The organism is uncultured Pseudokineococcus sp., assembly GCF_947495735.1.
In the GTDB taxonomy this organism is placed as follows: Bacteria; Actinomycetota; Actinomycetes; order Actinomycetales; family Quadrisphaeraceae; genus Pseudokineococcus.
Map to the genome: position 1 here is coordinate 170,694 of NZ_CANMAA010000006.1, position 40,972 is coordinate 211,665.

Sequence of the window (40,972 nt, forward strand, 5' to 3'; positions counted from 1 at the left end):
GAGCGGCTGCGGGACTGACGAGGTCCTCGGTCCGCCGCGGCTCGACGACCCGGGGGCGGGACGAGCAGGGGGCGGACGAGCAGGGGGCGGACGAGCACGGCACGAGCGCCACGACGACGAGCGCCCTCCCACCGCGATGCGGTGGGAGGGCGCTCTCGTCTCGCGGGGTCGGGCGTCAGAAGGACATCCCGAAGGCGAGGCCGCCCAGCAGGTAGGTCGCCAGCGTGATGAGGACGACGCCGACGACGTTGAGCACGATGCCGCCGCGGACCATCTCGCCGATGGTCACCTTGCCCGTCGCGAAGACGATGGCGTTGGGCGGCGTGCCGACGGGCAGCATGAAGGCGCAGGTCGCGGCGAGCGCGGCCGGGATGAGGAGCGTGAGCGAGTCCACGCCGAGGCCGAGCGCCACGCCGCCGAGCACGGGGATGAACGTCGCCGCGGTGGCGGTGTTGCTGGTCACCTCGGTGAGCAGCAGGATCAGCGTCACGACGGCGGCCACGAGCAGGATGAGCGGCAGCCGGCCCAGGGGCTCGACCTGCCCGCCGATCCAGACGTCCAGCCCGCTGGAGGCGACGGCGCCGGCGAGGCTGAGGCCACCGCCGAACAGGAGCAGGACGCCCCAGGGGAGGCCCTTCTGGGCGTCCTCCCAGCCGAGGGTCATCCGCCCGCCGCGCTCGGCGGGGATGAGGAAGAGGGCGAGCCCGGCGGCGATGGCGATGGCCGTGTCGTCCAGCTCGCCGAGCCACGGCGCCGCGTCGCCCAGGCCGGGCACGTTGGACAGCAGGCCCGGGACGATCCACAGGAAGGCCGCGGAGGCGAAGACGGTGAGGACCATCTTCTCGCCGCGGCTCATGGAGCCCATCTCGGCGAGCTGCTCGTCGAGCATCTCGCGACCGCCCGGGATCTCCTCCAGGTCCGAGCGGAACAGCACCCGGGTGATGAGCAGCCAGGCCACGACGACGAACACCGCCGACAGCGGGACGCCGAGCGTCATCCACTGGAGGAAGCCGACGTCCCCGCCCAGCTCGTCGGAGACGTAGCCGGCGACGATGGCGTTCGGAGGGCTGCCGAGCAGGGTCGCCAGGCCGCCGATGGACGCCGCCCAGGCCACGGAGAGGATCAGCCCGACGCCGAAGGTCTTCACGGCCGGGTCGGCGACGGCGTCCGCGATCGAGGTCGTCGAGTCGGCGACGGCGTCCTTCTGGTCCGCGAGGTCCGCCCGCGACCCGGACCCGACGCGGTCGACGACGAGGGTCAGGACGCTCATCGCGATCGGCAGCATCATCAGCGTCGTCGCCGTGTTGGAGACCCACATGCTGAGGAACGCGGTGGAGACCATCATCCCCAGCACGATGCGGCGGGGGTGCGTGCCGAAGGCGCGCAGCGTCAGGAGGGCGATGCGGCGGTGCAGGCCCCACTTCTGCATGGCGATGGCGATGAGGAACCCGCCGAGGAACAGGAACACGATCGGGTTGGCGTAGGGCGCCGTGGCCTCGGCCACCGTGAGCACGCCGAGGACTGGCAGCGCCACGATCGGGACGAGCGCCGTCGCCGACAGGGGGATGGCCTCGGTCATCCACCACGTCGCCATGAGCACCGCCACGGCCGCCGTCACGCGGCCCTCGACCGGGAGGTCGTCGGCACCGCCCAGCAGGACGTAGACGAGGACCGCGAGCACGACCCCGAGGCCGCGCAGCGCCCACGTCCTGCCCGAGGAGCGCCGGGGACCGCCCTCGGTGTCGTCGCCGGGACCGTTGGCGCGGTCGCTCGACCGCCCGCTCGTGTCCGGCCTGCTGCCGCCGGGGCCCGGCGGCGACGGGGTGCCGCCCCGCGCGGAGCCCTCACCGCCCGGCAGCCCCGCTCCTCGTCCTGACGTCGTCGTCATGTCCGCCTCCTCGCGTCCGTGTCGAGGGGCACGGTCGCACAGCCCGGGCCGCGGACGACCGACCAGCACGCCGATGTGGTCCAGGTCGCACGGTCGTCTCGTCCTGGACGCGGTCGTGCGCCGACGACTCCGGCCGCACCGGCGTGGACGTCCTCTTCCAGCGGACCGACCCGATGCTGGTCCACCTCGAGCTGGACCTCTTCTGGTGCTACCGGGGCGCCGCGGACCCGGTCGACGTCGTGCGCGCCGACCCCGGTCGCCTCCGGCAGCGGCACGTCGAGGACCTCGGGCCCTCCGGGTCCTTCGAGGACCTGTGCCGCGGCGTCATCGACCTCGGCCGCGTCTTCGCCAGCAGCGGGCGAGCCGGTGCGGTCGAGCTCGTCGTGGAGCGCGACGACGCCGGCACGGGGTCCCGCCGGTCCGAGCAGGCGCTGGACTCGGCGAGGGTGGGCTTCGAGCTCCTGCGCGCCGTCCGCTCCTGAGCCCACCGACAGGTCCGTCGCGGCGCGCGGGGGTGGTTAGCGGCGCCGGCGGAGGGCCCCCTCCCGCCCCCGCGTGGGGCAGCATCTCCGGGTGAGCATCCGCTTCCCCGCGCCGCTGCGACCGGGCGACGTCGTCGGGGTCACCGCCCCCTCCAGCGGCGTGCCGGCCGACCTGCGTCCGCGCCTGGCGGTCGCCGCGGAGGTCCTGCGCGGCCGAGGGCTCGAGGTCCGCGAGGGCGAGTGCCTGCTCGACCGCCCCGGCGGGTCGACGACCACCAGCGCCCCGGCGGCCGAGCGCGCCGCCGAGCTGCAGGACATGCTGCTCGACCCGGGCGTGCGGGCGGTCGTGCCGCCGTGGGGCGGGGAGCTCGCCGTCGAGGTGCTGCCCCTGCTCGACTGGGACGCCCTCGCCGCGGCCGAGCCGACGTGGCTCGTCGGGTACTCCGACGTCTCCACGCTGACCCTCGCGCTGACGACGAGGCTCGGGTGGGCCTCGGTGCACGGCCAGAACCTCCTGGACACCCCCTACCGGGTGCCCGACCCGCTGCTGCCCTGGCTCGACGTCGTGACCGCGCCCGCCGGCGCCCGGCTCGAGCAGGGCCCGTCCGCGCACCACCGCGAGAGCGGCTGGGACGACTGGGCCGCCGACCCGGGCGTCCGCGAGCGGGTCTACGACCGGGCCGGGACCTGGGAGCTGCTCGACCCGGGCGCCGGGCCGGTGCGGGCCCGGGGCCGCCTGCTCGGCGGGTGCGTCGAGACGACCTCGGTCCTCGCGGGCACCCCCTTCGGCGACGTCGCCGCCTTCGCCGCCGCCCACGCCGACGGCGAGGGGCTCCTGCTGCACCTCGAGGCCGGCGGCGACGGGGCGCTCGACATCGCTCGCGACCTGTGGCGGATGCGCCTCGCCGGCTGGTTCGACGTCGCCGCGGCCGTCCTCGTCGGGCGGACGGCCGCGCCGGACGCGCCTTCCTTCACCCAGCACGACGCCGTCCGCAGCGCCCTGGCCGGGCTCGACGTCCCGGTCGTCACCGGCGTCGACTGCGGCCACCCGCCGCCCCACCTCGCCCTGGTCCAGGGGGCTCCCGCCGAGCTGGTGGTGGACCCGGCGACGGGGGAGCGCTCGCTCGTGCAGCACCTGGCCTGAGTGGCCGGGGCGTCGTGGCAGGACGCCGCCGCGGCGCCCGCGGGCGAGCGGCCGGAGGTGTCGGCGGCCCGACCTAGACTCGTCCGGTCCCGCTCCCGACGGGCGCCCCGGCGCCCCTCGGAAGTGGTGGCGCCCCACCCACCGCCCGACCCGCGCCGCTGCCCGCGACGGCGCACCGGAGGCCCCCTCGATGCCCTCATCCCCCGCCGGAGACCAGTTCGTCCACCTCCACGTGCACACCGAGTACTCGATGCTCGACGGGGCCGCGCGGGTGGACGACCTCATGGCCGAGGCCGCGCGCCTCGGGATGCCGGCGCTGGCCACCACCGACCACGGCTTCGTCTTCGGCGCCTACGACTTCTGGCGCGCCGGGCAGAAGCACGGCGTCAAGCCGATCATCGGCCTCGAGGCGTACGTGGCCCCCGGGACGCACCGCGGCGACCGCACGCGCGTCAAGTGGGGCGACCAGGGCACCTCCAGCCGCGACGACGTCTCCGGCGGAGGCGCGTTCACGCACATGACGATCCTCGCCGAGAACACCGCCGGCATGCACAACCTCTTCCGGCTCGGCTCCCGCGCCTCGCTCGAGGGGCACTTCTACAAGCCCCGCATGGACCGGGAGATCCTCAGCGAGCACTCCGCCGGCCTCATCGCGACGACCGGCTGCCCGTCCTCGGAGGTGCAGACCCGGCTGCGGCTGGGCCAGTACCGCGAGGCGCTGCAGGCCGCCAGCGACTACCGCGACATCTTCGGGGCCGAGAACTACTACTGCGAGCTCATGGAGCACGGCCTCGAGATCGAGCGCCGCACCCGCGAGGACCTGCTGCGCCTGGCCAAGGAGCTGCAGCTGCCGCTCGTGGCCACCAACGACCTGCACTACACGCGGGCCGAGGACGCCACCGCCCACGCCGCGCTGCTGTGCGTGCAGTCCGGCTCGACGCTGGCCGACCCCCACCGGTTCAAGTTCGACGCCGACGACTTCTACCTCAAGAGCGCGGCCGAGATGCGCCGCACCTGGTCCGAGCTGCCGGAGGCGTGCGACAACACGCTGCTCATCGCCGAGCGCTGCGAGGTCTCCTTCACCGAGGGCAACGGCACCTACATGCCGCACTTCCCCGTGCCCGAGGGGCACTCGGAGGAGAGCTGGTTCGTCGAGGAGGTCCAGCGGGGCCTGCACCGGCGCTACCCGGGCGGCATCCCGGCGGCGTCGCAGGCGCAGGCCGACTTCGAGTGCCAGGTCATCGCCCAGATGGGGTTCCCGGGGTACTTCCTCGTCGTCGCCGACTTCATCAACTGGTCCAAGGAGAACGGCATCCGGGTGGGTCCGGGCCGCGGCTCCGGCGCCGGGTCCATGGCCGCGTACGCCATGCGGATCACCGACCTCGACCCGCTCGAGCACGGGCTGATCTTCGAGCGGTTCCTCAACCCCGAGCGCGTCTCGATGCCCGACTTCGACGTCGACTTCGACGAGCGCCGCCGCGGCGAGGTCATCCGCTACGTCTCCGACAAGTACGGCGACGACCGGGTCGCCATGATCGTCACCTACGGCACCATCAAGGCCAAGCAGGCGCTGAAGGACTCCTCGCGCGTCCTCGGCTACCCCTTCGCGATGGGCGAGCGCCTCACCAAGGCCATGCCGGCCGCGGTGATGGGCAAGGACATCCCGCTGTCGGGGATCTTCGACTCGAGCCACAAGCGGTACGCCGAGGCGGAGGAGTTCCGGCAGATCCACAGCTCGGACGCCGACGTCCAGAAGGTCGTCGACACGGCCCGCGGCCTGGAGGGGCTGAAGCGGCAGTGGGGCGTGCACGCGGCCGGCGTGATCATGTCGAGCGAGCCGCTCATCGACATCATCCCGATCATGCGCCGCGAGCAGGACGGAGCGGTGATCACGCAGTTCGACTACCCGACCTGCGAGGGCCTCGGGCTGATCAAGATGGACTTCCTGGGACTGCGCAACCTCACGGTCCTCGACGACGCCCTCAAGAACATCGTGACCAACGGCGGCGAGCCGGTCGACCTCGACGAGCTGACCCTCGACGACCCGACGACCTTCGGGCTGCTCCAGCGCGGGGACACCCTCGGGGTCTTCCAGCTGGACGGCGGGCCGATGCGCTCGCTGCTGCGGCTGATGAAGCCCGACGTCTTCGCCGACATCTCCGCCGTCGGCGCGCTGTACCGCCCCGGCCCGATGGGCGCCGGCTCCCACACGAACTACGCCCTGCGCAAGAACGGCCAGCAGGAGATCACCCCGATCCACCCCGAGCTGGCGGAGCCGCTGGCGGACGTGCTCGGCGAGACCTACGGCCTGATCGTGTACCAGGAGCAGGTCATGGCCATCGCGCAGAAGCTGGCCGGGTACTCCCTCGGCAAGGCCGACCTGCTGCGCCGGGCCATGGGCAAGAAGAAGCGCGAGGTCCTGGACGCCGAGTACATCGGCTTCCGCGACGGCATGGCGGCCAACGGCTACTCCGAGGCCGCGGTCAAGACGCTGTGGGACATCCTGCTGCCCTTCTCCGACTACGCCTTCAACAAGGCGCACTCGGCGGCCTACGGCGTCGTGTCGTACTGGACGGCCTACCTCAAGGCCAACCACCCGGCCGAGTACATGGCGGCGCTGCTCACGAGCGTGCGCGACGACAAGGACAAGTCGGCGCTGTACCTGGGCGAGTGCCGGCGGATGCGCATCACGGTGCTGCCGCCGGACGTCAACTCCTCGATCGGCACCTACGCGGCCGTGGGGCAGGACATCCGCTTCGGGCTCGCCGCCATCCGCAACGTCGGGCAGAACGTCGTCGACGCGATCGTCGCCGCGCGCGAGGCGAAGGGCGCCTTCACCTCCTTCGAGGACTTCCTGCGCAAGGTCCCGGCAGTGGTGTGCAACAAGCGGACCATCGAGTCGCTCATCAAGGCGGGCGCCTTCGACTCCCTCGGGCACACCCGGCGCGGCCTGGCGGCCGTCCACGAGGTCTACGTCGACGCCCTCGTCGTGGAGAAGCGGCAGGAGGCCATCGGGCAGGACTCCCTCTTCGGCGGGCTCGGCGACGACTCCGCGGTCACGCTCGCCGCGCTGCCGCCGGTCGGCGACATGGAGTGGGACAAGCGCGAGCTCCTGGCCAGCGAGCGGGCGATGCTCGGCCTGTACGTCTCCGACCACCCGCTCTTCGGCCTCGAGCACGTGCTCGCGTCCTCCGCCGACTGCTCCATCTCCTCCTTCGTCACCGACGAGTCCCGCCAGGACGGCTCGACCATCACCATCGCGGGGATGGTCACCACGGTCACGCGCAAGATGACCAAGCAGGGCAGCGCCTGGGCCATCGCGACGGTGGAGGACCTCGAGGGCTCGGTCGAGGTCCTGTTCTTCCCCAAGACCTACGCCGAGGTCATGCACGAGCTGCGCGAGGACCTCGTCTGCGTGGTCCGGGGCCGCGTCAACCGCCGCGACGACGTCCCGACGATCTACGCCTCGGAGATGTCCATCCCGGACACCACCCAGGCCTCGGGCGGTCCGCTGGTCATCGAGATGCCGACCGCCCGGTGCACGCCGCCGCGGGTGGAGCGGCTCAAGGACGTCCTGCTCATGCACGCCGGTCCCACCGAGGTCCACCTGCGGCTGCGCAGCTCCCCGGAGCGGGCCACGCTCATGCGCCTGGACGCCGGGCTGAAGGTGACGCCGTCGCCGTCCTTGTACGGCGACCTCAAGGCGCTGCTCGGGCCCTCGTGCCTCGCGTGAGCCCCGCTCGTGCGACGGCCGACGTCGCGACGGCGGCCCGGGCGTGACGTCGGTGCGCCCGGCGGGGCGGGGCCGCGGGGCCGCGCTGCGCGCCGTCGCCGGCTGGGTCCTGCTCGTCGTCGGCAGCGCGGTCGCGTGGTGGCTGCTGGCGCCGCAGCCGCCGGTCGTCACCGACGGGACCCAGCGCGTCTCCCCGGGGATGCCGGAGCTGGCGGCGGCGCAGGACGGCTTCTTCGTCCTCGCCACAGGTGTCGCGGGCGTCCTGGTCGCCGTGGCGGTGCTGCGCGCGCGCGGCGGACCGACGGGTCCGCTGGCCCTGGGAGCCCTGGTCGCGTCCGCGCTGGGCGCGGTGTGCGCGGCCCTGCTCGGCAGCGCCCTCGGCGAGGTGGTGGCCGGACCCCGCCGCGCCCCGGCGCTGCCCGCGGACGTCACCGACCGCGTGGCCGAGGGCGTCGTCGTCGCCCCCTCGGGGCTGGTGCTGTCCGCGCAGGCGGCGCTCGTCGTCTGGCCGCTGCTCGCCGCCCTCGTGGTCACCGGCGTGCTCATCGCCGCGATGCTCCGGGCGCCGTCGCCGAGCTCGGGGTCGCGGCGGGGCCCCGTCCCCGACGCCGGGGGTCAGGACGTCGCCGGGCGCCCCACCGGCGCGTAGGTCGCCCCCGCCAGGCGCACGAGGTCGGCGGGCGCGAGCTCGACGTCGAGGCCCCGGCGCCCGGCGCTGACCAGGACGGTGGGGTGCGCCGCCGCCGAGGCGTCGACGACGACCGGCAGCGGCCGGCGCAGCCCCAGCGGGCTGATGGCGCCGACGACGCCGCCGGTCAGGCGCTGCGCCGCGGCCGGCTCGCACAGGGCGGCGCGCCGCCCTCCCCGCGCCGCCGCGAGCGCCCGCAGGTCCAGGCGCCCGGCCACGGGGACGACGGCCAGGAGCGGGGAGCCGTCGACCTCCGCGACGAGGGTCTTCAGCACCCGCGCGGGGTCGACGCCCAGCGCGGCGGCGGCCTCCTGCCCGTAGCCCGCCTCCGCCGGCGCGTGCGCCACGCGCTCGAAGGGCCGCAGCACGTGGGCCGCCCCGTCGGCGACCAGGGCGCGGACGGCGGCGGTGGGGGCGGTGGGTCGTGTCGCCACGGCGTCCTCCCGGTCGGCTCGGGACCGCGTCAGTTCGGCGTGGCGAAGGACAGGTCGGGGCCGGTCTGCGGCAGCGCCCCCGTCGCGGTGAGGAGGGCGTCCTCCCGCGCGAGGAGCCGCAGCTGCGCCCCGAGGCGCGCGACGGCGTCGGGCTGCTCGAGCAGCGCCTGGCGCTCGTGCAGCGGCAGCACCATCCCCGCGGTGACGAGGTGGGAGAGCACGCGCGGCGACGTGACGCCCAGGGCGTCCTGGGCGCCGCCGAGGCGGGCCCGGTAGGCGGCGAAGGCGGCGGCGACCCGGACGCCGAGGAAGGCCGCCCGGTCGGGGTCGCCCTCGACGTCGTCGAGGGGCGAGACGAGCCCGGTGGCGTAGGGGGTGCCCGCGGTCTCGTCGAGGCCGTGCAGGCGGAAGCGCAGCGCGCCGCTCGTGACCAGCTCGAAGCGGCCGTCGTCCAGGGCGGTGATGTCGCGGACGACGGCCGTGCAGCCCACGGCGTGCACGGCGTCGGCGCCCTCGCGCACGTCCCGCCCCGGGCGGACCGCGACGACGCCGAAGACCCGTCGCTCGGGCGGGGTGTCGAGCAGGTGCTGGGCGAGCGCGCGGTAGCGCGGCTCGAAGACGTGCAGCGGCATCACCAGGCCGGGGACCAGCACCGACGGGAGCGGGAACAGCGGGAGGGGCTGCACGTCCGCGACCCTACGTCCGCAGCAGGAGCCGGCGTCCGGGCGGGCGCCGCGCCTCCCCGCGCCCTCCCGGGTGCGCGGGGAGGCCCGCGCGCCGGGCGCCCTACGATCGAGGCGTGATCCGCCGCCTGGACCTGCGAGGACGTCCCCTCGACGCGCGCGAGCTGCGCGGCACCCTGCCCCGCGCCGAGCAGGACGTGGAGTCCGCGCTGGAGGTCGTCCGCCCCATCGTCGAGGACGTGCGCACCCGCGGGGCCGCGGCCCTGCGCGACCTCGGGGAGCGCCTCGACGGCGTCCGGCCCGAGCACCTGCGCGTCCCGGCCGACGCCCTCGCCGACGCCCTCGACGGGCTCGACCCGGCGGTGCGGGCCGCGCTGGAGGAGTCGGTGCGCCGGGCCCGGCTCGTGCACGCCGACCAGCGCCGCACCGACACGACGACCCAGGTGGTGCCGGGCGGGACGGTGACCGAGCGCTGGGTCCCGGTCGGGCGCGTCGGCCTCTACGTCCCCGGCGGCGTGGCGGTCTACCCCAGCAGCGTCGTGATGAACGTGGTGCCCGCGCAGGAGGCCGGGGTGGCCTCCCTCGTCGTCGCGAGCCCGCCGCAGCGCGACCACGGCGGGCTGCCGCACCCCACGATCCTCGCGGCCTGCGCGCTGCTCGGCGTCGAGGAGGTGTACGCCGTCGGGGGGGCGCAGGCGGTGGCGATGCTCGCCCTGGGCGCCCGGGACGACGACGGCTCGAGGCTCTGCGCGCCCGTCGACCTGGTCACGGGCCCGGGCAACCGGTACGTCGCCGCCGCCAAGCGGCTCCTGCGCGGCGTCGTGGGCATCGACGCGGAGGCCGGGCCCACCGAGGTCATGGTGCTCGCCGACGAGAGCGCCGACCCCGTCCTCGTCGCCGCCGACCTGGTCAGCCAGGCAGAGCACGACGAGGTCGCGGCCGCCGTGCTCGTGACGACGTCGCCGGACCTCGCCGAGCGCGTCGTGGCCGAGCTCGGGCGGCAGGTGCCCGCGACCAAGCACGCGGAGCGCGTGCGCACCGCGCTCTCGGGCCCGCAGTCCGCCGTCGTCCTCGTCGACGACGACGCGGGGCTGCTGGCCGTGGCCGACGGCTACGGCGCCGAGCACCTCGAGGTGCAGACGGCCCACGCCGCGGTGCTCGCGGCGCGCGTGCAGAACGCCGGGGCGATCTTCGTGGGCGCGCACGCGCCGGTGTCCCTCGGCGACTACTGCGCCGGGTCCAACCACGTCCTGCCCACGGGCGGCTGCGCGTGCTTCTCCAGCGGGCTGTCGGTGCAGACGTTCCTGCGCGGCATCCACGTCGTGGACTACTCCGCGCAGGCGCTCGCCGACGTGGCCCCGCACGTCGTCGCGCTCGCCGAGGCCGAGGACCTGCCCGCGCACGGCCAGGCGGTCACCGCGCGCCTGGCCCGCGCTGCGGACGGGGCCGGCCGGTGAGCGGCGACGCCGGGACGACGACCGACCCGGTCGCCGCCCAGCCCGCCGCGTCCGACCCCCCCGCCGGTGGCACGGGCCTCGCCCTGGCGGACCTCCCGCTGCGGGAGGAGCTGCGCGGCGCCGAGCCCTACGGCGCGCCGCAGCTCGACGTGCCGGTGCTGCTCAACGTCAACGAGAACCCGGTGCCGCCGTCGGAGGCCGTCGCCCGCGAGATGGGGGAGGCGGTGGCCGCCGCCGCGCGCGGGCTGAACCGCTACCCCGACCGCGAGTTCCTGGACCTGCGCGCCGACCTCGCCGACTTCCTGGCGCTGGAGTCCGGCGTCCGCCTCCCGCCCGAGCAGCTGTGGGCGGCCAACGGCTCCAACGAGGTCATGCTGCAGCTGCTGCAGGCCTTCGGCGGGCACGGGCGCACCGCGGTGTCCTTCGCGCCGACCTACTCGATGTACCCCGAGTACGCCCGCGACACCGGCACGCGCTGGGTCGCCGGGCACCGCCGCGAGGACTTCACCGTGGACCCCGCCGCGGCCGTGGCGCTGGTCGAGGCCGAGCAGCCGTCCGTCGTGCTGCTGACCTCGCCGAACAACCCCACCGGCACGGCGCTGCCTGCCGACGTCGTCGAAGCCGTGTGCGAGGTGGCCCCCGGCGTCGTCGTCGTGGACGAGGCGTACGCCGAGTTCCGGCGCGCGGGCGTGCCCAGCGCGCTGGAGCTGCTGGAGCGCTACCCGCGCCTGGCCGTCAGCCGCACCATGAGCAAGGCCTTCAGCCTCGCCGGGGCGCGCGTGGGCTACCTCGCCTCCTCGCCCGCGGTCGTCGACGCGCTGCGCGTCGTCCGGCTGCCGTACCACCTGTCCGGCGTCACCCAGGCGGTGGCGCGCGTGGCGCTCCGGCACTCCGAGGAGCTGCTGCGCGGCGTCGCCGCCCTGCGGGCCGAGCGCGACGACCTCGTCGCGTGGCTGCGCGGGCTGGGCCTGGAGGTGGCCGACTCCGACGCCAACTTCGTCCTCTTCGGCCGCCTCGCCGACCGGCACGCCGCCTGGCAGGGCCTGCTCGACCGCGGCGTCCTCATCCGCGAGACCGGGCCGCCGGGGTGGCTGCGCGTCTCGGTGGGGACGCCGGAGGAGACCGCCGCCTTCCGCGAGGCGCTGGGAGAGGTCCTCGCCACCCCCGCCGGCGCCCGGGAGCCCTCCCGGTCCGGCGACCACGACCCCTCGACGAGGAGCACGCGATGAGCGAGACCCCGACCCCCGCAGCAGCTCTGACCGGCACCTCCTCTCGCCGGGCGCGCGTCGAGCGCCGCACCAGCGAGTCGCACGTCGTCGTCGAGGTCGACCTCGACGGCACGGGGGAGTCGCGCATCAGCACGGGCGTCGGCTTCTACGACCACATGCTCACGGCGCTGAGCCGCCACAGCCTCGTCGACCTCGTCGTCGAGGCGGAGGGCGACCTGCACATCGACGCCCACCACACCGTCGAGGACGTCGCCATCGTGCTCGGGCAGGCCTTCCGGCAGGCGATGGGGGACAAGAAGCGGCTGGTCCGCTTCGGCGACGCGACCGTCCCCCTGGACGAGGCCCTCGTGCAGGCGGTCGTCGACGTCTCCGGGCGCCCGTACTGCGTGCACTCCGGCGAGCCCGAGGGCCAGGAGCACGTGCTCATCGGCGGCGGGCCGGGGAACACGCCCTACCTGGGCTCCCTGACCCGGCACGTCTTCGAGTCCTTCGCCTTCCACGCCCACCTCGGCCTGCACGTGCGCGTGCTCGCCGGCCGCGACGCCCACCACGTCGTCGAGACGCAGTTCAAGGCGGTGGCCCGCGCCCTGCGCACGGCGCTCGCGGTGGACCCCCGGGTGACGGGGGTGCCCAGCACGAAGGGCGCCCTGTGAGCGACGAGCCCGCAGGAGGCCAGCCCGTCGACGACGGACCCGGGAGCGGTTCTCTCGCAGGCCCTCCCGAGCGCGTCGTCGTCGTGGCGCCGGTGGCGGACGCCGGTCGCCTCGCCGGGGTGCTGGCGCTGGCGGGCGTGCGGGCCGACGTGGCCCCGCTCGGGGGCCGGGGATGCCTCGTCGCCGCCAGAGCCGCTGCGGGAGAGGCGGGTGCGGACGCCGACGCGTCCGACGCCGTCGTCCGCGGCACCTCGCGCGCGCTCGGCGCCGCTCCTGTCGTGGTGCTGCGCACGGACGTGCGCGGCGGGGCGGGCGGCTCCGTCCGCGCTGAGGAGTGGGTGCGCGGGCAGCGCCGGCACGGCGCCGACGTCGAGCGCTCGCCCGGCCTGGTCCTCGCCGGGCTGCCGGACGACGCCGAGCGCGTCGTCCACGGCACCCGCCGCGTCGACGAGCTCGACGGGGCGACGACGAGCGATGGCCTCGGGCGGATGGCGGCGGCCCGACTCGCCACCGGTCGCGGGGCCGGGGGCGGCCCGCGACCGGGCGGTCCCGTGGGGGCGCCGAGCGCGCCCTCACCGGTGCTGCCGGCGGCCCTGGCCGTCGCCGCGGCCCTGGTCCTGGGGCTCGAGGTGGCCCGGCTGCTCGCCGGAGGGGGCTCCGCGCTCGTGGCGGCCGTCGCCCTCCTCGGCGCCGTGCTCGCCGCGGGGGTCGCCCTGCGCCGGGGTGCCGCCCGGGGGAGCGCGGCGCGCAGCGCGTCGACCGGCTCCGACGACGCCGCGGGCGAGGACGGCCCCCGCGCCGAGGGCTCGTAGGCTCTGCGCGTGGCTTCCCCGCGCGTCGTCGTGCTCGACCACGGCTCCGGCAACGTCCGCTCCGCCGTCCGCGCCCTCGAGGCCACGGGCGCGCGCGTCGAGCTGACCGGTGACCGGACCGCGGCCCTGGAGGCCGACGGCCTCGTCGTCCCCGGCGTCGGCGCCTTCGCCGCCGTCGCGCGCGACCTGCGCTCGGTCGGCGGCCACGAGGTCGTCGCCGAGCGCCTCGAGGCCGGTCGCCCGGTCCTCGGCGTCTGCGTCGGGCTGCAGGTGCTGTTCGCCCGGGGCCTGGAGCACCAGGCGGAGGGGGGCGGCCCTCCGGTGCCGGGGGAGGAGCCGGGGCTGGGCCTGTGGCCCGGCGAGGTGGCGCGCCTGCCCGCCGCCGTCGTCCCGCACATGGGCTGGAACACCGTCGAGGCGCCCGAGGGGTCGCGCCTGTTCGGGGCCGAGCCGGACCCGGACGAGCGCTACTACTTCGTGCACTCCTACGCCGTGCAGGAGTGGAGCGGGCCGGCCTCGGCCCGGGTGACGTGGGCCGACCACGGCACCCGGTTCGTCGCGGCGGTGGAGGACGGCCCCCTGTCGGCCACCCAGTTCCACCCGGAGAAGTCCGGGGACGCCGGCCAGCGCCTGCTGCGGCGCTGGGTCTCCTCGCTCGACGGCGGAGCGGGCGAGCCGCGGTGAACCCGCTCGTCATCGGCCTGGTCCTGGCCGTCGCCGCGGCCTTCCTGGCCGGGGGAGCCCTGTCGCTGGGGCGCCAGCACCTCGTGCGCGGGGCCGTGGCCGTCGGCGCGCTGGCGGCCCTCGCCCTCCTCGGCGCGGGCCTCTACCTGGTCCCCTACGCCCTGGACCGCTAGCCCGCCCCGGGGGCGGGGCCGCCCCGCCGCGGGCGCTCGCCCGGGCTGCCAGGATGGAGCCGTGAGCGAGCCCGACCAGACCCCCACCCGTCTCCAGCTCCTGCCGGCCGTCGACGTCGCCGACGGGCAGGCCGTGCGCCTCGTCCAGGGCGAGGCCGGCTCCGAGACCGGCTACGGCGACCCCCTCGGGGCGGCGCTGGCCTGGCAGGAGGGCGGCGCGGAGTGGGTCCACCTCGTCGACCTCGACGCCGCCTTCGGGCGCGGCACGAACGCGGAGCTGCTCGCCGACGTCGTGGGCCGTCTCGACGTCGACGTCGAGCTGTCCGGGGGCATCCGCGACGACGCCTCGCTGGCGCGCGCCCTGGCCACCGGCTGCCGCCGGGTCAACCTGGGCACCGCGGCGCTGGAGGACCCGGAGTGGACCCGGCGCGCCATCGCCGAGCACGGCGACCGCATCGCCGTGGGGCTCGACGTGCGCGGCACGACCCTGGCCGCCCGCGGGTGGACCCAGGAGGGCGGCGACCTCTGGGAGGTGCTCGCGCGCCTGGACGCCGACGGCTGCGCCCGCTACGTCGTCACCGACGTCACCAAGGACGGCACGCTGCGCGGGCCGAACACGGCGCTGCTGGAGCAGGTCTGCGCCGCCACCGACCGACCCGTGGTCGCCTCCGGCGGCGTCTCCAGCCTCGAGGACCTCACCGTCCTGCGCGCGCTCGTGCCGAGCGGCGTGGAGGGGGCCATCGTCGGCAAGGCGCTGTACGCGCAGGCGTTCACGCTCGGCGAGGCGCTGGACGTCGCCGGGCGCCCGTGACCCCGCCCCCCGGGACCCCGCCACCGGCGACATCTCCGACGGGTGGCGCCCACGCGGCCGGGGCCGACTCCGGCGGCGTGCCCTGGGCCGGGCGCACCCTCACCCCCAGCCCGTTCGCGGGCGACGACGGGAGCGCCGACGCGGGCGTCGTGGCCGCGCTCGCCGAGCGCGACGCCACCGGCCCCGCGGCCGTCGTCGCGGCCCTGGCGGGCACGCGGGTCTTCGTCCCCGTGGTGGCGGTCTCGGCGGGGGAGGAGGCCTCCCCGCTGACGGGCGTCGCCTCCGACACCGGGGCGGACATGGCCGTCGTCACCCTCACCGCCCCGGACGGGCGGCGGGCCCTGCCCGTCTTCACCTCGACGGCGGCGCTGGCCGCCTGGGACGCCGCCGCGCGGCCGGTGCCGAGCGAGGTCGAGCGCGCGGCGCTCTCGGCCGTCGACGAGGGCTGCGCGATGCTCGTGCTCGACCCGGCGGCGCAGCGGCCCCTCGTCGTGCCGCGCCCGGCCGTCGAGGCCCTGGCCCAGCAGCGCTCGTGGACGCCGTCCTGGGAGCGCGAGGACGTCGCCGAGGCCGTGCGCGCCGCCGCCGAGGTCGAGCCGGCCGTGGCGAGCGCCGCGGTCGAGCGCGGTCGCCGGGCGGAGACGGCCGTCGTGCTGGCCCTGGCGCCGGGCCTGGACCAGCCCGCGCTGGACGCCCTGCTGCAGCGGGTGCAGGACCGGCTGGCGACGTCCGCGGTCGTCGCCGAGGGCGTGGACTCCCTGGAGCTGCGCCTCACCACCGCCGGCTGAGCCGGGCGCTCGCGGGCCGGGGCCCGGAGCCCGGGCCGGCGCCCGCGGAACAGCGGGCGGGGCGTCCCGGTTGGCGCCGGGCATGACCACCATCGCCATCATCGGCGCCGGCCGCGGCCTGGGCCGCGCCGTCGCCCGCCGCTTCGGCGCCGAGGGCTTCTCCGTCGCCCTCCTGTCCCGCACCCAGTCCCGCGTCGACGCCCTCGCCGAGGAGCTCGCCGCGGACGGCGTGCACGCGCGCGGCTACGCCGCCGACGTCCGCGACCCCGCCTCCCTGGCAGCGGCTCTCGAGCGCGCCACGGAGGAGCTCGGGCCGATCGAGGTGCTGCAGTACAGCCCGCTGCCGCAGAAGGACTTCATGCGGCCGGTGCTCGAGACGACGCCCGCGGACCTGCGCGGTCCCGTCGAGTTCTCCATCTACGGCCCGGTCGCCGCGGTGCACCAGGTGCTGCCGGGCATGCGCTTCCTCGGCGAGGGCCGCGGCACCGTGCTCTTCGTCAACGGGGGGTCCGCCGTCACGCCGGGGCAGGCCGTCACGGGGACGAGCGTCGCCTTCGCGGGCCAGGCCGCCTACGCCCAGCTCCTGCACGAGAAGCTCGCCGAGGAGGGCATCCACGTGGCCCAGCTCGTTATCGGCGGTCGGATCGTCGAGGGCGACCCCGAGAAGGACCCGGCCGTGCTCGCCGAGCACCTGTGGTCGCTGCACACCGGGCGCGACCGCTTCCGGCTGCAGATCAGCGCCGACTGACGACCTCGTCGGCCGCGGTGGCGTCCGCCCGCGCGCGGGTGGCCGTCACCGCCGGCCGGCTGAGGCCGGCCAGCAGCGCGTCGGAGCGGGCCAGGGCGTCCCGGTCGGTCGTGCTGGAGGTCGCGAGGACCTCCTCCGCCCCGGTGCGCGCCAGGAGGCGGGCGAGCGCGCTCTCCACCTGCTCGGGCGTCCCGGCCACCGTCGTCCGCGCCGCCGCGGCGAGGTGGCGCTCCTGGGACCCGGTGGGCGTGCGCTCCCGCAGCGCGGCCACCGGCTCCAGCGGAGGGAACGCACCGCGGGTGCGCGCCTCGGCCATCGCCCAGGCCTCCGGCAGCGCGAGCTCGGCCGCCGCCGCCGCGTCGTCCGCGACCAGCACGTCGAGCGCCACGAGGACCCGCGGCCGCGGCTCCCGGGCCGAGGGCCGGTAGGCGTCGCGGTACCCCGCGAGCGCCTCCTCGCCGCGCGCGGCGTCGGCGTCCTGCCCGTCGGCGGCGAGCAGGGGCGCCAGCAGCGGGCCGCCGACGACGACGGGCAGCCCCAGGCGCGCCGCCACGGCCAGGCCCGCCCCCGTGGCCAGCACGAGCAGCGGCACGTCGACCCCCTGGGGCCGCGCCGTGACCTCGGCCTCCCCGGCCAGGTGGGCGCGCAGCTCGTCGAGGTCGCGGGCGAAGTCGTCGTCGGCCGCGGGTGCCCCCGACCGGCGCAGGGCGCGGCGGACGGGCGCGGTGAACCCCGGCGAGCGGCCCACCCCGAGGTCCACCCGGCCCGGGTGCAGCGCCGCCAGCGCGGCGAACTGCTCGGCCACGACGAGCGGCGCGTGGTTGGGCAGCATCACCCCGCCGGAGCCGGCGCGCAGGTGCCGCGTCGCGCCGAGGACGGCGCCGGCCAGCACGGCGGGGGCCGAGCCCGCGACGCCGGGGACGGCGTGGTGCTCGGCGACCCAGAAGCGCAGGTACCCCAGGGCGTCTGCGCGCCGCGCCCGCTCGACCGCCCCCGTGAGCGCCGTCGCGTCGGGCTCGCCGGCGCGGGTGCGCGCGCGGTCGAGCAAGGAGACCGGGACGTCGAGCACGCCCGCGTCAACACCGCCGTCCGACGGCGCCTTCCGCGCACGGGACCCGCGGGCGCGGCCGGGGCCCGTGCGGCGCGGCAGGATGGGGCCATGGCCGCCCAGGACGACCCCAGCCCGCTCGACGACCAGCACTCGGCGGACGAGCAGCGCTCGGGAGCGCCGGGCAGCGAGCCCGAGCTGGTGCCGACCGACGGCGACATCCGGCTCGGCCAGCTGCTGAAGCTGGCCTCGCTCGTGGAGTCCGGGGCGGACGCCAAGGAGGCGCTCGCCGCCGGGGTCGTCTCGGTGAACGGCGAGGTGGAGGTCCGTCGCGGCCGCCAGCTGGTCCGCGGCGACGTCGTCGAGGTGGCCGGGGCCGCGCCGGTGCGGGTGGGCTAGGCGCGCTCCGGCGAGGCTCCGGCGCGCGGGAGCGCGCCCGTGCGGCACAGGATGAGGGTTCCGCGCAGCCCCGCAGCGGTGCCCCTAGAGGAGTCCCCATGTCTCGCATCGTCTCCGTCGGCAGAGCCGTGCCGGCGCGCACGTCCGCCCAGGCCGACATCACCGACGCCTTCAGCCAGGTGATGGCCTCGGGGGGCGAGCTCGACGGCACCCGTCGCCAGCTGCTGCACCGCCTGCACGGCAACACGGGGGTGCGCACCCGGCACCTGGCCCTCCCGCTGGAGGAGTACCCGCAGCTCGACGGCTTCCGCGACGCCAACGACGCCTACCTGCGGGTGGGTCTGGAGCTCGGAGAGCGCGCCGTGCGCGACGCCCTGGGCCAGGTGGGGCTGACGCCGCAGGACGTCGACGTGATCGTCTTCGCCAGCACCACGGGGGTCGCCGCGCCCTCGCTCGACGCCCGCCTCGTGGAGCCCCTCGGCCTGCGGGCCGACGTCAAGCGGATGCCGCTGTTCGGCCTCGGGTGCGTCGCCGGGGCCGCCGGCGTCGCGCGCGTGCACGACCACCTGCGCGGGGACCCCGACGGCGTGGCGGTCCTCCTCGCCGTCGAGCTGTGCTCGCTCACGGTCCAGCGCGACGACACGTCCACCGCGAACCTCGTCGCCTCCGGCTTGTTCGGCGACGGCGCCGCCGCGGTCGTCGTGCTGGGGGACCGGCGCGCGGCCGAGCTGGGCCTGCCCGGCCCCGACGTCGTCGGCGCGAGCAGCCGCTTCTACCCGGACACCGCGGACGTCATGGGCTGGGACGTCGGCGGCAGCGGCTTCCGCATCGTCCTGACGACGAGCGTCACCGACGTCGTCCAGCAGTACCTGGCCGACGACGTCACCGGCTTCCTCGACGGCCACGAGCTCCGCTCGGGCGACGTCGCGCGCTGGGTGGCCCACCCCGGCGGCCCGAAGGTGCTCGAGGCGGTCACCGAGGTCCTGGAGCTGCCGGAGGGCGCCCTCGCGCGCTCCTGGGCCGACCTCGCCGAGAACGGCAACATGTCGTCGGTCTCGGTGCTCCACGTCCTCGCCCAGACCCTCGCCGAGCCGCCGGCCGACGGCGACCACGCCCTGATGTTCGCCATGGGCCCCGGCTTCTGCGCCGAGCTGGTCCTGCTGCGCTGGCCCGACGCGCAGGGCGCGGCCGGGGTCGGCGGGGGGCCCGCGCGCGAGGCGGCCGCTGCGTGAGCGTCGCCCTCTACGCCGTCGTCGTCGTCCTCGTCGCGCTCGAGCGCCTCGTCGAGCTCGTGATCTCGCGCCGCAACCTGGCGTGGGCGCGCGAGCGCGGCGGCTTCGAGACGGGCAGCGGCCACTTCCCGGTCATGGTCGCCCTGCACACGGGCCTGCTCGTGGCCTGCCTGGTGGAGGTGGTGGTCCTCGACCGCCCCTTCGCGCCCCTGCTCGGCTGGACGATGCTCGTCCTGCTCCTGCTCACCGAGGCCACCCGGGCCTGGGTCATCGCCACCCTCGGGCGGCAGTGGAACACCCGCGTCGTGGTCGTCCCGGGCATGAGCCGGGTCACCCGCGGGCCCTACCGGTTCATGAGCCACCCGAACTACGTGATCGTCGCCGTCGAGGGCGTGGCCCTGCCCCTCGTGCACAGCGCCTGGATCACGGCTGTCGCCTTCACGGTGCTCAACGCCGCGCTGCTGCTGCTGGTGCGCATCCCCGCCGAGGAGCGAGCGCTGGCCCGGCTGAGCACCTCCTGAGCGGTGCTGCGCCGCACACGTCCTCGGAGACCGGCTGCGGGGCAGCCACTTCGCGAGGGGCGCTGCGGCGCGGGCGAGACCACGTCGTCGGCTGGCGCCACGACGCACGAGAGCCCGGGAGCAGGTGCTCCCGGGCTCTCGCGCGTCAGCGCCGGTGCCCCAGCGCTCGCGTCTCAGCGCTCGGCGGCCTCGTCGCCGGGCGCCGTCGGCGAGGCGCTCGTGGTGGGGGCCGACGAGGGCTTCTGCTCGCGCACGGCCGCCTCGACGCGCCGGCCGGTCTCGGCGTCGATGCTCCGCCAGTAGGCGAAGGCGCGCTCCAGCACGGGCTCGCTGACGCCGTTCAGCAGGTGGCCGGAGACGTTGGTCACCAGCCGCGCCCGGGCGTCGTCGTCCATGACCTCGCGGACGAGGGCGCCCGCCTGGCTCCAGTCGTCGTCCGCGGCGTGCTCCACGTACGGCGTGCGGGCGGTCCGGCCGCCGGCGACCCAGCCGGGAGCCTCGGCGGCCCGCCGGGGGTCGGCCACGGGGCCGCCGTAGCTGCTGGGCTGGTAGACGGGCTGGCCCGGCGGGTTCCACCGGTACGCCATGGAGCCCTCCTTGGCGTACGTGCCCAGGGGCGCCACCGGCGCGTTGACCGGGAGGTGGGCGTAGTTCGTGCCGATGCGGTAGCGGTGGGCGTCGGCGTAGCTGAAGATCCGCCCCATCAGCATCTTGTCCGGGCTCGGGCCCACGCCGGGGACCATGCTGCTGACGTCGAACGCCGCCTGCTCGACCTGGGCGTGGAAGTTGTCCGGGTTCGTGTCGAGCGTCATGCGACCCACCTCGACGAGCGGGTAGTCCTTCTGCGAGACCGTCTTCGTCACGTCGAAGATGTTGGTCGGGTAGGTCTCCGCGTCCGCCGTCGGGATGATCTGGACGTGCAGGGTCCAGCTGGGGAAGTCGCCCTCGCGGATCGCCGCGAAGAGGTCCTGCCGGTGGTGGTCGGGGGAGGCGCCCGCGATCCGGTCCGCCTCGTCCTGCTCCAGGAACTCGCTGCCCTGGTCGGTCTTGACGTGGTACTTCACCCAGCAGGCCTCGCCCTCGGCGTTGACCCACTGGAACGTGTGGGAGCCGTAGCCGTTCATGTGCCGCCAGGTGCGGGGCACCCCGCGGTCGCCCATGAGCACGACGACCTGGTGGGCGCTCTCGGGGGAGAGGGTCCAGAAGTCCCACTGCATGTCGTTGTCGCGCAGCCCGGAGTCGGGCAGGCGCTTCTGGGAGCGGATGAAGTCCTGGAACTTCATCGCGTCCTTGACGAAGAAGACCGGGGTGTTGTTGCCGACGAGGTCGTAGTTGCCCTCGCTCGTGTAGAACTTCAGCGCGAAGCCGCGCGGGTCGCGCCAGGTGTCGGGCGTGCCCTGCTCGCCGGCCACGGTGGAGAAGCGGGCGAGCATCCTCGTGCTGGTACCGGGCTGGAAGAGCGCCGCACGCGTGTAGCGGCTGACGTCCCCCGTCACCTCGAAGGTGCCGAAGGCGCCGCCGCCCTTGGCGTGGACGACGCGCTCGGGCACGCGCTCGCGGTTGAACTGGGCCATCTTCTCGACCAGGTAGTGGTCGTGCAGCAGCGTGCCGCCGCCGGTCCCCTGGGTCATCGAGTGCTCGTCGCTGGCCACGGGCACGCCCGCGCCGTCGGTGGTCCAGCTGTCCTGCGTGGTCATGCGTCCTCCGGAGGTGGTGGGGGGTCGTCACCGGCCCGGGGGCGGTCGTCGCACCCGGGACGTGGTCGAGAGGGGGTGGTGGGGAGGGAGGCGCCGTCGAGACGGCGCGGAGAGCGGCCGGACCGCTGGTCCTCGCACCCCTGGCCCGCGGCGGCGGTCGTCAGCCGCCGGCGCTGCCGGCGGTGGTCACCTGCCCGCGCCGCCGGCGGCGCACGCGGCGCAGGTGCCCCAGTAGATGACCTCGGCCTCGTCGACGGCGAAGTCCGTGCCGTCGTGCGCGGGGACCAGGCAGGGGGCGGCGCCCACGGCGCAGTCGACGTCGCGCACCCGGCCGCAGGAGCGGCAGACGAGGTGGTGGTGGTTGTCGGCGACGCGCAGCTCGAAGAGGGCGGGCGAGCCGGCGGGCTCGATGCGCCGGACCAGCCCGGCCTGGCACAGCGCGCGCAGGACGTCGTAGACGGCCTGCGTCGAGACGCGGCCGATGCGGTCGCGCACGCCGCGGGCGACGTCGTCGGCGTCGGCGTGCGGCTGCTCGGCGAGGACGGCGAGCGCGGCCACGCGCGGGCCGGTCGCGCGCAGCCCCGCCCCGCGCAGCAGGTCCGCGCCGGGGACCTCTGCGGCCGCCGGGGCGGACGGGACGACGGGAGTGCTCACGTCCTCAACCTGACCACCCAGTCTGGAACCCGTCAAGTGAAGGGGTCGTTCGCGCCTGCCCGGCGGGGCGGTGGCTCAGCGCACGGGGCCCGTGAGCCGCTCGCCCGGCCCCTGCCCCGGCGGGTCCGGGACCACGGACGCCTCGCGGAAGGCCAGCTGGAGCGAGCGCAGCCCGTCGCGCAGCGCGCGGGCGTGCTGGTTGCCGATGTCGGGGGCCGCCGCGGTGACGAGCCCGGCGAGGGCGCCGATGAGCACCCGCGCCTCCGCGAGGTCCAGGTGCTGCTGGGCGTCGGCGTCCTCCGCGAGGCCGCACTTCACGGCGGCGGCGCTCATCAGGTGCACGGCCGCGGTCGTGATCACCTCCACGGAGGGCACCTCGGCGATGTCCCGCAGCTCCGCCCCCTCGGCCGCGTCGTGCCCTCCGGGCAGAGGGGCGAGGGCGGGCTCCCCGGGCGGGGCCGCGGTGCTGCGGTCGGCGTCCTGGTGCGCGTGCGCTCCGTGCTCTGGGGTTCCCGGGGTCATGGCTGCTAGCCTGGCACGCAGACCGACCGCTCCCGCGCGCCCGCCCCCGGGCTGGTGCGGGGGAGCGGGCCGCCAAGCGGAGGACTTCCTCCCACCCGAGAGCGACCTCCCCGGCCCCGCCGGGACGAGGTGGCCGGGTCCGGTCCGCGCGGTGGCTCCGCTGGAGCCGCTCGTGCGTGCGCCTCGTGGCGCCGTCCGTCGACGGCGCGCGCGAGCACCGGCCCCCGGGTGGACCGTCACCGCTGACGCGACCACGGCGGGGGACCCCCCGCGCCGCGGCGGTACCGCACGCACGACTGAGGAGCAGCACATCAGCGAACCGCGCATCAACGACCGGATCCGCGTCCCCGAGGTCCGACTCGTCGGCCCCGGCGGGGAGCAGGTCGGGATCGTCCGCGTCGAGGACGCCCTGCGCCTGGCTCAGGAGGCCGACCTCGACCTGGTCGAGGTCGCCCCGCAGGCGCGACCGCCCGTCTGCAAGCTCATGGACTTCGGCAAGTTCAAGTACGAGGCCGACATGAAGGCGCGCGAGGCGCGCAAGAACCAGGCCAACACGGTGCTGAAGACCGTGCGCCTGCGCCTGAAGATCGACCCGCACGACTACGCCACGAAGAAGGGCCAGGCCGAGAAGTTCCTCTCCGCGGGGGACAAGGTCAAGGTCATGATCATGTTCCGCGGGCGCGAGCAGTCGCGTCCCGAGATGGGCTACCGCCTCCTGCAGCGCATGGCCGGGGACGTCGAGGAGCTCGGGGCGGTCGAGAGCGCCCCGACCCAGGACGGCCGCAACATGGTCATGGTCATCGGGCCGCACCGGAAGAAGGCCGAGGCGCGCGCCGAGCAGCGCCGGCGCCGCGAGAGCACGACCGAGCAGGCGCCCGCCGAGCAGGCGCCCGCGGAGCCGGCACCCGCGGAGCAGGCGTCGGCGGAGCAGGCACCCGCGGAGCGGGCGCCCGCCGAGGGCCAGCAGGCCTGAGCCGACCGGCCGCTCCCCCGGGCGCAGCCGCCGGCCAGCACCACCGCAGACCGCACCACCGCACCTGGGGCGCACCCCGGGTGCCACGCACGAGCTGAGGAGATCGGCGCCATGCCGAAGAACAAGACGCACAGCGGCGCCAAGAAGCGACTGCGCCTGACGGGCACGGGCAAGGTCATGCGCCAGCGCGCCGGCCGCCGCCACCTCTTCGAGGGCAAGTCCTCGCGGGTGACGCGCCGTCTCGCCGGCGACGTCCAGGTCGCGGGCGCCGACGCCAAGAAGGCGCGCCGGCTGCTCGGTCACTGAACGGGGCCGGGGCGCGTCCCCGGTCTCCCGCAGGCCGTCCGTCGCTCCCGCGACCGGCGCCGGCGCCCCAGGTCCGCCGGCCCGGTCCCCGCGGCACGGCACCTGAGCACCACCCCAGCAGCACCCGAGCACACGCCCGCGCGGCCCGGCCCTCCCGGCCGGCCGCACCGGGCCCCACGGCCCCCGGGCCGAGACGACGAGGAGCACGTCAGTGGCACGCGTCAAGCGGGCGGTCAACGCCCAGAAGAAGCGCCGAGAGGTCCTCGAGCGCGCCAGCGGCTACCGCGGCCAGCGCTCGCGGCTCTACCGCAAGGCGAAGGAGCAGGTCACCCACTCCCTCGTCTACTCCTACCGCGACCGCAAGGCGCGCAAGGGCGACTTCCGCCGCCTGTGGATCCAGCGCATCAACGCGGGCGCGCGCGCCCACGGCATGACCTACAACCGCTTCATCCAGGGCCTCAAGGTCGCGGGTGTCGAGGTCGACCGCCGCATGCTGGCCGAGCTGGCCGTCAACGACGAGGCGGCCTTCGCGGCGCTCGTCGAGCTCTCGCGCGCCAACGTGCCGGCCCAGGCCGGCGCCGCGGCCTGAGGCCGACCGGCGAGACCGCGAGGGCGGACGGCGTGGCTGAGCCGACCTCGCGTCGCACGAGCACCCCGGGGCGTCCCGACGCCGACGTGCTGACCAACCCCCGCAGCGAGCGGGTGCGGTCGGTGGGTCGGCTGTCGGGGCGCCCCGCGCGCGTCCGGGCGGGGCTCTTCCTCGCCGAGGGCCCGCAGGCCGTCCGCGAGGCCGTGCCCGCGGGAGCGGTGCGCGACCTGTACGGCACCGTCGAGGCGCTGGAGCGCCACGACGACCTGGTGGTCGAGGCCCGGCGCCGCGGCGTCCCGGTGCGACCGTGCACCGAGGAGGTGCTCGCGGCGATGGCGGACACCGTCACCCCGCAGGGCCTCGTGGCGGTCTGCCGCCCGGTGGACGTCCCGCTGGCCGCGGTGCTCGCGCGGCGGCCGCGTCTCGTGGCGGTGCTCGCCGAGGTGCGCGACCCCGGGAACGCCGGGACGGTGCTGCGGGCCGCGGACGCCGCCGGTGCCGACGCCGTCGTCCTGACGGCCGGCAGCGTGGACCCCTACAACCCCAAGTGCGTGCGGGCGACCGCGGGCAGCCTCTTCCACCTCGAGGTCGTCACGGGCGTCGAGCTCCCCGAGGTCGTGACCGGGCTGCGCGGCGCCGGAGCGGCGGTCCTGGCGGCCGACGGGGAGGGCGAGCAGGACCTCGACGACCTCGCCGACGCGGCGCACGAGGGGCGGGGCGCGCTAGCGGGCCCGGTCGCCTGGGTCTTCGGCACGGAGGCCCAGGGCCTGCCGCCCGCGGCGCGAGCGCTCGCCGACGCCGTCGTGCGGGTCCCGCTCCACGGCCGCGCCGAGAGCCTCAACCTCGCCACCGCCGCCGCCGTCTGCCTGTACGCCGCGGCCCGCGCGCACCGCCCCGCCGGCGGGAGCGGTCCGGCGTGAGCGGGGCGGAGGCGGGCGGACCGAGTGCGGGCGGGCCGCCGACGGACGGGGCCGAGTCAGGCGGGGCGGAGGCGCTCGGGGCGGGGAGCAGCGCCGCGGAGCCCGCGCCCCTGCTGCTCGAGCCGGGAGACCTGCCCGACGGGATCCTCGTGGCGGACGACCGGGCGCGCGTCGTCGTCGTCACCCCCGAGGCCGAGCGCTGCCTCGGCCTGCGCGCGCAGGACCTGCTGGGGCGCGACGTCCGGGAGGCCCTGCCGTGGCAGGACACCTCGGGCCGGCGCTGGTGGGCCTGCACCGACCCGTGGTCGGGCCTGGCCATCCGCCGGGGGCACCGGGAGCGGCTGCTCGTGCTGCCCGGGGGCCGCGAGGTCCTCGTCACCGCCCGGTACGTCCGCCCCGGCCGCGGGGAGCCGGTCCGCCGCGTCGTGCTGTCCCTGCGCAGCACCGACTCCCGTCGCCGGGCCGAGCAGGACCACGCCGGGCTGATCGCCACCGTCGCCCACGAGCTGCGCTCGCCGCTCACGAGCGTCAAGGGCTTCACCTCCACCCTCCTGCGGCGCTGGGACCGCTTCAGCGACGAGCAGAAGCAGCTGATGCTGCGCACCGTCGAGTACGACGCGGACCGCGTCACCCGGCTCATCACCGAGCTGCTGGACATCTCGCGGATCGACGCCGGGCGGCTGGAGGTGCGCACCCTGCCCGTGGACCTCGGCGCCGTGCTGCGGGCCCACGCGGAGCGGGCGGTCGCCTCCGGCCTGGACCCGGCGCGCATCCGCGTCGAGGTGCCGCCCCCGGAGGCCCTGCCCGAGGTCTGGGCCGACCGCGACCGCCTCGACCAGGTGCTGGCCAACCTCGTCGAGAACGCGGTCCGCCACGGCGACGGCCTCGTCCGCCTGTCCCTCGGCACGGGACCGGTGGCCTCGGAGTCGTGCGGGCGCGAGACCTCCGTGACGGCGCCCGCGGTCGTGGTGTGCGTCGAGGACGCCGGTCGCGGCATCGACGAGGCGCACATCCCGCTGGTGTTCTCCAAGTTCTGGCGGGGGGAGAGCCGCGGGGGCACCGGGCTCGGCCTCTACGTCGTCCGCGGGCTGGTGGAGGCCCACGGCGGGCGCATCGTGGTCCGCCGCTCGGACCTCGGGGGCGCGCGCTTCGTCTTCACCCTCCCCGCCGGCGACCCGACGGCGAGCCTGCACCCGGACGTCTGAGCGGCCCGCCGTCCCGCCCCGGGGCGCGGGGCGAGGACGGGGTGGGTGGAGCCGCCCGCGGTCCCTAGACTCAGCGCCCGTGCCTGACCCGACCCCCGAGCCCGCCCCGAACAGGGACCCCGACCCCGTCGCGGTGTCGCCGACGGACGCCGAGCAGGTCGAGGCGGCCGTCGCCGAGGCCCTCTCGGCCGTCGCCGCCGCCGGTGACCTCGACGAGCTGACGGCCGCCGCGCGCGCCCACGGGGGTGACCGCAGCCCGCTCTCGCTCGCCAACCGCGAGATCGGCGCGCTGCCCGGTCCCGCCAAGGCCGAGGCCGGCCGCCGGATGGGCCAGGCCCGCCGCGACGTCGCCGAGGCCGTCGCCGAGCGCCGCGCCGTCCTGGAGGCGGAGCGGGACGCCGCCGTCCTCGTCACCGAGGCGCAGGACCTCACGCAGCCGACGTCCCGGCGTCCGCGCGGCGCGCGCCACCCGCTGGGGCTGCTCGTCGAGGAGGTCGAGGACTTCTTCACGGGCCTGGGGTGGACGGTGCTCGAGGGCCCCGAGGTCGAGGCCGAGTGGTTCAACTTCGACGCCCTCAACTTCGGCCCCGACCACCCCGCGCGGCAGATGCAGGACACCTTCTTCGTCGACCCGCCCGAGGACGGCCTGGTGCTGCGCACGCACACCTCCCCGGTGCAGGCCCGGGCCCTGCTGGACCACGGCGCGCCCCTCTACGTCGCCGTGCCCGGACGGGTGTTCCGCACGGACGAGCTGGACGCCACGCACACGCCCGTCTTCACGCAGGTCGAGGGCCTCGCGGTGGACGAGCACCTGACGATGGCCAACCTGCGCGGCGTCCTCGACGCGATGGCCGTGGCGGTGCTGGGCGAGGGGACGACGACGCGCCTGCGCCCGGCGTTCTTCCCCTTCACCGAGCCCAGCGCCGAGATGGACGTGCGCTGCCCCGTGTGCGCGGGCACCGGCGAGGTGGCTCCGGGGGCGGCGAGGGGAGCGGGGGCCGGGGCGCCGTCCGCGGCCGAGGAGGACGCCTCGACGCGGACCGAGGACCCGGCGGGCGAGGGCGTCCCGTGCCGCACCTGCGGCAGCACCGGCTGGATCGAGTGGGGCGGCTGCGGGATGGTCAACCCCCACGTCCTGCGGGCCGCCGGCGTGGACCCCGAGCGCTACTCGGGCTTCGCGTTCGGCATGGGGATCGAGCGGACCCTGATGTTCCGCAACGGGGTGGAGGACATGCGCGACATGGTCGAGGGCGACGTCCGGTTCAGCCGGCAGTTCGGGACGGAGGTCTGATGCGCGTCCCGGTGAGCTGGCTCGCGGAGGTCACGGACGTGGACCCGGCGGCGAGCGCGGAGGACGTCGCCGCGGTCCTGGTGCGCGTCGGCCTGGAGGAGGAGGGCATCTCCGGCGGCGACGTCGCGGGCCCGGTCGTGGTCGGGCGGGTGCTGACCGCCGAGCCCGAGCCGCAGAAGAACGGCAAGACGATCCGCTGGTGCTCCGTCGACGTCGGCGAGGCCGAGCCCCGCGGGATCGTCTGCGGCGCGCACAACTTCGGGGTGGGCGACCTCGTCGTCGTCAGCCTGCCCGGCGCCGTCCTGCCCGGCGGGTTCGCCATCGCCGCGCGGAAGACGTACGGGCACGTCTCGGACGGGATGATCTGCTCGAGCGCCGAGCTCGGCCTCGGGCAGGACGCCGACGGCATCATCGTGCTCCCCGAGCTGCTGGGCGCGGCGGCCGAGGGCGCGCGCCCGGGCGACGACGCGAAGGCCCTGCTCGGGCTGGAGGACCGCGTCGTCGAGGTGAACGTCACCCCCGACCGCGGGTACTGCTTCAGCGTCCGCGGCCTCGGGCGCGAGCACGCGCACGGCCGGCAGCTCGACGTGGCGACGGCCTTCCGGGACCCGGTGGTCGGCGTCGCGGGGCCTGCCGGCCCCGGCAGCCGCGGGGTCGTGCTCGCCGACGAGCGGCCGGTCGACGGGCGCCCCGGTGCGCGCCGGGTCACCGCCCGCGTCGTGCGCGGCGTCGACCCGGGCCGGCCCACGCCGTGGTGGCTGCGCCGCCGGCTGGTGCAGGCGGGCGTGCGCCCGGTCTCCCTCGCCGTCGACGTGACGAACTACGTGATGCTGCTCGTCGGCCAGCCGCTGCACGCCTACGACGCGGAGCGCCTCGACGGGGGCCTCACCGTGCGCCGCGCCCGCGAGGGCGAGCGCCTCACCACGCTCGACGGCGTCGAGCGCGCGCTGCACCCCGAGGACCTGGTCATCGCGGACGGCGAGGACGGCGCCCGCGCGGTCGGCCTCGCCGGGGTGATGGGCGGCGCCTCCACGGAGGTCTCGTCGTCGACGCGCGACGTCGTCCTCGAGGCCGCGGTCTTCGACCCGGTGTCGGTCGCCCGCACCGCTCGCCGGCACCGGCTGCCCAGCGAGGCGAGCCGCCGCTTCGAGCGCGGCGTCGACGACGCCATGACCGCGGCCGCCTCCCAGCTGGCCGTCGACCTGCTCGTCGAGCACGGCGGCGGCACCGCCGAGGAGGGCCTGACCGACGTCGGCGCCCCGGCGGAGCGACCGACCATCGCCCTGCCCGTCGGCGAGCCCGCGCGCCTGGTCGGCGTCGACTACGCGCCGGAGCGCGTGCGCTCGCTCCTCGAGCAGGTGGGGTGCGCCGTCTCCGGCGGTCCCGGGGCGCCGGACCCCACCGGCGGCGCCGCCGCGTCCGACGCGTGGTCGGTGGTCCCGCCGTCCTGGCGGCCCGACCTGCTGCAGGCCGCCGACCTCGTCGAGGAGGTCGCGCGGCTCGACGGCTACGACCGCATCCCGTCGGTCCTCCCGCGCGCGCTGCCGGGGACGGCGGGCGCCGGTCTCGGCGGGCTGTCGCCGCGCCGTCGCGCCGTCCGCTCCCTGGCGCGCGCCCTGGCGGAGGCGGGCCTCGTCGAGGTGGCCAGCTACCCGTTCGTCGCCCCCGAGCGGGCCGACGCCCTCGGGCTGCCCGAGGACGACGACCGGCGGCGGGCCCTGCGCGTGGCGAACCCGCTGCGCGAGGAGGAGCCGCTGCTGCGCACGAGCCTGCTCGCGACGCTCGTCGACGTCCTGCGCCGCAACACCGGGCGCGGCGCCGACGACGTCGCGCTCGTCGAGCTGGGCTCCGTGGTGCTGCCCGCGGCCGACCGCGCGCCGGCGCCCCGTCCGGGCACCGCCGAGAGGCCGAGCGCGCAGGAGGAGGCGGCCGTGCGCGCCGCCGTGCCGCACCAGCCGCTGCACGTGGCGGCCGTCCTGGCCGGGGCCCGGGTGCCCCGTGGCTGGGAGGGGAAGGGCCGCGTCGTCGACGCGCGCGACGCCGTCGAGCTCGCCCTGCTGGTGGGCGAGGTGCTCGGCGTCTCGCTCGAGGCGGTCGCCGACCCGGGGCGCGCGCCGTTCCACCCGGGCCGGTGCGTCGCCCTGCGGGTGGCCGAGGGCTCGCCCGCCGCCGGGTCGCTCGTCGGGCACGCGGGCGAGCTCGCCCCGCGCGCGGTGTCCGCCCTGGAGCTGCCGGCCCGCACGGTCGCCCTCGAGCTGGACCTCGAGGTCCTCCTCGGCGAGCTGGCGGGTCCGCCCCGCGCGGCAGCCGTCTCGACCTACCCCGTGGTCAAGCAGGACGTCGCGCTCGTCGTCGACGCGGGGGTGCCCGCCCGCGACGTCGAGCGCGCGCTGCGCCGCGGCGCGGGGCCGCTGCTCGAGGACGTCCGCCTCGTCGACGTCTACGTCGGCGAGCAGGTGGGGGAGGACCGGCGCTCGCTGGCCTTCTCGCTGCGCCTGCGCGCGCACGACCGCACCCTGACGGCCGCGGAGGCGGCGCAGGTGCGCGAGGCGGCCGTCGCCACCGCAGCGCAGGTCACCGGCGCGGTCCTGCGCGGCGCCTGAGGGCTCTCCTCCCGTCGGCGCGGCCGCGCGCCGCGCCGATGGGAGGCGTTCGCATGGGCATCCGCCGCTGTGTATGATCATGCGCATGGTCACGGTGGCGGTCGCGGGCGCGAGCGGGTACGCGGGGGCGGAGCTGTGCCGCCTGCTGCTCGCCCACCCGCAGGTGGAGATCGGGGCGCTGACGGCGGCCTCCAGCGCAGGCACGCCGCTGGGGCAGCACGCGCCGCACCTGCTGCCGCTGGCGGACCGGGTGCTGGCGCCCACCACCGCCGAGGTGCTGGGCGGCCACGACGTCGTCGTGCTCGCGCTGCCGCACGGGAGCTCGGGGCCGCTGGCCGCCGAGCTCGGGGACGACGTCCTCGTCGTGGACGCCGCCGCCGACCACCGCCTCGCCGACCCGGCGGCGTGGGAGGCCTTCTACGGCTCCGCCCACGCCGGCACGTGGCCCTACGCCCTGCCCGAGCTGCCGCTCGCCGGCGGCGGTCGCCAGCGCGAGGCCCTCGTCGGCGCACGGCGCCTCGCCGTGCCCGGCTGCTACCCGACGGGATGCACCCTCGCCCTCGCCCCGGGCTTCGCCGCCGGGCTGTGCGAGCCGCAGGACGTCGTCGTGGTGGCCGCGTCGGGCACCTCCGGAGGAGGGCGCGCCGCGAAGGTCGCGATGCTCGGCGCCGAGGTGATGGGGTCGATGTCGCCCTACGGCGTCGGCGGGACCCACCGGCACACGCCCGAGGTCGAGCAGGGCCTGGGGGCTGCGGCGGGGGAGCCGGTCTCGGTCTCCTTCACGCCCACGCTCGCACCGATGCCCCGCGGCATCCTCGCCACGGCGACGGCCAGGGCCCGACCCGGCACCACCGCCGCGCAGGTGCGCGAGGCGTGGGCGTCGGCGTACGCCGCCGAGCCCTTCGTCCACCTGCTGCCCGAGGGCCGCTGGCCGCGCACGAAGGACGTCGCCGGCTCCAACGCGGTGCACCTGCAGGTGGCGCTCGACGAGCGCGTGGGCCGCGTCGTCGCCGTCGCCGCCGTGGACAACCTCGTCAAGGGCACCGCCGGCGCCGCCGTGCAGGGCCTCAACCTCGCGCTCGGCCTGCCCGAGGGCGCGGGGCTCTCCGCCGTGGGGCTCGCCCCGTGACCACCCGCCCCGTGACCACCCGCCCCGTGACCACCCGCCCCGTGACCACCCGCCCCGTGACCACCCCGAGGAGCACGTCGTGAGCACCACCGCCCCCGCCGGCTTCCGCGCCGCCGGCGCGACGGCCGGCCTGAAGCCCAGCGGCCGTCCCGACGTCGCGCTCGTCGTCAACGACGGCCCGCTCGACGTGCTGGCCGCCGTCTTCACCTCCAACCGCTGCAAGGCCAACCCGGTGCTGTGGTCGGAGGTCGTCGCGCGCTCCGGGCGCGGGCGCGCCGTGGTCCTGAACTCCGGCGGGGCCAACTGCTACACGGGCCCCCAGGGCTTCGCCGTCACCCACCGCACCGCGGAGCGGACGGCCGAGCTGCTCGGCTGCGGGGCGGGCGAGGTGCTCGTGTGCTCCACCGGCCTCATCGGCGACCAGCTCGACCCCGAGCGCCTGCTCGCGGGCGTGTCGGCCGCGGCCGACGGCCTGGCGGCCGAGGGCGGGGACGACGCCGCGGTGGCGATCATGACGACCGACACCGTGCCGAAGACCGCCGTGGTCGCCCGCGACGGGTGGAGCTGCGGGGGCATGGCCAAGGGCGCCGCCATGCTCGCCCCCGCCCTGGCCACGATGCTCGTCGTCCTCACCACCGACGCGATCGTCGACCCCGCGGAGGCCGACGCCGCCCTGCGCGCCGCGACGGCCGCGACCTTCGACCGGCTCGACTCCGACGGGTGCCAGTCCACGAACGACACCGTGGCGCTGCTCGCCAGCGGCGCCTCGGGCGTGCGCGTCTCGGCGCGCGAGCTCGCCGAGGCGCTGGAGCCGCTGTGCGCCGACCTGGCCGCCCAGCTGATGGGCGACGCCGAGGGCAGCGAGCACGACATCGCCCTCGAGGTGCGCGGCGCCGTCACCGAGGCGGACGCCCTCGAGGTGGCGCGCTCGGTGGCGCGCAGCAACCTGTTCAAGGCGGCGATCTTCGGCCGCGACCCGAACTGGGGGCGGGTGATGGCGGCCGTCGGCACGACGTCGGCGACCTTCGACCCCGCCGTGCTGGACGTGTCCTTCAACGGCGTGGCGCTCTGCCGCGACGGGTCGGTGGGGGAGGACCGCTCGCTCGTCGACCTCTCCGACCGGGCCGTGCACGTGCTCGTGGACCTCAAGGCGGGCGCGGAGAGCGCGACCATCTGGACCAACGACCTCACGCACGCCTACGTCCACGAGAACTCGGCGTACTCGACGTGAGCGCCGCCGCTGAGCCCGTGCCGGCCGCCGACGGCGCGGCCGCCACGGCCGCTGCGGGCCTGGACGCCGGCGCGAAGGCCGCGGTGCTCGTCGAGGCGCTGCCCTGGCTGCAGCGCTTCGCGGGCGAGGTCGTCGTCGTCAAGTACGGCGGCAACGCGATGGTCGACGACCGGCTGCGTCGCGCCTTCGCCGCCGACATGGTCTTCCTGCGCTCCGCGGGCGTGCGTCCCGTCGTCGTGCACGGGGGCGGCCCGCAGATCTCGAGCATGCTCGGGCGCCTCGGCATCGAGAGCGAGTTCCGCGGCGGGCTGCGCGTGACGACCCCCGAGGCCATGGACGTCGTGCGGATGGTGCTGGTCGGCCAGGTGGGCCGCGAGCTCGTGGGCCTCCTCAACGCCCACGGGCCCCTCGCCGTCGGCCTGTCCGGGGAGGACGCCGGGCTCCTGCGGGCGGTCCGCCGCGAGGCGGTCGTGGACGGCGAGGCGGTCGACATCGGCCTCGTGGGCGACGTCGTCGACGTCGACCCGGCGGCGGTGCTCGACCTGCTGGAGGCCGGGCGGATCCCCGTCATCGCCACCGTCGCGCCGGAGGTGCAGGACGACCTCGCCGCGGGCGACGTGGAGGAGGCCGGCGCCGTCCTCAACGTCAACGCCGACACCGCCGCGGCGGCCATCGCGGCGGCCCTGGGCGCGGCCAAGCTCGTGGTGCTCACCGACGTGGAGGGCCTCTACGCCGACTGGCCCGACCGCTCCTCGCTCGTCCGGTCCATCGCGGCCGCCGACCTGGAGGTCCTGCTGCCCAGCCTGGACGCGGGCATGATCCCCAAGATGGAGGCCTGCCTGCGCGCCGTGAGAGCCGGTGTGCCGCAGGCCACCGTGCTCGACGGCCGGGTGGAGCACGCGGTGCTGCTCGAGGTGTTCACGCCCGAGGGCGTGGGCACGCAGGTGGTGCCCTCGTGAGCGCCCTCACCGCGTCCGGCGGCGGCGTCCCCGCGCCCGACGCCGTCCCGGGACTGACGGGCCTCGCGGGCGCGGACGTCGCCGAGCGCTACGGCCGCGCGCTCATGGGCACCTACGGAGCCCCGCAGCGCGTGCTCGTGCGCGGCGAGGGCGCTTGGGTGTGGGACGCCGACGGGCGGCGCTACCTCGACCTGCTCGCCGGCATCGCCGTGAACGCCCTCGGGCACGCCCACCCGGTGCTGACGGCGGCGGTGACGGCGCAGATGGCCACCCTCGGGCACGTCTCGAACTTCTTCGCGACGGGCCCGCAGGTCGCGCTCGCCGAGCGGCTGCTGGAGCTGCTGGGAGCCCCCGACGGCAGCCGGGTGTTCCTGTGCAGCAGCGGGACCGAGGCCAACGAGGGCGCGTTCAAGATGACGCGGCGCACGGGGCGGCCCGAGGTGCTCGCCCTGGAGGGCGCCTTCCACGGCCGCTCCATGGGCGCGCTCGCGATGACGGCGAAGCAGGCCATCCGCGAGCCGTTCGAGCCGCTGCCCGGCGGTGTGCGCCACCTGCCCTTCGGCGACGTCGACGCGCTCGCCGAGGCGCTGGACGGCGACGCGGGCCGGCGCGTGGGGGCGCTCGTCGTCGAGCCGGTGCAGGGCGAGGCGGGCGTGCGCCCGCTGCCCCCCGGCTACCTGGCGGCGGCGCGCGAGCTCACGGCGGCGGCGGGCGCGCTGCTCGTCGTCGACGAGGTCCAGACCGGGGTGGGGCGCACCGGCCGCTGGTTCGCCAGCGCCGGGCCGGACGGCCGGGTGGACGCCGACGTCGTCACCCTCGCCAAGGGCCTGGGCGGGGGCCTGCCCGTCGGCGCCGTGGTCGGCCTCGGCGAGGGGCCGGGCTCGCTGCTGTCCGCCGGGCAGCACGGCACCACGTTCGGGGGCAACCCCGTCTGCGCCGCAGCGGCTCTCGCCGTCCTGCACGTCCTCGAGCGCGACGGCCTGGTCGAGCGGGCGCGCGAGCTCGGCGACCGCTGGCGCGCGGACATGGCCTCCGTGGACGACCCGACGGGCCTGCTCGCGGGCGTCCGCGGGCAGGGGCTCCTCCTGGCGCTCGAGCTGTCCCGGCCCGCGGCGCCCGCGGTGGCCCGGGCCGCGCTCGAGGCGGGCTTCGTCGTCAACGCGGTCAGCCCCTCGGCGATCCGCCTGGCGCCTCCGCTCGTCCTCACCGACGAGCAGGCCGACTCCTTCACCGGCGCCCTGCCCGGCGTGCTCGCCGCGGCCGCGGCGCAGGAGGCGTCGTGAGCCCCGCCGCAGGGGGCCCCGGAGACCTCGCCCCGAGCAGCCCGGGGCGGCCCTCGACGCGGGCGGCGCGCCACGCCCGGGTCGTGGACCTCCTGCGCTCGCGACCCGTGCGCTCGCAGACCGAGCTCGCGGGCCTGCTGGCGGCCGAGGGCGTGGACGTCACGCAGGCGACGCTGTCCCGCGACCTCGTCGAGCTGGGCGCCACGAAGGTGCGCGACCCCGACCACGGCCTCGTCTACGCCGTCCCCGGCGAGGGCGGGGACCGCACCCCCGTCGCCGCGCAGGCGGCGGGGACCTCGCTGGCGCGGCTGGCGCGCCTGGCGGAGGAGCTGCTGGTGACGGCGGAGGCCTCCGGGCCCCTCGTCGTCCTGCGCACGCCGCCGGGCGCGGCGCAGTACCTCGCCTCGGCCGTCGACACCTCGGTGCTGCCCGAGGTGCTCGGGACCATCGCCGGGGATGACACCGTGCTCGTCATCGGGCGCGGCCCGGACGGCGAGTCCACGGCGCGCCGCCTCCTGGACCTCGCCGCCGGGCGCACGGGAGCCTGAGCCCGGCGGCCGGCACGACGGCCCGACCCGCACCACCCGCAGACCGCACCAGCACGACCCAGCACCGCGCGCGCCGCACCGGCGCGACCACACCGAAGACCCCGACACCTAGGAGCACCCCGTGACCGACCGCGTCGTCCTCGCCTACTCCGGAGGCCTCGACACCTCCGTGGCCATCGGCTGGATCGCCGAGCGCACGGGAGCCGAGGTCGTCGCCGTGGCCGTCGACGTCGGCCAGGGCGGTGAGGACCTGGAGACCATCCGCGAGCGCGCGCTCGCCTGCGGCGCCGTCGAGGCCGAGGTGGCCGACGCCCGCGACGAGTTCGCCGACGAGTACTGCCTGCCGGCCCTGCAGGCCGGCGCCCTCTACATGGACCGCTACCCGCTGGTGTCGGCCATCTCGCGCCCGGTGATCGTCAAGCACCTCGTGGCCGCGGCCCGCCAGCACGGCGCCTCCGTCGTCGCCCACGGCTGCACCGGCAAGGGCAACGACCAGGTCCGCTTCGAGGTCGGGATCCAGAGCCTCGCGCCCGAGCTGTCCTGCATCGCGCCGGTCCGCGACCTCGCGCTGACCCGCGACAAGGCCATCGAGTTCGCCACCAGCCGCGAGCTGCCCATCGAGACGACGAAGAACAACCCGTTCTCGATCGACCAGAACGTCTGGGGCCGCGCCGTCGAGACGGGCTTCCTCGAGGACATCTGGAACGCGCCGACCAAGGACGTCTACAGCTACACCGAGGAGCCGGGGCAGTCGCCCGGCCCGGACGAGCTCGTCCTGGAGTTCGAGCGCGGCGTGCCCGTCGCCATCGACGGCCGCCGCGTCACCGTGCTGCAGGCCATCGAGGAGCTCAACCAGCGCGCGGGCGCCCAGGGGGTCGGCCGCATCGACATGGTCGAGGACCGGCTCGTGGGCATCAAGAGCCGCGAGGTGTACGAGGCGCCGGGCGCCATCGCGCTGCTGACGGCGCACGAGGAGCTCGAGAACGTGACCCTCGAGCGCGAGCTCGCCCGCTTCAAGCGCGGCGTGTCCCAGCGCTGGGCCGAGCTCGTCTACGACGGCCTGTGGTTCTCCCCGCTCAAGCGAGCCCTCGACGTCTTCGTCGCCGAGAGCCAGCGCCACGTCACCGGCGAGGTGCGCCTGGTCCTGCACGGCGGCCGCGCCGTCGTGACCGGCCGCCGCAGCGAGACCAGCCTCTACGACTTCTCCCTGGCGACCTACGACTCCGGCGACACCTTCGACCAGTCGCTCGCCAAGGGCTTCGTGGACATCTGGGGCCTGTCGAGCAAGATCGCCTCGGGCCGGGACCAGCGCACCGATGGCTGAGCCCTCGACCGCCGGCAGCGGGGGCACCGGTGAGGGCCGGCTCTGGGGCGCGCGCTTCGCGGGCACGAGCGCCGAGGCCCTGACCGAGCTCTCGCGCTCGACGCACTTCGACTGGCGCCTCGCCCGTCACGACCTGGCCGGCTCGCGCGCGCACGCCCGGGTGCTGCACCGGGCCGGGCTCCTCGAGGAGGACCAGCTCCGCGACATGCTGGCGGCGCTGGACGGCCTGGAGGCCGACGTCGTCGCGGGGACCTTCGGGCCCCTGCCGTCGGACGAGGACGTGCACGGCGCGCTGGAGCGCGGCCTGCTCGAGCGGGCGGGCGCCGAGCTCGGCGGCCGCCTGCGCGCCGGGCGCTCGCGCAACGACCAGATCGCCACCATGGTCCGCGCGTACCTGCGCGAGGAGCTGCGCGTCGTGGCCGGGCTCCTGCTCGACCTGGTCGACGCGCTCGCGGAGCAGGCGGGCGCCCACCCCACCGCGCCGATGCCGGGGCGCACGCACCTGCAGCACGCCCAGCCCGTGCTGCTGGCCCACCACCTCCTGGCGCACGCCTGGCCGCTGCTGCGCGACGTGGACCGCCTGCGCGACTGGGACGCCCGCGCCGCCCGCTCGCCGTACGGCTCGGGGGCGCTCGCCGGCTCGTCGCTGGGGCTCGACCCCGCGGCCGTGGCGGCCGAGCTCGGCTTCGACGGACCGGTGGAGAACTCCATCGACGGCACGGCGGCCCGCGACGTGGTGGCCGAGGCGTGCTTCGTCCTCGCCATGGCCGGCGTGGACCTCTCCCGCCTGTCCGAGGAGGTCGTCCTGTGGGCGACGAAGGAGTTCTCCTTCGTCGTGCTCGACGACGCCTTCTCGACGGGGTCGAGCATCATGCCGCAGAAGAAGAACCCGGACGTGGCCGAGCTGGCCCGCGGGAAGGCGGGGCGGCTCGTGGGCGACCTGACCGGGCTGCTCACGACGCTCAAGGGCCTCCCGCTCGCCTACAACCGCGACCTGCAGGAGGACAAGGAGCCCGTGTTCGACGCCGTCGACACGCTCCAGGTCCTGCTCCCGGCGGTCACGGGCATGGTCGCCACGCTGCGCTTCCGCACCGAGCGGATGGCCGAGCTGGCGCCGCAGGGCTTCTCCCTGGCCACGGACGTCGCCGACTGGCTCGTGCGGGCGGGCGTGCCGTTCCGGGAGGCCCACGAGGTGGCGGGCTCCTGCGTGCGGCGCTGCGAGGAGCGGGGGGTCGAGCTCGTCGACCTCACCGACGCCGACCTCGCGGAGATCTCCCCGCACCTCTCGCCCGCGGTGCGCGAGGTGCTCACCGTCGAGGGCTCGCTGGCCTCGCGCGACGCCGTCGGCGGCACCGCCCCGGCGCGGGTCGCCGAGCAGCTCGGCGCGGCGCGCGAGCGCAGCGCCGAGCTGCGGGCCTGGGCCCGCCGGGCACCGGCTGCGGCGGCGTCCTCCTGACGGGGCGGGGTGGCGCGGTGGCGGCAGCAGCGCTCGGGCGGGACTTCTTCGCCCGCCCCGTCCTGGAGGTGGCCCCGGCGCTGCTGGGGTGCCGGGTGGTCCGGACCTCGCCCGAGGGGCGGGTCGTCGTCCGGGTCACCGAGGTCGAGGCCTACGCCGGCGAGGGAGACCCGGGAAGCCACGCCGCCCGCGGTCGCACGCCCCGGACGGCGGTCATGTTCGGGCCCGCCGCCCACCTGTACGTGTACTTCTCGTACGGCGTGCACTGGTGCGTGAACGTCGTGACGGGGCAGGAGGGCGCGGCGTCAGCCGTCCTCCTGCGCGGCGGCGAGGTCGTCGAGGGCGTCGACCTCGCCCGGGAGCGGCGGCCCGCCGCGCGCGTCGAGCGCGACCTGGCGCGTGGACCGGCCCGGCTCGCCTCGGCGCTCGGGGTCGCGGGCGACCTCGACGGCCACGACCTGGTGGGGGGAGACCCGCACGTCCTCCCGCCGGCGACGGGCGACCCCGCGCGGCGGGTGAGGACCGGCCCGCGGGTGGGGGTCGCCGGCCCGGGAGGAGACGGCGAGCAGTACCCGTGGCGCTTGTGGCTGGACGGCGAGCCGACGGTGTCGGTCTACCGGCCGGGCGGCGTCCGGCGCAGGCGCCCGACGACCTCGTGAACGGCCTTCGCGGGCCCGGCGGCGCCGCGGGGCCCTGGAGGGACGGCTCTGGCAGGCTGGACGAGCCGCCCGCGACCGCCGCGGGCGGCGGCGCACCGGAGGAGTGAGACGTGGTCGACGTGCTCGACGACCTGCAGTGGCGGGGCCTGCTGGGCCAGTCCACCGACGAGGCCGCGCTGCGGTCCGCGCTGGCCGAGCCGCTGACCTTCTACGTGGGCTTCGACCCCACGGCGCCGAGCCTGCACATCGGCCACCTCGTGCAGATCCTCGTCGCCCGGCGCCTGCAGCGCGCCGGGCACCACCCGCTGCTGCTCGTCGGAGGGGCCACGGGCCTCATCGGGGACCCGAAGCCCACGGCCGAGCGCCAGCTCAACGACGCCGAGGTGGTCGCCGGGTGGGTCGAGCGCCTCCGGGGCCAGATCGAGCCGTACGTCGAGCTCGACGGCCCCAACCCGGCGCGGATGGTCAACAACCTCGACTGGACCTCGCAGCTGTCGGCGCTGGACCTGCTGCGGGACGTGGGGCGCCACTTCCGCGTCGGACGCATGCTCGCCAAGGAGGCCGTGGCGGCGCGCATGGCCAGTGCCGAGGGCATCAGCTACACGGAGTTCAGCTACCAGGTGCTGCAGGCGATGGACTACCTCGAGCTGCACCGCCGGCACGGCTGCACCCTCCAGTTCGGGGGCAGCGACCAGTGGGGCAACGTCTCGGCCGGGGTGGACCTCGTCCACCGCGTCCAGCGCACGGCGGTGCACGGCTTCACCGTCCCGCTGCTGACCAAGGCCGACGGCACGAAGTTCGGCAAGACCGAGTCCGGCACGGTGTGGGTCGACCCGGCGCTCACCTCGCCCTACGCCTTCCACCAGTTCTGGCTCAACGTGGAGGACGCCTCGGTCGACCGGTACCTGCGGGTGCTGACCGACCGCTCGCGCGAGGACCTCGAGGCCCTGGCGGGCAGGACGGCGGAGCGCCCCGGCGCGCGCGAGGCGCAGCGCACGCTCGCGCGCGACGTCACCGCGCTCGTGCACGGCGCGGCGGCGGTGGACGCCGCCGAGGCGGCCGCCGCGGCGCTCTTCGGCCGGGGTGATCTGGAGGCGCTCCCGGAAGACGTGCTCGGCGCCGCTCTGGCCGAGCTGCCGCACGCGGTGGTGGGGGAGGGAGCCCGCACCGTGGTCGAGCTCCTCGTCGCCACCGGCTTGTGCGCCAGCCGCTCGGCCGCGCGCCGGGCCGTGGCGGACGGGGGGGCGTACGTCAACAACACCGCGGTGGCGGACGGAGACGCCGAGCTCGCCGACGACCAGCTCCTGCAGGGTCGCTGGGCGCTGCTGCGCCGCGGCAAGCGGACGCTCGCCGCGGTGGACGCGCGCCCTCGCTGACGCGGCTCGCCCTCCGGTGCGCGCCGGCGTCGCCCGTGCGGCGGGGTGCGCACCGGAGGGCCCGGCCCGCGACTTGCGCCCGGGCGGGGGCGGGGTCTAACTTCTTCCACGTCGCCCGGCAGGGAGGAACGGACACCGCGAGGTGGTCAGTCCCGCCAGGTAGGCCGCCCCGATCGGCAGGAGCGTGAAGTCCTCGGACTTCGACTCGGCCAGGTCGGGAGCTCCAGGTGCGGAGCGCTCCGGTTCAGGAGCGCGAGCGGGCTGGGGTAGCGTACGGAACATCAGCCCTTCACCGGGGCCGGCTGTGAAGTCGGTCTGGTGTGCGGGTCTGCTTCTTGAGAACTCAACAGCGTGCCAAAGTCGAATGCCAAGTTTTTGTGGTTCGGCTGGTTGTCGTGTCTGTCTGCCGTTGTGGTGGGTGGGTGTGGTGCTGGTCGGGCAAGTGTCTCGCTGCCTTTTGGGTGGTGGGGGGCGTTTTTCGGGTGCCTTGCTCGCCAGTGGGTGGGGTGCTTTTGTTCCACGTGTATTGGTTGCGGCTTCCTGGGCTGCTGGGTCTTCGGGTCTGGTGGTTGGGGGGTTGTTGACTGTTGTGCATTGATGGAGAGTTTGATCCTGGCTCAGGACGAACGCTGGCGGCGTG

At 76.4% G+C, this 40,972-nt stretch carries 40 protein-coding genes (1 of these 40 running past the window's edge); 33 read left to right on the plus strand and 7 right to left on the minus strand.

Annotated elements, in window-relative coordinates; genetic code table 11:
* Nucleotides 1–18, plus strand: the 3' end of a protein-coding gene (locus tag Q0848_RS10670; RefSeq protein ID WP_366146543.1) for an RluA family pseudouridine synthase. Its footprint begins 888 nt before the window's first position; 18 of the gene's 906 nt are visible here — the last part of the coding sequence; the start codon falls outside the window, past its left edge; the stop codon is at nt 16–18.
* 157 nt (nt 19–175) lie between these two features.
* On the opposite strand, the gene Q0848_RS10675 is transcribed toward Q0848_RS10670, so the two are convergent.
* Nucleotides 176–1,888 (minus strand): SLC13 family permease, encoded by a 1,713-nt coding sequence (locus Q0848_RS10675; RefSeq protein ID WP_299037343.1) that lies wholly within the window; start codon nt 1,886–1,888, stop codon nt 176–178.
* A gap of 143 nt (nt 1,889–2,031) precedes the next feature.
* On the opposite strand from Q0848_RS10675, the gene Q0848_RS10680 reads away from it, so the two are divergent.
* The 4 genes from Q0848_RS10680 to Q0848_RS10695 all read left to right on the plus strand — a co-directional run bounded on the left by Q0848_RS10680 (nt 2,032) and on the right by Q0848_RS10695 (nt 7,896).
* Complete coding sequence (locus tag Q0848_RS10680) at nt 2,032–2,370, plus strand: hypothetical protein (RefSeq protein WP_299037345.1); 339 nt, start codon at nt 2,032–2,034, stop codon at nt 2,368–2,370.
* Nucleotides 2,371–2,461: 91 nt separating this feature from the next.
* On the plus strand, nt 2,462–3,514 hold the full coding sequence (locus Q0848_RS10685) for a S66 peptidase family protein (RefSeq protein ID WP_299037347.1): 1,053 nt from the start codon (nt 2,462–2,464) through the stop codon (nt 3,512–3,514).
* A gap of 190 nt (nt 3,515–3,704) precedes the next feature.
* Nucleotides 3,705–7,247 carry a DNA polymerase III subunit alpha gene (gene dnaE, locus Q0848_RS10690; RefSeq protein ID WP_299037349.1) on the plus strand — a complete coding sequence of 1,181 codons (3,543 nt, stop codon included), beginning with the start codon at nt 3,705–3,707 and terminating at the stop codon, nt 7,245–7,247.
* A 43-nt stretch (nt 7,248–7,290) separates the two neighbouring features.
* Complete coding sequence (locus Q0848_RS10695) at nt 7,291–7,896, plus strand: hypothetical protein (RefSeq protein ID WP_299037351.1); 606 nt, start codon at nt 7,291–7,293, stop codon at nt 7,894–7,896.
* Here the strand turns inward: Q0848_RS10695 and Q0848_RS10700 are convergent.
* Both Q0848_RS10700 and Q0848_RS10705 read right to left on the minus strand, forming a co-directional pair.
* Nucleotides 7,863–8,327: a YbaK/EbsC family protein gene (locus tag Q0848_RS10700; protein WP_366146544.1), complete on the minus strand. Its 465-nt coding sequence runs from the start codon at nt 8,325–8,327 to the stop codon at nt 7,863–7,865. The two genes, Q0848_RS10695 and Q0848_RS10700, sit on opposite strands and share 34 nt — an antisense overlap.
* Before the next feature lie 71 nt (nt 8,328–8,398).
* Nucleotides 8,399–9,055 (minus strand): LON peptidase substrate-binding domain-containing protein, encoded by a 657-nt coding sequence (locus Q0848_RS10705; RefSeq protein WP_299037355.1) that lies wholly within the window; start codon nt 9,053–9,055, stop codon nt 8,399–8,401.
* Between the two features lie 113 nt (nt 9,056–9,168).
* Between Q0848_RS10705 and hisD the strand changes: the two genes are divergently transcribed.
* From hisD to Q0848_RS10750, 9 genes are all read left to right on the plus strand, one after another.
* Nucleotides 9,169–10,509 (plus strand): histidinol dehydrogenase, encoded by a 1,341-nt coding sequence (gene hisD / locus Q0848_RS10710; protein WP_299037357.1) that lies wholly within the window; start codon nt 9,169–9,171, stop codon nt 10,507–10,509.
* A gap of 83 nt (nt 10,510–10,592) precedes the next feature.
* Nucleotides 10,593–11,738, plus strand: coding sequence for a histidinol-phosphate transaminase (locus tag Q0848_RS10715; protein ID WP_366146545.1), 1,146 nt, complete (start codon nt 10,593–10,595; stop codon nt 11,736–11,738).
* Nucleotides 11,735–12,391, plus strand: coding sequence for an imidazoleglycerol-phosphate dehydratase HisB (gene hisB / locus Q0848_RS10720; protein WP_299037361.1), 657 nt, complete (start codon nt 11,735–11,737; stop codon nt 12,389–12,391). The genes Q0848_RS10715 and hisB overlap by 4 nt, the downstream gene beginning before the upstream one ends.
* Nucleotides 12,388–13,203 (plus strand): hypothetical protein, encoded by an 816-nt coding sequence (locus Q0848_RS10725; protein WP_299037363.1) that lies wholly within the window; start codon nt 12,388–12,390, stop codon nt 13,201–13,203. The genes hisB and Q0848_RS10725 overlap by 4 nt, the downstream gene beginning before the upstream one ends.
* Before the next feature lie 9 nt (nt 13,204–13,212).
* Nucleotides 13,213–13,887, plus strand: coding sequence for an imidazole glycerol phosphate synthase subunit HisH (gene hisH, locus Q0848_RS10730; protein ID WP_299037365.1), 675 nt, complete (start codon nt 13,213–13,215; stop codon nt 13,885–13,887).
* Nucleotides 13,884–14,060, plus strand: a complete 177-nt coding sequence (locus Q0848_RS10735) for a hypothetical protein (RefSeq protein ID WP_299037367.1) — start codon at nt 13,884–13,886, stop codon at nt 14,058–14,060. The genes hisH and Q0848_RS10735 overlap by 4 nt, the downstream gene beginning before the upstream one ends.
* A 61-nt stretch (nt 14,061–14,121) precedes the next feature.
* A complete protein-coding gene (gene priA, locus Q0848_RS10740; protein WP_299037368.1) occupies nt 14,122–14,871 on the plus strand; it encodes a bifunctional 1-(5-phosphoribosyl)-5-((5-phosphoribosylamino)methylideneamino)imidazole-4-carboxamide isomerase/phosphoribosylanthranilate isomerase PriA in 750 nt (249 codons plus the stop codon).
* A gap of 77 nt (nt 14,872–14,948) precedes the next feature.
* Entirely contained in the window at nt 14,949–15,659 is a 711-nt protein-coding gene (locus tag Q0848_RS10745; RefSeq protein WP_299037370.1) for an SseB family protein, read from the plus strand.
* A gap of 82 nt (nt 15,660–15,741) precedes the next feature.
* Complete coding sequence (locus Q0848_RS10750) at nt 15,742–16,407, plus strand: SDR family NAD(P)-dependent oxidoreductase (RefSeq protein ID WP_299037372.1); 666 nt, start codon at nt 15,742–15,744, stop codon at nt 16,405–16,407.
* Here Q0848_RS10750 and Q0848_RS10755 read toward each other — a convergent pair.
* Nucleotides 16,394–17,476: an MsnO8 family LLM class oxidoreductase gene (locus Q0848_RS10755; RefSeq protein ID WP_299037374.1), complete on the minus strand. Its 1,083-nt coding sequence runs from the start codon at nt 17,474–17,476 to the stop codon at nt 16,394–16,396. The genes Q0848_RS10750 and Q0848_RS10755 overlap by 14 nt on opposite strands.
* Nucleotides 17,477–17,653: 177 nt before the next feature.
* On the opposite strand from Q0848_RS10755, the gene Q0848_RS10760 reads away from it, so the two are divergent.
* The 3 genes from Q0848_RS10760 to Q0848_RS10770 all read left to right on the plus strand — a co-directional run bounded on the left by Q0848_RS10760 (nt 17,654) and on the right by Q0848_RS10770 (nt 19,607).
* On the plus strand, nt 17,654–17,854 hold the full coding sequence (locus Q0848_RS10760; RefSeq protein ID WP_366146546.1) for an RNA-binding S4 domain-containing protein: 201 nt from the start codon (nt 17,654–17,656) through the stop codon (nt 17,852–17,854).
* Between the two features lie 98 nt (nt 17,855–17,952).
* Nucleotides 17,953–19,086 (plus strand): type III polyketide synthase, encoded by a 1,134-nt coding sequence (locus Q0848_RS10765; protein ID WP_299037376.1) that lies wholly within the window; start codon nt 17,953–17,955, stop codon nt 19,084–19,086.
* On the plus strand, nt 19,083–19,607 hold the full coding sequence (locus Q0848_RS10770) for an isoprenylcysteine carboxyl methyltransferase family protein (RefSeq protein WP_299037378.1): 525 nt from the start codon (nt 19,083–19,085) through the stop codon (nt 19,605–19,607). The genes Q0848_RS10765 and Q0848_RS10770 overlap by 4 nt, the downstream gene beginning before the upstream one ends.
* A gap of 173 nt (nt 19,608–19,780) precedes the next feature.
* Here the strand turns inward: Q0848_RS10770 and Q0848_RS10775 are convergent, their stop codons facing one another.
* From Q0848_RS10775 to Q0848_RS10785, 3 genes are all read right to left on the minus strand, one after another.
* Nucleotides 19,781–21,304 (minus strand): catalase, encoded by a 1,524-nt coding sequence (locus Q0848_RS10775; protein WP_299037381.1) that lies wholly within the window; start codon nt 21,302–21,304, stop codon nt 19,781–19,783.
* Between the two features lie 186 nt (nt 21,305–21,490).
* Complete coding sequence (locus tag Q0848_RS10780) at nt 21,491–21,958, minus strand: Fur family transcriptional regulator (RefSeq protein ID WP_299037383.1); 468 nt, start codon at nt 21,956–21,958, stop codon at nt 21,491–21,493.
* Nucleotides 21,959–22,033: 75 nt separating this feature from the next.
* Nucleotides 22,034–22,480 carry a DUF1844 domain-containing protein gene (locus Q0848_RS10785; protein WP_299037385.1) on the minus strand — a complete coding sequence of 149 codons (447 nt, stop codon included), beginning with the start codon at nt 22,478–22,480 and terminating at the stop codon, nt 22,034–22,036.
* Between the two features lie 310 nt (nt 22,481–22,790).
* On the opposite strand from Q0848_RS10785, the gene infC reads away from it, so the two are divergent.
* The 16 genes from infC (at nt 22,791) to tyrS (ending at nt 40,332) form a co-directional block, all read left to right on the plus strand.
* Nucleotides 22,791–23,453, plus strand: a complete 663-nt coding sequence (gene infC / locus Q0848_RS10790; protein ID WP_366146547.1) for a translation initiation factor IF-3 — start codon at nt 22,791–22,793, stop codon at nt 23,451–23,453.
* A gap of 111 nt (nt 23,454–23,564) precedes the next feature.
* Nucleotides 23,565–23,759, plus strand: coding sequence for a 50S ribosomal protein L35 (gene rpmI, locus Q0848_RS10795; RefSeq protein ID WP_299037389.1), 195 nt, complete (start codon nt 23,565–23,567; stop codon nt 23,757–23,759).
* 211 nt (nt 23,760–23,970) lie between these two features.
* A complete protein-coding gene (rplT, locus tag Q0848_RS10800) occupies nt 23,971–24,348 on the plus strand; it encodes a 50S ribosomal protein L20 (protein ID WP_299037391.1) in 378 nt (125 codons plus the stop codon).
* 86 nt (nt 24,349–24,434) lie between these two features.
* Nucleotides 24,435–25,268, plus strand: a complete 834-nt coding sequence (locus Q0848_RS10805; protein WP_366146548.1) for an RNA methyltransferase — start codon at nt 24,435–24,437, stop codon at nt 25,266–25,268.
* Nucleotides 25,265–26,473, plus strand: coding sequence for an ATP-binding protein (locus tag Q0848_RS10810; protein ID WP_299037395.1), 1,209 nt, complete (start codon nt 25,265–25,267; stop codon nt 26,471–26,473). The genes Q0848_RS10805 and Q0848_RS10810 overlap by 4 nt, the downstream gene beginning before the upstream one ends.
* Before the next feature lie 79 nt (nt 26,474–26,552).
* Complete coding sequence (gene pheS / locus Q0848_RS10815) at nt 26,553–27,764, plus strand: phenylalanine--tRNA ligase subunit alpha (RefSeq protein ID WP_299037397.1); 1,212 nt, start codon at nt 26,553–26,555, stop codon at nt 27,762–27,764.
* The gene (gene pheT / locus Q0848_RS10820; protein ID WP_299037399.1) at nt 27,764–30,367 is read left to right on the plus strand and encodes a phenylalanine--tRNA ligase subunit beta; all 2,604 of its coding nucleotides are present in this window, start codon (nt 27,764–27,766) and stop codon (nt 30,365–30,367) included. Before pheS ends, pheT begins: the two co-directional genes overlap by 1 nt.
* Before the next feature lie 85 nt (nt 30,368–30,452).
* Nucleotides 30,453–31,496, plus strand: coding sequence for an N-acetyl-gamma-glutamyl-phosphate reductase (gene argC, locus Q0848_RS10825; RefSeq protein WP_299037401.1), 1,044 nt, complete (start codon nt 30,453–30,455; stop codon nt 31,494–31,496).
* A 79-nt stretch (nt 31,497–31,575) separates the two neighbouring features.
* Nucleotides 31,576–32,727 carry a bifunctional glutamate N-acetyltransferase/amino-acid acetyltransferase ArgJ gene (argJ, locus tag Q0848_RS10830; protein ID WP_299037403.1) on the plus strand — a complete coding sequence of 384 codons (1,152 nt, stop codon included), beginning with the start codon at nt 31,576–31,578 and terminating at the stop codon, nt 32,725–32,727.
* 17 nt (nt 32,728–32,744) lie between these two features.
* On the plus strand, nt 32,745–33,686 hold the full coding sequence (gene argB / locus Q0848_RS10835; RefSeq protein WP_366146549.1) for an acetylglutamate kinase: 942 nt from the start codon (nt 32,745–32,747) through the stop codon (nt 33,684–33,686).
* Nucleotides 33,687–33,739: 53 nt separating this feature from the next.
* On the plus strand, nt 33,740–34,969 hold the full coding sequence (locus Q0848_RS10840; protein WP_366146550.1) for an acetylornithine transaminase: 1,230 nt from the start codon (nt 33,740–33,742) through the stop codon (nt 34,967–34,969).
* Nucleotides 34,966–35,517: an arginine repressor gene (locus tag Q0848_RS10845; protein ID WP_299037408.1), complete on the plus strand. Its 552-nt coding sequence runs from the start codon at nt 34,966–34,968 to the stop codon at nt 35,515–35,517. The genes Q0848_RS10840 and Q0848_RS10845 overlap by 4 nt, the downstream gene beginning before the upstream one ends.
* 121 nt (nt 35,518–35,638) lie before the next feature.
* Complete coding sequence (locus Q0848_RS10850; protein WP_299037410.1) at nt 35,639–36,841, plus strand: argininosuccinate synthase; 1,203 nt, start codon at nt 35,639–35,641, stop codon at nt 36,839–36,841.
* Nucleotides 36,834–38,297: an argininosuccinate lyase gene (gene argH, locus Q0848_RS10855; RefSeq protein WP_299037412.1), complete on the plus strand. Its 1,464-nt coding sequence runs from the start codon at nt 36,834–36,836 to the stop codon at nt 38,295–38,297. The genes Q0848_RS10850 and argH overlap by 8 nt, the downstream gene beginning before the upstream one ends.
* A gap of 17 nt (nt 38,298–38,314) precedes the next feature.
* A complete protein-coding gene (locus tag Q0848_RS10860; RefSeq protein WP_299037414.1) occupies nt 38,315–38,956 on the plus strand; it encodes a DNA-3-methyladenine glycosylase in 642 nt (213 codons plus the stop codon).
* A 110-nt stretch (nt 38,957–39,066) separates the two neighbouring features.
* Nucleotides 39,067–40,332 carry a tyrosine--tRNA ligase gene (gene tyrS, locus Q0848_RS10865; protein ID WP_299037416.1) on the plus strand — a complete coding sequence of 422 codons (1,266 nt, stop codon included), beginning with the start codon at nt 39,067–39,069 and terminating at the stop codon, nt 40,330–40,332.
* Nucleotides 40,333–40,972: the final 640 nt, after the last annotated feature.

Excerpts from the sequence above, each read along its gene's own strand:
- Q0848_RS10675 (WP_299037343.1), bottom strand. The coding sequence starts at position 1,888 with ATGACGACGACGTCAGGACGAGGAGCGGGGCTGCCGGGCGGTGAGGGC.
- dnaE (WP_299037349.1), top strand. The coding sequence starts at position 3,705 with ATGCCCTCATCCCCCGCCGGAGACCAGTTCGTCCACCTCCACGTGCAC.
- hisB (WP_299037361.1), top strand. The coding sequence starts at position 11,735 with ATGAGCGAGACCCCGACCCCCGCAGCAGCTCTGACCGGCACCTCCTCT.
- Q0848_RS10750 (WP_299037372.1), top strand. The coding sequence starts at position 15,742 with ATGACCACCATCGCCATCATCGGCGCCGGCCGCGGCCTGGGCCGCGCC.
- Q0848_RS10765 (WP_299037376.1), top strand. The coding sequence starts at position 17,953 with ATGTCTCGCATCGTCTCCGTCGGCAGAGCCGTGCCGGCGCGCACGTCC.
- Q0848_RS10775 (WP_299037381.1), bottom strand. The coding sequence starts at position 21,304 with ATGACCACGCAGGACAGCTGGACCACCGACGGCGCGGGCGTGCCCGTG.
- Q0848_RS10785 (WP_299037385.1), bottom strand. The coding sequence starts at position 22,480 with ATGACCCCGGGAACCCCAGAGCACGGAGCGCACGCGCACCAGGACGCC.
- rpmI (WP_299037389.1), top strand. The coding sequence starts at position 23,565 with ATGCCGAAGAACAAGACGCACAGCGGCGCCAAGAAGCGACTGCGCCTG.
- pheT (WP_299037399.1), top strand. The coding sequence starts at position 27,764 with ATGCGCGTCCCGGTGAGCTGGCTCGCGGAGGTCACGGACGTGGACCCG.
- argC (WP_299037401.1), top strand. The coding sequence starts at position 30,453 with ATGGTCACGGTGGCGGTCGCGGGCGCGAGCGGGTACGCGGGGGCGGAG.
- argH (WP_299037412.1), top strand. The coding sequence starts at position 36,834 with ATGGCTGAGCCCTCGACCGCCGGCAGCGGGGGCACCGGTGAGGGCCGG.